The following is a 45,958-nucleotide window of genomic DNA, read 5'->3' on the forward strand; positions in this document are numbered from 1 at the left end:
CGCATGCACGCTCGGCGCTCCGCCTTTGGCGGCAACGCCTGCCCGTGGCACTGGGCGCCGGTGTACTGGGGTTGTCACTGATCGGTGCGGTGCAGGTGTACCAGCCGCCGGAGTTGCGGGCGATGGCCACGGAGACGCTGCGCCTGGGCCAGCTGGACATCCTCCTGGTGGAGGACAACGCCCAGCAGTTGGCGGAGCTCAAGCGCAATGCCCTGATCTTTCGCGACCAGCTCGCGCGCGTGGCACGTCGCCCGGCGGACCTGCTGATGTACAGCAGTGCCGACTTCTATGAGGTGATCTGCCTGCAGCCGGACGGCCGCGCCAACTGGCTGATGGTCCACCAGGACCAGGTGGGACGGGTCTCCGACCAGCAGTGGCGGAGGTGCCTGCAATGATCCGGCGTCTCGACCGCACCCTGTTACGGGGCGTGCCGCTGGTGGCACTGGCCCTGCTCGTCGGCACCGGGCTGGTCGCCTGGCAGCGCCAGCCCCACCTGCCCGCCACCGGCTGCTTCAAGGTCCAGGGCGAGGCGGTGCTGGCCGATGGCCGGGTGATGCCGATCACCCACACCTCGATGCTGCACGACGGGCGCTTCTACTCGACGATCAAGCAGGACCGCACCGGCGTGCTGGTGGTGGCCGGGCGGGTGGAAGTGGACTGGCTGGGGGCGATCGAAGTGAAGGTCGAGCACGGTGGCGTGGCCGGTGATACACACGGGGTGGACGGCCAGCTGGCCTACACCCTGCTGCGTCATACCCAGCCCGGGGCACGTGTCCATGTGCTGCCCGTGGCCGGTTGTTTCTATGGCATCGAGACCCATCGGGTCATCTGCCCCTACCGGGTGGACTCGCCCACCCCGCCCCCCATGACTTCGGTGGAGGGGCTGGCAGGCCCCTGATAGCGCACACCTCCGGCGCCGACACGTGCCTGGGCATAGCTGTCGCCGAACAGCTCCCGATAGAGCCGCTCCGCGTGTTCGGTCAGCAGCAGGATCTCGATGCGGCGGTTGGCGCCATCCTCCGGTGCCTCGGGCCGCACTGGCATGACGTCGGCCTGGGCAGCGACCTGCAGCAGCCGCTGTGCTGGCAGCCCGCCGCCCAGCAGCGCATTGCGCGCCTGCAGGGCCCGGTCGCCGGACAGGTTCCAGTTGTCGTAGCCGGACTGCCGATAGGGCACCGCATCGGTGTGGCCGCTGAGGATCAGGCGGTTCTCCACCCCCGCCAACACCTTCGCCAGGGCCTGCAGCAGGCCGGTGAAGTGCGGCTCCAGCCGTGCGCTGCCACGGGCGAACATGGCCCGGCGCTGGTCGTCGTGGATGAGGATGCGCAGGCCCTGGGGCACCACGTCCACCTCCAGGTTGGCCAGGGCATCCACCTCGCCAGCCATGTCGCGGATCATCTGCGCCAGGCGCTCCAGGTCCTCCACCGTGCGGAACAGCTGGGGCGACCTGGATGCCTCCTTGTCCTTCGCCGCCGTGGTTTCAGGGCGGCTTTCGGCCACCTTGCGTTCGGCAGGAGCAGCCTCGGCCCGGGGTGCTGGGGAGTCCTCGGACTTCTTCGGTGGCTCGCGGCGCGGGGCCAGGGAAGCCGGGCGGCCTTCCAGGTCCAGCGGCAGCCGGCTGGTGCCGTCGAACACGCCGGCACCGCCATCCACCATCGGGTTGAGCATCAGCTCCCCGGCGCTCGGGCTCTGGGAGCGCGCCTGGGGCTGGACGATCCAGAGCACCATGAACAGCGCCATCATCGCCAGAGTGAAGTCGGCGAAGGCCACCTTCCAGGCCCCGCCATGCTCGTCGTGGTGCCCCTTCTTGCCCTTGCGCTTGATGATCACTTCATGGCCGTGGGCCTTGTCGCCGCTGCGGCTCATGCTTTGCTGCGCTCCTCTTCGTACTGGTTGACCCAGGTTTCCAGCTGCTTGAAGGGCGGCTTGACGTCCTGCTCGATGAGCTTGCGCCCGGCGTCCACCGCCAGCAGCGTGGGCTTGCCGGCGACGTGGGCGACCAGGGTGGTGCGCACGCATTCCAGGGCCGACAGCTCGGTCTTCACCCGCTGGCCCATGGCGTTGCTGAGCGGGTCCATCAGGCAGTAGCAGAAGAAGATGCCGAGGAAGGTGCCCACCAGGGCCGCAGCGACGTGGTTGCCGATGTCGGCCACCGAACCGCCGATGCTGCCCATGGTGATGATGATCCCCATGATCGCGGCGAGGATGCCGAAGCCCGGCATCGCCTCACCGACCTTGTGCAAGGACTTGGAGGGCTGCAGCAACGCGTGCTCCATCGCCTCCAGCTCCTGCTCGAGAAAACCCTCCAGCTCGTGGGCGCTGATCTTGCCCATGGCCATCAGGCGGAAGTTGTCGGCGATGAAGAACATCAGGTGCTCCTCCCGCAGGATCAGCGGGTAGCGGGCGAACAGCTCGCTCTGCTCCGGGGCCTCGATGTGCTCGTCGAGCACCTTCAGGCCACCCGCGTCGACCATCTCCAGCAGCTCGTACAGCAGCATCAGCAACTGGCGCTGGAACTCCTCGCCGCGAGGTCCCTGGGTGAACACCGTCTTCAGCTGGGCGAACATCTCCACCAGCACGTCCTTGGGGTTGGCGACGATCAGCGCACCGAGCGCGGCGCCGAGGATGATCACCATCTCCGACGGCTGCCAGAGCACCCGCATGTCGCCGTGGGCCATGGCGTAGCCACCGAGAACACAGGCCACGATGATCAGGCTTCCAATGATCTTCTGCATGGTCGGGACCTAGGCGGCTTCGGTGAGGAACTGGCAGGCGCGGCCAAGCGCCTGCTTGACCAGCTGGCAGACCCGCGCGTCGGTGACTTCGAGCACCAGGGCGATCTCCTTCAGGCTCAGGTCCTGCTGGTAGTACAGCGTCAGCACCAGGCGCTCGCGCTCGCTGAGCTGGGCCAGGGCCTGGCTCAGCAGGCGCTCCTGCAGCACGCGGGCCTCCGGGCCGGGGGTCTCGCCGGCGAACTGCAGGTGCTGCTCCTGCAGCAGCACGTCGAGGCTCTCGATGGCCTCGCCGCACTCGGCGCGCAGGTGCTCCTGATAGGCCGCGCAATCCAGCCCGGTGGCGGCGAGGATCTCCGCCTCGCGGGGCACCCGCCCCAGTTGCCGGGCCAGGGCGCGGATGGCATCACGCACCCGGTGGGTCTGCTGGCGCAACTGGCGCGGCCGCCAGTCCAGACGGCGCAGTTCATCGAGGATGGCGCCGCGGATGCGCAGGGAGGCGAAGCGCGGAAACTGCGCATCCGGCTCGCCGTAGCGGCGCAGCCCCTCCAGCAGGCCCATCAGGCCGATCTGTTCCATGTCCTCGCGGTCCATCACCTGGCTGGCCTGGAGTGCGAGCTGGCGGACGATGCGCTTGACCAGCGGCAGGTACTGCAGCAGCCAGCGCTGCTCCGCCTCGGCGGAGTGCCGGCGCGGGCCGGCGGTGAAATCGGGTTGGTCGGTATCGAGCGGAAGAATGGCGTGCATGGGGGCGACCTCATTGGGCGATCAGCTTGCTGACCAGCAGGTTGTCGAAGGGCTTGGCGGCATTGCGCGCGGCGAAGTCGGCGTTGAGTCCCTCCTCGAGGCGCTGGCGCAGGGCCTCGAAGCCCAGGGCGCGCAACTCGTCGGCCTGGAGGGTGGAGAGGTTGGCGGCGACCGAGCTGCGCACCATCGGCACCACCTGCTCGAGCTTCTTCTTGTCGGTGCCGGCCGGGCCCTGGAGCACCACGTCGAGCACGAAGTAGTGCTCGCGCTCGCGCCCCGGCAGGCTGAGGATGATTTTCTCCACCGGCAGGAAGACGAACTCGACGGAGGGCTCGGACTTCTTCTCGACCTCCTCGCGGGGCTCGCCACCCAAGGGCAGCGCGGCCAGGGCCGACTGCACCAGCAGGTGGTTGACCGCAACGCCGGCGGCGACGGCCACGGCGTTGAGCACGAAGATCAGCAGGATCAGGCGGTTGGTGGACATGGGACCTCACTCGGTGAATCAGACGGTTGCCAGCACGTCGTCCCGGCCATCGTGGCGGGCGCTCTGGCGTTGGGTGTCGAGGGGGTTGGCGTGGATCGCCAGCACGGCGGGGCCGTCATCGCGCCCATGCCGCTCGCGGCCCGGTTGCCCGGAGCCGCCCTCGGTGGAAACCGAGACGCTGACCGGCAGGCCCTGCTGCCCGGCCAGGTCCTGGCGCAGGCGCTCGCTGCCCTGCTGCAGCAGGCGCGCGACGTCGCCCTGGGACGCGGCGATCTGCACGCTGAGCTGGCCGCCTTCCTGGCGCAGGACGATCTCCAGGCTGCCCAGCTCGGCCGGGTCCAGGCGCAGCCGGGCACTCTGGCTGCGCTGGCCCAGCTGCAGCTCCACGCTGTCACGCAGGGCCTGCAGCATCTGCTCGCCCCAGCGCGCCTGGGGGCCGGGCAGGTGCACCGTGCGCTCCAGCGGTCGTTCCGCCGTGGTCTCGGCCACCTGGGTCGGCCGCCCGGGCGAGGGGGCAAACCGAGGCAGCTCCAGCAGCGGTTCGCGCAGACTGGCCTCGACGGGCAGGCGCCCGGGGGCCGAGTCCTGCCGCTCGCGGGTGCTCGGTTCCATCTGAACGGGTACGGGCTCACCCTCGGGCAGCAGCGTCTGGGCAGGCATGGCCTCCCCAGCCCGGGTCGGGCGCTGTCGCGGCAAGGCCAGGCGCTCGTTCAGCCCCTCCGGCATGTCATGGCGTACCGGGTCCCGCAGGGTTACCTGCAGGTCACGCTGGCCCTGGGCAAGGGCCAGCAGCGAGGCCGGGTCGATCAGCTCGGCGGGCTGGGCGCTACCCGCTGCCTCGTCCACGACGGGTGCCATCGGGGGTGGCGCCTCCCGGGCGAGCAGCGCCAGGATCGGGTCCCAGGCCTCCACGGCCTCGGGGCGCTCGTCGGTAGCACGGGCGGCGCTCGGCAAGGCAGGGGCTTGCTCCGCCCCGCTGGGGGGCGGCGCCAGGGTGTTGATGTCCATGGGTCAGGCTCCGGTTTGGCAATCCGTGGTCAGGTAGGCCTGGCGGCCCTCGGCGGCGTCCAGGTCATGGCTGAGCTGGCGCTCCAGGCGGCGCAGCTCCGTGCGGCAATCCCGCTGGGCCTGCTGGTGCAGGCGGCGCATGCGGCGGCACACCAGGCAGTCGGCGACGCCGACGTGCCCCTGCTGGCGCAGTGCATGGAGGCAGCGGGCGATCTGGGCATCCAGGGGCGCGAGGGCCTCCCATTCGTGGCCGGTGAGCACCTGCACCAGGCGATCGGCCAGCGCCGAGAGGCGGCGGTGTTCAGCGGCGAGTGGCATTGACCCCCTCCCAGCCTTCGCGCAGCACGCCCAGCAGGCGCACCACTTCGTCCAGCCCCTCCAGGGAAAGGGACACGCTGACCTCGGAGAGGCGATAGATGCAGTAGTCGTAGAGTCGCGCCAGGCCCTGCACCAGCTCGCCGCCGGCCTCGTAGTCGAGGGCGCTGGACAGGCCGTTGAGGATGTTCAGGCACTTCTCCAGCGACTGGCCCTTCTGCTGGTACTGGCGCGCCTCGATGTGGCCACGGGCGCGGGCCAGCTCGTCCAGCAGGCCGTCGAACAGCACCAGCACCAACTCGTAGGGGGCCGCGGCGGCGGTGCGGGCCTCCAGGTCCACGGCGCGGTAGCCGCCGTAGCTGTCGTCCAGGTTGAACCCGTTCATGCGAACAGCCCCCCGGTCTGCTGCATCGAGGCCAGGGCCTGGGCCATCGCCGTGTACTGACGCAGGTAGCGCTGGTAGGAGGTGTCGTACTGCCGCTGCAGGCTCTCGAACACGCCATCCATGCGACGGATGTTGCTGGCGATGGCATCGCGGCGGCTCTTCAGCTGACCCGTGCTGCCGATGTAGGGCGTGAGGCTGCGCTCCAGGCTTTCCACCAGGCGTCCGGGTTCGCGGAACAGCTTGTCCAGCTCCCTGGGTTGCTCGGCCAGGGCCTTCTCAAGGCGCTTGGTGTCCAGCGTGAGCTTGCCGTTGCGGTCGGCGCTGACGCCGTACTCCACCAGGCTGCGACCCCCGAAGCCGCTGCGCAGCACGGCATTGAGCCGGTTTTCGATGCTGCGCACGGTGGCGTCACCGGCCAGCGGCCCGCGACCGCTGCCGTCACTTCCGCCGCTCGCGGTGAGGCTGTCGAAGCTGCCCAGCAAGGTATTGAAGGCATCGATGAAGCCTTGCACGCGCTCGCGGGTACCCTTCTCGTCCCGGCGCACGGTGACCTGCAGCGGGCTTTCCCCCGGGCGGTGGGCCTGGGTGAAGGTCAGCGAAACCCCCTCCACCACACCGTCGAATCGGTTGGTCGGCTGGGTCAGCAACAGACCGTCCTCGCCCCCCAGGCGGACCTGGGCGTCCCGTGCCTCGGCCAGGGTCCGCGGGTTGGCAACAGCGGCCGCCAGCGGGCCGGAGCCCCCCTGGAGGGACAGGCTGATCGCCTGCGCAGCACCGCTTTCCCGCGCACTGAGCACCAGGGACAGCTTGCCGTCCGCCCGTACCAGCGTCGTGCTGATGCCACTGCCGGCCAGGGTCGTGGATAGCGCCTGCTGCAGCTCCTCGGGGCTGTTGCGGCCATCACCGTCGCGGTCGACGCTGGCCAGGTCCAGGCTGTAGGACTTGCCGGCCTGCTGAAGGGTCAGCACCCCCTGGGTGCCGATGCCGTCCGCCGTCAGCCCTTCCAGGGCCACCTGGTGGGCACTGGCCAGGCGCTCGACGAAGAAGCTGTAGCGCCCCGTGCTGGCAGTCGCCCCGACCTGGGCCGTCGCCCGGCCCTCCTGACTGAACACGGCCTCGTTGGCCAGGATCGGGCGTGTCTCGCTCTTGAACTCGCGGATCGCCGTGCTGAAGGTGCGCAGCGCCTTGTCGAGGTTCGCCAGCGCATCGCCCTGGGCACGGTAGGCCTGCTGACTGCGATTGGCCCGCGCCCGGGCTGCCTGCACCTCGAAGGTGGCCAACTGGGTGGCCTGGCGACGGGCGTATTCGGTATCGATGTTCATCGGGATGGCTCCTTGGAACTGGCAATGGTGACCAGCGCCGGAGCAAGGCCGATGCCAACTACTGAAAGCCACGGATCACGGGGCTTCCAGCCTTTTGCGGAGGAAGCTCGGCAAGGCGGGCGCACGTCCCCAGAGGAATGCAGGTTTCCGCTTGTTTCCTGTTTCGGCGTCTATCCGCCAACCACTGGCGGACGTGCTGACGGGTTCTCCCAGGAAGCAGGTCGGCAGCAAAGTCGCACGTGCGGAGGCGCCCCTGGCAAATGGACGAGAACGACGCAGCGCCTGTCGGCGCGAACAGAAGCAGCAGATGCAGAAGGAACGAGGGCGAGGAAGCTGGGCAGGCTGACGAGTCTGGCGGGGGCATAAAAAAGCCCGCACCCGGCGCGGCTCAAACACCGGGGCGGGCAAGGAGCAACCTCAGGCCAGCAGGCTGACCACGGTGAAGCGCGAGAGCTGGGCCTGGGCGATCACGGCCTGGGCGAGTGCGCCGTAGGCGTCCGGGCCCTGGCCCATCAGGTCGTACAGGGAGCGGGCGAAGACCTGGGCCCATTGGCGTTCGTCCCGGGCGTCGGCCTGGGCGAGGAATTCGCGGATGTCCTCCTGCCGCTGGGCCAATTGGTCGCGCAGGGTGTCGATGCGCTCCAGCACACCGAGCACGGAGTCGAGCAGGCTGCGCAGCTCCCGGGGGCTTTGCCCGTGGGGTTCGGCCAGGGCCTGCAGGCCCTCTTCGCGGCTGGCCAGGCCGCGCCGTTCGCGGGGGAACAGGCCGCCCTCCCCCTGCACCTGCAATTGGTCCTGCAGGGTGCGCCACTGGGCTTCGGGGGCGCTGAAGCGCAGGGCGCCGTCGCTGTCCAGCTCGGCGCGCAGGCCGGCAGCGCCGAGGCCCTGGTTGAAGCGGCGCAGCACCTGTTCCGGGGCCAGCCCTTCATCCAGGGCCACCGCCAGGGCTTCGCCCGGCTGGCGGGTAAAGCTGAACACCAGGGTTTCGCGACCGGCGGCGCGGATGGCCTCCAGGGAGTCCAGCCCCTCCAGACGGAAGCGGCTGCGGACGGGCTCGCCAAGACGCAGCCGCAGGTCGGCGTCCAGGGACTGCGCGGTGCGCGCACCGCGTTGCTGCAGCAGGGCATTCACCTCGCGGGTGGCCTGGCGCAGGGTTTCGCGGTCGGCGGGGCGCGAGGCAGCCAGTTCGCGGCCGAGGTTGAGCTTGAGGTGGTCGAGGCGTCCGGCCAGCTCGCCCAGATACTGATCGGTGGCCTGCATCTGGCTCAGTTGCTGGTTGAGCTGCAGGTTGAAGCTGGACGGTTTGCCGGGTGAGCGCTGGGCCGGGCTGCGCGGCGTCGGGCGGTCGGGCGCCACCGTGCGCGACGGGGCGCTGGTGGGCTGGGCTGCCGGCGTCTGCTGCCGCTCACGGGGGGGCGGCAATGTGGTGGGTGAGAGCGCGGTGGGGTCGACCTTCATGGTTCGGCCTCGGTCAGAGCAGGTTGAACAGGGACAGGTCCTGGATCGCCAGGTAGGTCTTCTGGCTGGCCTTGATCGACAGTTTGTAGTTCTCCAGGTCGAGCGTGGCGCTGGGGTAGTCCAGGTGGGAAAGGTCGTACTCGAGCCGCTGGTTGACCAGCGAGCGGTCCTCGTTGGCCTGGGTGAGCAGGTCCAGGGTGCCCTGCCGCCCTCCCAGTTCGGTGATGGCGGCAAGCACGCCGTCGAGGCTGCGGTCGAGCACATCCAGCAGCTCACCGGTCTGCTTCACCAGGGCCGGGTCGCCGCTCTGCATGCCGGGGGCGAGAAAGGCCTGCTGCAACGCGTGCAGGCCATTGAGCACCGGCAGGTCGGGACCGAGCATGGCCAGCAGCGTGACGTTCTCGTCCAGCAGCACGCCGCTGCCCACCACGGCCTGGCGTACGCCGGCATTGCCGCCGGGGCTGTAGCGCCCGGTGGCCGGGTCCTGCAGCAGGGCCGGCTGGTCGATGCGGGTGCCGGAGAACAGGTACCGCCCGGACTCGTCGCGGCTGTTGAGCAGGTTGGCCAGCAAGCCTTCCAGTGTCTTCATCTCCCCGGCGATGGCGCCCAGGTCCTGCTCGGAGTGGGTGCCGTTGCGAGCCCAGAGCAGCATGTCTCGGATGCTGAGCAAGGCATTCGAGGTCGAGCGCAGCTGGGTCTCCTGGGCGCCGAGGCTGGAGGAGACGCTGCCGATGTTGAGCCGGTACTGGGCCAGGCCCGCCTCCTCCCGTGCGTTGCGCAGCAGGCGGACGCTGGCGATGGGGTCGTCGGAGGGCTGCAGGATGCGCCGGTTGCTGGAGACCTGCTGCATCAGCCGCCCCACTTCCAGGCCATTGCGGTTGAGCGCTTCGCCCATCAGTGCGCGGGTCTGGGCATTGGTGACACGCATGGGGATCTCCTCAGAAGCTCGCCAGCATGGCGTCGAACAGGGTGTTGGCAGTGGCGATCACCTTCATGTTGGCCTGGTAGGCCTGCTGGTAGGCCATCAGGTTGGCGGCCTCCTCGTCGTCGTTGACCGCGCTGGTGCCGTCACGCAGCGCCTGGGCCTGCCGGGTCACCTGGGTGGCGGCGGCGAGGTCGTTCTGGTTCTGCCGGCTGGCGCTGGCCACCTGGCCGAGCAGGCCGGCGTAGGCCTCGTTGAAGGTGGTGGACGAGCCACCGAGCAGCACCGGCTGGCGGCGCACTTCGAACAGCGCCAGCAGGGTGCGGTTGTTGCCGGCCTCGCCGGGGGTGTCGGAGAACGCCAACTGGTCAGGGGTGATCCCGGTCAGCACCAGCAGCTGGCTGATGCTGCCCGGCTGGTGACGGAACAGGGGCTGGCCCGGGTCGCCGTTGCGGTCGTAACCGGTGGTGAGCACGTCGTTGACGCGGCTGGCGAAGGCTCCGGCCATTTCCCGCAGCAACGCCTGCTTGGGCCGCAGCAACTGCGTTTCGCTGGTCTGCAGCGCCCCCAGGGTGCCGCCCAGGCCATTGGGAGAGAGGCCGGCACGGGTGGTGGCGAACTGCAGTTCGATGCGCTGGCGGCCATCACCGTCGCGCACCACCTCCAACCGGCTGGGGGTGCCGCCGATCACCAGCGGCTGGCCGCTGTCCAGGGCGATGTCGTAGGCACCCTCGGCGCTCTCGCGGACCTGCAGGCGTACATGCTTGCCGAGCGCCCTGACCATCTCGTCGCGGTGGTCCTGCAGGGTGGCGATGTCGCCGCCCACGGCCTTCGCTTCGGTGATGCGGCGATTCATCAGGGCCAGGTTGGCGGTGAGCGCGTTGATGTCCACCACCACCGCCTCGCGCTGGGCAGCCAGGCCGTCGAGTTGGGCCTGGAGGCCTTTGGAAAGGCTGTTGAAACGTTGCGCCAGGTTGCCCGCCTCGGTCAGCAACTGCTGGCGCAGGGCCTGGGACGACGGGGTGGCGCTGGCCTCGCTGACGGCGGCGAAGAACTGGTCGAGGCCCTTGCTGATGTTGGAGCCCTCGCCTGCCAGGAGGCTTTCCACGGCCTGGAAGTAAGGCCGTGCGCCCGCCTGCAGCTGCTGCTCGGCACCGGCGCGCCACAGCTGGCGATTCTGGAAGGCATCGGCAATGCGGCGGATGGCGGCCACGTCGACGCCGGCACCTGGAGAGGTGCCCTGCCCGACCCGCGACTGCAGCACCGGGTCCAGGCGGCTGTAGCCGGCGGTGTTGCGGTTGGCGGTGTTCTGCGCCGTGGCGGCCAGGGCGATCTGGCTCGCCTGCAGGCCGGTCAGGGCGATCTGGCTGATCAGGCTCACGCGTCGTTCTCCTCGTGCCCGGTTCGGATGCTGGGGGCGAAGGCCGCCGAGTGGGCCGGCGGATTGCCTCTTACGGGAGAAGGGGCGACCGGCCGGCTCGGGCCGTTAAGGTCGCGGAGAATGCTGCGGGTGTAGGCGCGGGTCTCCGCGAAGGGGATGGACTCCACCCAGGCCTCGGTGGACACCTCGCCCAGGCGCGGGTCGCCGAAGCGCTGCAGCCACTCGTCCACCCGGCCGGGCCCGGCGTTGTAGGCGGCCAGGGCCAGGGCCGGCTGCTGGTCGTAGCGCGCCAGCAACTGTTCCAGGTAGGCGCGCCCCAGGCGCAGGTTGTAGCCGGGGTCGTCCAGCAGGCGCTGCGGGTCGAACGGCAGCCCCAGGGCCTGGGCCATGTCCCGGGCGGTGTCCGGCATCAGCTGCATCAGGCCCAGGGCGCCCTTGGCCGAGACCGCTCGCGCGTCGCCGGCGGACTCGTGACGGACCACGCTGCCCACCAGTGCGCGGAGCCCTGCGCTGCCCCGGGCCAGGGTCGACAGCGGCGTGGCAGCGCTGGCGGCGAGCCCGGCGGCCCCCGCCAGCCAGGTGCCCATGGCCCGGCTGCGGGCAGGTTGCGCCGGGGTCGGCATGGGGGGCGGCAGGTGCCCGGCCGGTGCAGCAGGCACTGCGCCGGGCTCGGGCGGCTCGCCGCCGAGCTGGCTGACCAGCAGCCCGGCGATGCCGGCCTGGCCGCTGCCGGCCAGGTGCCGGGCCAGGGCCTCGTCATGCAGGTCGCGCAGGGTGTCGAGCTGGCGGCTGCGCAGGGGGTTGCCTTCGGACAGCACATCGCCGGCCTTGCGCATCTCCTTGAGCAGTTGCTGGAGGAACAGCGCCTCGAAGTCCTCCGAGGCGGCCTGCAGCTGGCTGCGCGGTGCACGGGCCGGGTTCAGGTCCCGGCCGGCCCGCAGCGTCAGCGAAGGGGGAAGGGTCGATGCCATGGGGCCTCCTCAGATCACCACCAGTTCGGCGTTCAGGGCCCCCGCGCGCTGCAGCGCCTGGAGGATGGTCATGATGTCGTCGGGGGTGGCGCCCAGGCGGTTGACGGTGTCGATGATGCTTTCCAGGGTGGTGCCTTCGGGCCACTTGAACATCGGGTTGGTCTGCTGCTCCACGTCCACCTCGGAGTTGGGGGTGACCGTGGTCTGCCCGCCGGAGAGCGGCGCCGGCTGGCTGACCTGGGGGTTCTCGCTGATGGTCACGCTGAGGGTGCCGTGGGCCACGGCGGCGGCCTTGACCCGCACCCCCTGCCCCACCACCACGGTGCCGGTGCGGCTGTTGAAGACCACCTTGGGCCGGGTCCGACCGGGGTCCACTTCCAGTTCTTCGAGCTGTGCCATGAAGGCCATCCGGGCGCTGGCGGATACCGGCGCGCGCACGGCCACCCGCGCCGAGGACAGGGCACTGGCGGTGTTGTCGCCGAACGTCTGGTTGAGCGACTCCACCACCCGGCTGACGCTCTGGAAGCCGGGCTCGCGCAAGCTCAGCAGCACCTCGGGGCGCTCGGCGAAGTCGCTGGGGATGCTGCGCTCCAGGCTGGCGCCATTGGGGATCAGCCCGGAGGTGGGGCTGTTGAGGGTGACGCTGGAACCGCTCTGGCCTTCGGCCTTGATGCCGCCCACCAGCAGGTTGCCCTGGGCCACGGCGTAGACCTCGCCGTCGATGCCCTGCAGCGGCGTCATCAGCAGCAGCCCGCCGCGCAGGCTCTTGGCATCCCCGAGGGACGACACGGTCACGTCCAGGGTCTGCCCCGGCCCGTAGCCGGGCGGTACGCTGGCGGTGACCATCACCGCAGCGGCGTTCTTCAGCTTGGGGTCGGTGCCCGGCGGCAGGTTGATGCCGAACTGCTTGACCATGTTGGCCACCGACTGGTTGGTGAACTTCACCTGGTTCTTGTCGCCGGTACCGTCGAGCCCCACCACCAGGCCGTAGCCGAGCAGCTGGTTGTCGCGAACGCCTTCGACGTCCACCAGGTCCATCAGCGGGACGCCGAGGCTGGCGGGTTGCCAGGCGAGCCCGAGCAGGCCGAGCAACAGGGTGGCAGGGATGCGCATGGGGGCACTCCGTTAGAGGGGGAACAGGGGGGAGGTGAAGAAGCGGGTCAGCCAGCCGGCGCTGTTGCTGTCGTTGAGCACGCCACGCCCGGCGTAGGAGATCCGCGCGTTGGCCACCTGCTGGGAGGACACGCGGTTGTCGCGGTCGATGTCGTCGATGCGCACCAGGCCGGTGAGGCGGATGTACTCGTCACCCTGGTTGAGCCGCAGGGCCTTCTCGCCCTTGACCAGCAGCACCCCGCCCGGCAGCACCCGGTGCACGGTCACGGCGATGGCGCCGCGCAAGGTGTTCTGCTGGGAACTCTTGGCCGAGCCGGAGAAGTCGCGCTCGGCACTGGCCTGGTTGTTCAGCCGGTTGTAGGGCCGGTTGCGCAGGGTCGGCAGGGGGATGTTCAGCGAGGAACTCTTGTCGAAGCTGGTGCCCGCGCTCTTGCTGGACTGGGTGGACTCGTCCAGCACCACGGTGACGATGTCGCCGACGCCGATGGCGCGCTTGTCGCGCAGCAGCGAGCCGCCGTAGCCGGACCGGAACAGCCCGCCGGAGGTGGCCGGCTGCCGGGCGTAGTCCAGCTCCGGCGGCTGGAAGGCGGAGGAGTCCTCGTCGGGCAGCAGCTCGCGGGCGCTCTGGCAGCCACCCGAGACCAGCGTCGCGATCAGCAGCAGCAGCAACAGCAGGACGCGCATCACGGTGCTCATACGGTCTGGTTCAGGAACTGCTGCATGCCGGAGGCGGCATCCAGCACCTTGGCGTTGGCCTCGTAGGCACGCTGGATGGCGATCATGCTGACCATGGCCTCCACCACCTGCACGTTGGAGCCTTCGAGCACCTTCTGCTTGATGTCGCCGAGGCCTTCCTGGCCGGCCACGCCCTCCACCGCCTCGCCGCTGGCCACCGTCTCCTTGTAGAGGTTGCCGCCCAGGGCCTCCAGGCCGCCGGGGTTGGTGAAGTTGGCGAGCATGATCTGCCCCAGCTCGCTGGGCTGGGCGGCCCCGGGGAGCACAGCGGTGACCAGGCCGTCGCGGCTGACGGTGAACTGGGTGGCCCCGGCGGGCACCTGGATGGCCGGCAGCAGCGGCAGGCCCTGGGCGGTCACCAGCATGCCCTCGCCATTGAGCTGCAGTTGGCCGTTCTCGGTGTACCAGGTCTCGCCGTTGGGCGACTCCACCTGGAAGAAGCCGGGCCCGACAATGGCCAGGTCCATCGGCTGGCCGGTGGGCTGCATGTTGCCTTCGGTGAACACCTTCTGCGTGCCGGCCACGCGCACCCCGCTGCCGAGCTGGATGCCCGAGGGCACGGTGTTGACCTGGTCGGCCTGGGCGCCGGGGGGCAGTTCGATGGCGTAGAACAGGTCCTCGAAGACCACGCGGTCGCTCTTGAAGCCGACGGTGTTGACGTTGGCCAGGTTGTTGGCCACCGCCGCCAGGGCGGTGTCCTGGGCGGCGAGCCCGGTCTTGCTGACCCAGAGGGCGGAACTCATGGGGGTTCTCCTTGGTGTGGGGGCGGCGCGCTCAGGCGCCGCGGATCATGCGGTTGCCGTTGGCGGCGAGGTCGTCGGCGGCCTTGAGCAGCTTCACCTGGGTCTCGAACAGGCGGCTGAGGCCGAGGGTGCCGGTGAGCTGCTCGATGGCCGAGACGTTGCTGCCCTCCAGGTAGCCGGCGGCCAGTTGCACCGTCTCACTGTCGGCGGCCGGGGTGCCGTCGACGGTCACCAGCAGGCCGGTGGCGTCCTTGCGCAGGCCGGCGGCGGGGATGTCGACACGCTTGATGCGGCCGACCTCGGCCATCAGGTAATCGCCGCGCGGCTGGATCGAGACGGTGCCGTCGCTGCCGATGGACAGCCGGTCGTAGGGAGGCAGCTGCAGCGGGCCGCCGTCCCCCAGCACCGGCCGGCCGCCGAGGCTCAGGCGGCCTTCGGCGTCCACGGCCAGGCTGCCCTGGCGGGTGTAGGCCTCGCGGCCGTCCTCCAGTTGCACGGCGATCAGGCCCGGCCCGCGGATGGCCAGGTCCAGGTCGCGCCCGGTGGCCATCAGCGGGCCGGGGTTGAGGTCGAGGCCGCTCGGCTGCAACCGGGCGAGGTGGCGGCTGGCGTAACCGGTGCCCGGCACCTCCACGGCCTCGGCCCGCTCCAGGTCGGCGCGGAACCCCGGGGTGCTGACATTGGCGAGGTTGTTGGCACGTACGTCCAGGGCGGCCTGGGTGCGGTACGCGGCGGTCATGGCGGTGTAGCCCAGTCGGTCCATGGCGTGTTCCTCAGACGGCGGCGAACAGCGCCTGGATGAGTTCCTTGTTGGTGCTCACCACCTTGGTGTTGGCCTGGTAGTTGCGCTGCCCTTCCATCAGCCCCACCAGCTCGCGGGTGAGGTCGACGTTGGAGCCCTCCAGGGCCTTGCTGCTGATGGGGCCGAACTGGCCGCTGTTGGGCGTGCCCAGCAGCGGCGTGCCGGAGGCGCTGGTCTCGCTCCAGCTGGTGCCGTTCTGGTTGGCCAGCCCGCCGGGGTTGGTGAAGCCCGCCAGCACCAGCTGGCCTTCCAGCAGGCGCTGGCCGTTGCTGAAGGTGGCGTAGAGGCGTCCGTCCTTCTCCACCGCCATGCCGGTGCGCTCGCCGGTGGCATAGCCGTTGGCGCGGTTGGTGCCGATGACGAAGGGCGAACCGTACTGGGTGGAACCGGCGTAGCTGAGAGCCAGGTTCAGCGGCTCGACGCCGGGCAGCGGGTGGGTGATGGTCACCGGCCCCACGGGGGCGGCCAGGGTGCCGCTGGTGCTGAAGCTCAGGGGCTGGGCGGGACCGACACCGGCACCGTCGACGAAGTAGCGCACCTCCCACTGGTTGCTGCCGGTGTTGATGAAGTACTGCGTGAAGCTGTGCTTTTTCCCCTGGGAGTCATACACCGGCGTGGTCTGGGTGCAGGTGTAGGTGTCCGGGTTGCTCGGGTCGAAGGGGGTGACCTTGGGCGGGGTGGCGTTGGCGTCGAGGTTGGCGGCGAAGTCCACCCGGTTGCTGGCCTGGGCCGGCAGGTTGCCGGTCTTCTGCTGCAGGTCACCCAGCACGCCCGCCTGCAGCACGCCGGCCGCATCCACCGGGTAGCCCTGCAGCCGGCCACCGCCCGCCGTCAGGTAGCCCTGCTCGTCGGTACCGAACATGCCGGCGCGGGTGTAGCGGGTCTCGCCACCGGCGCTGCGGGTGATGAAGAAGCCGCCCCCGCCGATGGCCAGGTCCAGGTCACGACCGCTGGCGTTGATGGAGCCGCGCAGGCTGATGCTCTGGGTCACCGCCTGCACCTCCACGCCCATGGGCTGGCCGGAGGAATACAGGCTGGCGAACTCGGCGCGGGAGGACTTGAAGCCGGTGGTGGCGGAGTTGGCGATGTTGTGGCTGACGGCGTTCAGGTGCTGGTTCACCGCATTCAGCCCGGTCAGGGCGATGTTGAAGCTCATGGTCTACCTCACAGGGACGATCAGGCGCCGCCGAATTCGACGACGTTGTAGAAGGGCACTTGGCCAAGGCCGGCCACCTCCAGCACCGGGCCGGTGGCGCTGGTGCGGACCTGCACCACGCGGCCGGCCAGCTCAACCGGCGGCATCTCGCCGCTGTCGGTGCGCACCTCCAGGCGGTAGCGGCCCTCGGGCAGGCCGAGGGCGGCGGGGTCGATGCGCACGGGCACGCGGCCGGGCTGCTGGGGACCGAGCTGCAGCGTGGTGCGCCGGCCGCTCTCGCTGACCAGCTCCAGCTGGGTGCTGCCCGAGGGGGATGTGAGGCGTACCTCGCCTTCGATCACGCGGCCGGCGAGGGTCACGCTGTCGCTGGCGACCTTGACCTGCTGGCCCACCAGCCCGGCGGCGGTGAGGGTCTGCAGGTTGTCCACCAGCACCAGGCTGCCCTGGGCGACACGGGTCAGGTTGGCCATGCTGCGCACCTGGGCGAGGTTGGCGTACTGGTTGATGTACTGGCTGCTGTCGGCGGGGTTGGTCGGGTCCTGGTTCTGGATCTGCGCGCTCATGAGGGTGATGAAGGTGTTCTCCATCTGGGCCACGTCGCGCAGGTCGAAGGCCGGGTTGGCCTGCACCTCGCGACCGGCCGGGGTGCGGCTGGCGGTTTCGTTGTCGATGCGGTTCATCAGGCTTCTCCCAGGCGCAACAGGCCCTGCTGCATGCTCTTGACGCGGTTGAGGACCTCGACGTTGGTCTCGAAACCGCGCGAGGCGGAGAGCATGTCGGTCATCTCCTCGATGGGGTTCACGTCCGGGTAGAACACGTAGCCGTCGCGGTCGGCCAGCGGGCTGCCGGGCTCGTAGCGCCGGCGTGGCTCGGCCTGGCTGGCGATCACGTCCAGCACCTGCACGCGCGCACCGCCCAGGCCCGCCGGGCGGGACAGCTCGCCGTTCTCGTAGATGGCGGCGAACAGCGGCTTGCGCGGCCGGTACACGGCCTCGCGGCTGCCGGCGGCGGATTCGACGTTGGCCAGGTTGCTGGCGATGGTGTTGAGGCGCACGGTCTGGGCGTTCATGGCCGAGCCGGCGATGCGGTAGATGGCGTCGAAGGACATGGTCAACGGCCCTCGATGGCCTGCTTGAGGCCTCGGAACTTCATGGTGAGAAAGGTCAGGCTTGTCTGGAAATCCATGGCGTTGCGGGAAAATTCCGCCTGCTCCACGCCCTGCTCCACGCTGTTGCCATCCAGGGAGGGGTTGAACGGCACGCGGTACTTCAACCTCGGCGCCTGGTCCTCCAGGCCCGGCAGGCGGTACTCGGCGCCCTGGCGCATCTGCTCGGCGAAATCGAAATCCCGGGCCCGGAAGCCGGGGGTGGACTCGTTCGCCAGGTTCGACGAGAGGATTTCGCTGCGCTGCATGCGCAATTCCAGCGCCTGGGCGTGAACCCTCAGGCTGTCTTCGATTCGTATACTCATGGGCCCTCGGCCTCCTCACGGATGGGTACGGATGCCCTATCGCAGGAAGCGTGCCGGGTTCGGGCACACCCTAAAATTCTCTTGTTTTTCAGTCAGTTGAATGAATTCATCAGCCAACCAGAATCGTCCCGGGCTTCCGCTTTCGAACGCCACCCGTGCCTGCGCGGGAAGGCTCACTTCCGTCCTCTTCCTCGTGCTCGCGGGCGTGGTCGCGCCCTGTGCCCAGGCCGACACCAAGGTCGCCAGCCAGGTGCTGGAAGCGGTCGCCCAGCAGCAGGACGCGCGCCTCGACGCGCTCGCACTCAGCAAGGGCTGGCAAGGCCTGGAGCACACACTGGAAAGCCAGGTGCTGGGAGAAACCGCGTCGCTGAAGCCCTGCAGCGGGCCTCTGTCAGTGACGGCGGAAGCGACCCTGCCCGACCCGCTGGCACGCCAGCGCTACCGGGTGAAGTGCCCGGAAGGCTGGCAGCGGGTGGTGGTGAGCCAGGCCAGCGTGCGCCTGCCGGTGCTGGTCAGTCGCGTCGCCATCGAGCGCAACGCGACGCTGGAGGCGCGCCAGCTGGAGCGCAAGGTCATGCCGCTGGAGCGCCTGCGCCGGGGCTTCTACCAGACCCCGGCAGAGGTGGTCGGCCAGAGCGCCCGGCGCAGCCTGCGCGCGGGCCAGGTGATCGGCCCGGCGAGCCTGGCGCCGCCGGTGCTGGTGCGGCGTGGGCAGCGGGTGACGGTGGTGGCGGCGGTGGGCGGGCTGAACGCCTCGGTGGAGGCCGAGGCGCTGGAGGATGGCCGCCAGGGCGAGCGCATCAAGCTGCGCAATACCTCCAGCCGCAAGCCGCTGGAGGCGAAGGTGACGGGCCCGGGGCAGGTGCAACTGCCCTGAGCCCTGTCAGGCCCAGGGTGCCGGTTCGCCGAAGAGCCGGCCCTGCACGCCCTGGATGCCCATTTCACGCAGCACCGCCAGTTCCCCTTCGGTTTCCACGCGCTCGGCGATCAGCGGCAGGTCGATGCTGTTGGCCGCGCGCTGCATGGCCTCGATGAACAGGCGCTTGTCGTTCTCCTGGTCGATGGCACGGATGTGGCTGCCGTCCACCTTGAGGTAGGCCAGGCCCAGGCGGGCCAGGTTGCCGATCATGCTGAAGCGCCCACCGAAGTGCTGCAGGCTGAGGGCGAAGCCCAGTTCGCGCAGGCGCCGGGTGAGGCGCTCCAGCACGGCCTGGTCGGGCAGTTGGTCCTCTTCCAGCTCCAGGGTCAGGCGCGGGCCCAGCTGTGGGTGCTGGCGCAGCAGCTCGAAGGCGCGCTCCAGGGCGGCGCGGTCGCGCAGCAGCGCGCCAGAGAGGTTCAGGGCCAGCGGGCGATCGTGCCCGGCCATCTGCTCCAGCACCCGCTGCAGCATCACCAGGTCGAGCCGGGCGGACCAGCCGAAGCGCTCCAGCCAGGGCAGGAAGCGGCCGGCGGCGATGCTGCCGCCCTGCCCGTCCGGCAGGCGCGAGAGCACCTTGTGGTGCAGCACGCGCTGGGGATCGCGGCTGTCCACCACCGGCTGGAAGTACAGCTCGAAACGCCGGGCGGCCAGCGCCTCGTCCAGCAGGCGGTGCCAGGTGTGGCGGTCTTCGCCGCCCTGCGCCGCGTCGCTGTGCTCGACGCAGGCCCAGGCCTGGCCGCCTTCGCGCTCGGCGCGGGCCAGGGCCTCGTCGGCCAGGCGCATCAGTTCGTCCTGGGCCTCGCCCGGGGCGAAGGGCGCGAGGCCGATGTGGGCCACCGGCAGGCTGTCGGTGGCACCGGTCTCGGCCAGGCTGACCAGTGCAGCGTCGAGGCGCTCGGCCAGGTGCTCGGCCTCCTCGCGGGTCAGCCCCGCACCCAGCAGGACGAACTCGCCACCCCGGCTGCGAGCCAGGGGGAAGCCGGCGCCAGCGCGCTTGAGCTGCTCGGCCACGGCCTTGAGCAACTGGTCGGTGCGCGGGCCACCGAGGCGCTGGTTGAGGCCGGCGAGGTCGTTGACCCGCAGCAGCAGCAGGTAGCCGTTGCAGGCGCGCTCGTCGCTGCCCAGGCGGTCCTGCAGCTGCAGTTCGAAATAGCGGCGGTTGCCGAGGCCGGTGAGGCTGTCCTGGTAGGCCTCGTCGCGCAGCCGCTCGCTGCGTTCCGCCTGTTCCTGGAACAACGCCTTGAGCTTCTCCACCATCTGGTTCATGGCCTGCACCACCCGGCGCAGCTCGGGGGTGCGCGGCAGTTGCGGCAGGCTGAGGAACTCGCGGCGGGCGATGGCGTGGGACTGTTCGACCATGTAGTCCAGCGGCTTGAGCTGGCGACGCAGCAGCACGGCGCCCAGGCCGGCGCTGGCCAGGCCGCAGACCAGCAGCCAGCCGAGGGTGCCCAGGGCGGTCTGCCAGAGCTTGGCGATGGCGAACATCGGGTGGCTCTGCACCTCGACCCGTGCGGCCTGGGTCCAGCCACGGCTGACGATGGCGTCACCCCCGGCGGACTGCAGCCCCACCAGGGCGACGAACCACTGCGGGACGTTGGCCGCCACCGCGTCCGGCACGCCGGTGCGCTCCACCATCACCTGGCCGGTGGCGGTGTCGACCACGCGGATGCGCTCGAAATAGCCGCTGTCGAAGATCGAGCTGACCATCAGCTCCACCATCGCCGGGTCGTCGATGTGCGGCGTCAGCGACAGGCCCAGCGCCGTGGCGGCGTCCTGGGCGTGGGAACGCAGCTGGTTCTCGTACTGCTCCCGGGAGCTTTCCAGGCTGACCATGAAGCTGCCGCTGAAGGCGACGACCAGGAACAGGCAGATGGCGATCAACAGTTGTTTGAACAGGGACATCCGGACTCCGCTATTCGCTCGTGGGAAAGCCTTCGGCTTTCATCTTCTTCAAAAGGTCCTGCCAGCGTGACAGCCGCTTGGAATCCCCCACCTGCTTGCCGCCCTTGCCGGCGAGCCACAGGCCCTCGGCGTTGAAGGCGTACACCGGCAGCAGGTCGCTGCGCTGGCTGGCCGGCAGGATGCCGCCCACCAGGTTGTCCAGCACCAGGGGCACGGCGTCGGGCCGGGCGTAGTAGGTCAGCACCATGTGCGCCTGGTTCAGGCGCAGGGCCTTGACGTAGGTGATGCGCAATTTCTCGCTGGGCACGCCGAGGTGGCGCAGGCTGATGTACTTGGCGATGGCGTAGTCCTCGCAATCGCCGGCGCCCTTGCGCAGCGCCTCCACCGGGGTGGCCCAGTAGTCCACCTGGCCCCAGGTGGCGAGGTCGTCGGTGAAGCGCAGCTTGGCGTTGAAGAAGCGGTTCACCTCTTCCAGCTGCTTCTTCTCGTCGGCGCCGGCCAGGCGGCCCAGCAGGGCCTGCCATTCATCGACCCGGGCCTTGCCGGGACCGAGGGGGCCATAGAGGGCTTCGGCACGGCGGCTGATGAGGGCGAAATCCCAATCGGCGTGGAGTGCACCGGCCAGCAACGCCAGCAGGCATGGCGCGGCCAGCGCCAGCGTGCGCCACCCCCTTGCCCTGCCCACGGTCCGTCCACTGCCTTGCACCATCGCCACCGACCACCAGGCCTGAAAACCCGGCGCGCATGGTGCGGATTCAGGGCGGAAAACTCAATGGCGTTGTGCCGCTACGGCGCGGCGTCGGCGGGGGGTACGTCGCGCTTCAGCACGCCCAGGGCCTGGACCAGGCTGGCCTGGGACAACTCGCCCAGGTGGCTGCCGACCTGGCGCCCCTCGGCATCGAAGAACAGCGTGGTGGGCAGCGCGCGGGAGCCGACCCGCTGCCCCAGCCGGGTGCCGCCATCCAGCAGCACGTGGCCGAGGGTGAGCCCCTCCTTGGCCAGGTAGTGGCGGACCGTTTCGGCATCCTCGCCCTGGTTGACGAACAGGAAGAGCACGTCGGCATGCTGCTGGGCGGCAGTGGCGAGCACCGGCATCTCGCGGCGACAGGGCGGGCACCAGGTGGCCCAGAGGTTCACCACCAGCGGCTGGCCCTGGTAGTCCTCCAGCCGCACCGGTCGGCCTTCGCGGTCCTGCAGGGCCACCGGGGGCAGGCGGGTGCCGCGCTCCAGGGCCTGCATCAGCGCCTGCCCCATGCCCCACAGCAGCAGCCCGCTGAGCAGCGCGACGCCCAGGGGCCGGCGCAGCGGCGGGCGCCGCCAGAGCAGCCAGCCGGCCAGCGCCAGGGCTGCCAGCACGCCGGGCCAGGCGATGAAGCCACCGTCGCGGATGTCCAGCACCTGCCAGGGGGCCTCGCGGAAGTGCTCGGCATAGGCGACGACGAACGCCAGGCGCGCGCCCACCAGCGCCACCAGCAGCAGGTTGAACAGCGCCGCCTCGGGGTTGTGCCCGCTGCGCCGCCCCAGCCACCCGCCAACGACGGTGGCCAGCAGCAGGCTGGCGAGGATAAGCAGGTGCGAAAGCGCCAGGGTGAAAGGCCCGAGGGTGAGGGTCAGCATGGGGTCTCCGGGGTGCCTGGGGCGTCGTACGGGCGACGGTGGGGCGGCACCGTGCAGCAAACCGCGCAACTCTTCAAGCATTGCCCGGACTTGATCCAGCGCAGCGCCGCAGCACCTATGCTTCCCCAGAATCAGCGCATCAACGACAAGGAGGCAAACCATGCGCCTGTTCTTTCTGGGTGGAGCCGGGACGGTGACCGGCAGCAAGTACCTGCTGGACCACAACGGCAAGCGACTGCTGGTGGACTGCGGGCTGTTCCAGGGCTACAAGCAGCTGCGCGAGCGCAACTGGGACCACTTCCCGGTGCGCCCGCAGCGCCTGGACGCCATCGTGCTGACCCACGCCCACCTGGACCACAGCGGCTACCTGCCGGTGCTGGTGAAGGCCGGCTACCGGGGGCCGATCTACGCCACCGAGGCGACCTGCGAGCTGGCGCGCATCCTCCTGCTGGACAGCGGGCGGCTGCAGGAAGAGGAAGCCGAGTTCGCCAACCGCCACGGTTTCTCCCGCCATGCCCCGGCGCTGCCGCTGTACACCGAGGAGGACGCCGAGCGCACCCTGCGCCTGCTGCGCCCCCTGCCCTTCAACCGCAGCGTGGACATCCTCGGCGACCTGCGGGTGACCATGCGCCCGGCCGGCCACATTCTCGGCGCGGCCAGCGTGGAGCTGCGTGCTGGCGACATCACCCTGGGCTGCTCCGGCGATGTCGGCCGCCCCGACGATGCGCTGATGCTGCCCCCACAGCCGCTGCAGGCCGCCGACTACCTGCTGGTGGAGTCCACCTACGGCAACCGCCACCACACCCCGACGATGGCCGAGGACCAGTTGGCCGAGGTCATCACCCGCACCGCCCTGCGCCGGGGCATCACCGTGGTCCCGGCCTTCGCCGTGGGCCGAGCGCAGCTGCTGCTGCACCTGATCGACAAGCTCAAGCGCGCCGGGCGCATCCCCGATCTGCCGATCTACCTCAACAGCCCCATGGCCACCGACGTGACCGCGCTCTACCAGCGCTACGGCGACCTGCACCGGCTCAACGCCGAGGACTGCCTGGGCATGTGCAAGGTGGCGCACATCGTGCGTTCGGTGGACGAATCCAAGCGCCTGGACGAGATGCGCGCCCCGGCGGTGATCATCGCCGGCAGCGGCATGGCCACCGGCGGGCGGGTGCTGCACCACCTGAAATCCCTGGCGCCCGACCCGCGCAACACCATCCTGCTGTCCGGCTACCAGGCCGGCGGCACCCGTGGCGCGCTGATCGCCGGCGGCGCCGACAAGGTGCGCATCCACGGTGTGGACGTGCCCATCCGCGCCGAGGTGGTCCAGCTGGAAAACCTCTCCGCCCACGCCGATGCCGACGAGATCCTCGACTGGCTGCGCCAGTTGCCCAAGCCGCCGAAGCACACCTATGTGGTCCACGGTGAACCGGACGCCGCCGACTGCCTGCGCCGGCGCATCTCCCAGGAGCTGGGCTGGTCGGCCTCGGTGGCGGAACATCGCCAACGCGTGAACCTCGAATGAGGACGGGGCGGCAAGCCTGGCAATCGGTGCAACGTCGGGCTTGCCGTCACGGGAAAAATTACGCAGAGTGTAAATAGATTATGAAAACAACAGCGTCGGCGGCCTCCCCGACTGGCGCGTGACCTTGCGAGAGCCTGCCATGGACCTCTACACCTATTACCGCTCCACCTCCTCCTACCGGGTACGCATCGCCCTGGCACTGAAGGGGCTGGAGGTCCACATGCTCCCGATCAACCTGATCAAGGACGGCGGCGAACACCGCCAGCCGGCCTACCGCGCCATCAACCCCCAGGGCCGCGTGCCCGCGCTGCGTACCGACGAAGGCGCGGTGCTGATCCAGTCCCCGGCCATCCTCGAATACCTCGACGAACACTACCCCGAGCCCGCCCTGCTGCCCGGCGATGCGCTGCAGCGCGCCCGCCAGCGCCAGGTGACGGCGCTGATCGGCTGCGACATCCACCCGTTGCACAACGTGGCCGTGCTCAACCGCCTGCGACAGATGGGTGCCGATGAAACCACCGTCAACGACTGGATCGCCCACTGGATCGGCGAGGGCCTGGCCGCGGTGGAAGCGCTGATCGGCGACACCGGCTACTGCTTCGGCGACGCACCGGGCATGGCTGATGTCTACCTGCTGCCGCAGGTGTACGCCGCCCGCCGCTTCAACGTGGACCTCTCCGGCTACCCGCGTATCCTGAGGGTCGAACGCCTGGCGCTGGAGCACCCCGCCTTCCGCGCCGCCCACCCGGACGCCCAGGCCGACAAGCCGGCCTGAGGAGCGCACCCATGCAGAGCCTCGCTTTCAAGGTCACCATCGGCGACCACCTCGCGCGCAGCGTGCGCGGGGTGTCCTGCGCGCCGCCGCGAAGCGTTTGATCGACCGACAGACGCCTTCAACCTTTCGCGGCGCGACCGCAACCTGATCCGAGGAGCCATGCCATGGCCGACATCTTTGAAAACCCCATGGGCCTGATGGGCTTCGAGTTCATCGAACTCGCCTCCCCCACCCCCAACGTCCTTGAGCCGGTGTTCGCCGCCATGGGCTTCACCAAGGTGGCCACCCACCGTTCCAAGGACGTGCACCTGTATCGCCAGGGCGAGATCAACCTGATCCTCAATAACGAGCCCAAGAGCCAGGCCGCCTACTTCGCCGCCGAACACGGGCCCTCCGTGTGCGGCATGGCCTTCCGCGTAAAGAACGCCCACCAGGCCTATGCCCGTGCACTGGCCCTGGGCGCCCAGCCCATCGAGATTCCCACCGGGCCGATGGAACTGCGCCTGCCGGCGATCAAGGGCATCGGCGGCGCGCCGCTGTACCTGATCGACCGCTTCGGCGAAGGCTCGTCGATCTACGACATCGACTTCGAGTTCATCGAAGGCGTGGACCGCAACCCCAAGGGCGCGGGCCTGAAGATCATCGACCACCTCACCCACAACGTGTACCGCGGCCGCATGGCCTACTGGGCGGACTTCTACGAGAAGCTGTTCAACTTCCGCGAGATCCGCTACTTCGACATCAAGGGCGAGTACACCGGGCTGACCTCCAAGGCCATGACCGCGCCGGACGGCATGATCCGCATCCCGCTCAACGAGGAATCCTCCAAGGGCGCCGGGCAGATCGAGGAGTTCCTGATGCAGTTCAACGGCGAGGGCATCCAGCACGTGGCCTTCCTCACCGACGACCTGATCAGCACCTGGGACAACCTCAAGGCCCTGGGCATGCGCTTCATGACCGCACCGCCCACCACCTACTACGAGATGCTCGAAGGCCGCCTGCCCAACCACGGCGAGCCGGTGGACGCCCTGCAGTCACGCGGCATCCTGCTGGACGGCACCTCCGAAGGCGGCGAACGCCGGCTGCTGCTGCAGATCTTCTCGGAGACCCTGCTCGGCCCGGTGTTCTTCGAGTTCATCCAGCGCAAGGGCGACAGCGGCTTCGGCGAGGGCAACTTCAAGGCCCTGTTCGAATCCATCGAACGCGACCAGATCCGCCGGGGCGTGCTCACCACCGAGTGAGTCATCGCCCTAACGAGAAAGCCCGCATCAAGCGGGCTTTTTCATGACTGCCATCCAGCACCTGTGGGAGCGGTTTCAACCGCGAAAGCGCTTCGCCCTTACAACTGCACGAGGCCTACCGGGACGCCCTCGCTCACGCCGGACGACCCCCCGCCATCCGCGCGGTGATGGTTTCGGCCGCCTGCTTCAGCAATGCTGCCGCGCGGCCGCTGGTCTCGGCATGGAAGCCACTGGCGGCCCCCACCACCGTGATCACCCCGGCGATCTGCTCGCCGACCGCGAAGACCGGCGCGGACAGCGCGTTGACCCCCGGCATCAGCAAACCGTGCACGTGGTGCAGGCCGCTGGCGCGGATCTCCGCGACCTGGGCCGCCAGGGCCTTGGCATCGGGTACGCCGGGCAGGTGCGCTTCCTCGTCCCGCAGCGGCGCGAACTCCGCCTCCGGCAGGTAGCTGGCGAACACCAGGCCGGTGGAGGAGCCCAGCAGCGGCAGCACCGAGCCCACGCGGGTCACCAGGGTCACCGCGCGCAGCGGCTGCTCCACATGCACCACCGTCGGCCCCTTGTTGCCCCACACGGCCAGGAAGCAGGTCTCGTTGAGTTCATCGCGCAGGGCCGACAGCGTCGGTGTGGCCGCACGCACCACATCCAGCCCGCCGATGGCGGCCAGGCCGACGAACAGGGCCTCGGGCCCCAGGCCGTAGTGGTTGGTGGTGGCGTCCTGGGCGGCGAAGCCGCTGGCGATCAGCGCCTGGAGGTAGCGATGGACCTTGGCCGCCGGCATGCCCAGGTGCTCTGCCAGCCGTGACAGCGACGTGGCCGGCGCCAGCTGGGCCAGGCCCTTGAGGATCTCGGTGCCGACTTCCGCCGCCTGCACCTTCTGTCGCTTGGACGCCTCGGCGTCGTCCTTCTGGATGGCCATGCACTGCCCCGCTTCGCTTAGGAGGCCGCTGTTATAGCTTGACCCCTTCCGCCTTTCAAATTACGTTATCCGTAATTCAATTACAAAAACCAGAGGCCATCCATGTCACCCGCGCTGCCCTCCTCCGACCTGCACTACCTGAGCGGTTTCAACAACGAGTTCGCCAGCGAGGCCCTGCCGGGCGCCCTGCCCGTCGGCCAGAATTCCCCGCAGCGCGCGCCCTATGGCCTGTATGCCGAGCAGTTCTCCGGCACCGCCTTCACCGTGCCGCGCGCCGAAGCCCGCCGCACCTGGCTGTACCGCATCCGTCCTTCTGCCGCGCACCGGCGCTTCGAGCGCCTGGAGAAGCAGATTCCCGGCCGCGAGATGGGCCCGGTCAACCCCAACCGCCTGCGCTGGAACCCCCACCCCATTCCCCAGGCCCGCACCGACTTCCTCGACGGTCTGCTGACCCTGGTCGCCACCGCCGATGCCGAGCAGGCCAGCGGCGTCAGCGTGCACCTCTATTGCGCCAACGCCTCCATGGAGCGGGTGTTCTTCAACGCCGACGGCGAATGGCTGATCGTCCCCGAGCAGGGCCGCCTGCGCCTGGTCACCGAACTGGGCGTGCTGGAGGTGGAGCCGCTGGAGATCGCCGTCCTCCCCCGTGGCATGAAGTTCCGCGTCGAGCTGCTGGACGCCAGTGCCCGGGGCTACATCTGCGAGAACCACGGCGCGGCCCTGCGCATCCCCGACCTCGGCCCCATCGGCAGCAACGGCCTGGCCAACCCCCGCGACTTCCTCGCCCCCGTGGCCCGCTACGAAGACCTGGAAGCCCCCACCGTGCTGGTGCAGAAGTACCTCGGTGAACTCTGGGCCACCACCCTCGGCCATTCGCCGCTGGACGTGGTCGCCTGGCACGGCAACAACGTGCCCTACAAGTACGACCTGCGCCTGTTCAACACCATCGGCACGGTCAGCTACGACCACCCGGACCCGTCGATCTTCACCGTGCTCACCTCACCCAGCGACACCCCCGGCATGGCCAACGTCGACTTCGTGATCTTCCCGCCGCGCTGGATGGTGGCCGAGAAGACCTTCCGGCCGCCGTGGTTCCACCGCAACCTGATGAACGAGTTCATGGGGCTCATCCAGGGCGCGTACGATGCCAAGGCCGACGGCTTCGCCCCCGGCGGTGCCTCGCTGCACACCTGCATGAGCGCCCACGGCCCGGACAACGCCAGCACCACCGCCGCCATCGCCGCCGAGCTCAAGCCCCACAAGCTCGACCACACCATGGCCTTCATGTTCGAGACCGGCCGCGTGCTGCGCCCCAGCCGCTACGCCCTCGAATGCGCCGCCCTGCAGAGCGACTACGATGCCTGCTGGGACGGCATGGCCAAGACCTTCGACAAGGGCAGGATCTGATCGATGACTTCACACGACACCCGCACCAGCTGGATCGAATCGGCCAACGGCCACCCCGACTTCCCCCTGCAGAACCTGCCGCTGGGCATCTTCAGCCCGGCCGGCGGCACCCCGCGTGGCGGCGTTGCCATCGGCGCGCACATCTTCGACCTGAAGATCGCCAGCACGGCCGGCCTGTTCGACGGTGAGGCCGCCGAAGCCGCCCGCGTCGCCGCCGGCGAAGACCTCAACGCCTTCTTCGCCCTCGGCGCCAACGCCCGCCGCGCCCTGCGCCGCCAGTTGCAGGAGCTGCTCGCCGCAGGCAGCCCCGCCCAGGCCCGCCTGGAGGCCCTCGGCGCCGAGCTGCTCCCGCTGGCCGCCGACTGCCAGCTGCACCTGCCGGCACGCATCGGCGACTACACCGACTTCTACGTAGGCATCCACCACGCCAACAACGTCGGCCGGCTGTTCCGCCCGGACAACCCGCTGCTGCCCAACTACAAGTACGTGCCCATCGGCTACCACGGCCGCGCCTCCACCGTGTGCGTCTCCGGTACCCCGGTGCACCGCCCCAACGGCCAGACCCTGCCACCGGGCGCCGAAGTGCCGAGCTTCGGCCCCAGCAAGCGCCTGGACTACGAACTGGAGCTGGGCATCTGGATCGGCCAGGGCAACGCCATGGGCGAAGCCATCGAGATCGGCCGCGCGGCCGAGCACATCGCCGGCTTCTGCCTGCTCAACGACTGGTCCGCCCGGGACCTGCAGGCCTGGGAATACCAGCCGCTGGGGCCCTTCCTGGCGAAGAACTTCGCCACCACGGTTTCGCCCTGGGTGGTGACCGCCGAAGCGCTGGAGCCCTTCCGCACCCCGCAACCGGCCCGCCCGGCCGGCGACCCGCAGCCGCTGCCCTACCTGCTGGACGCGGCCGACCAGGCCAACGGCGCCTTCGACATCAAGCTGGAAGTGCTGCTGCAGAGCGCCGCCATGCGCGAGCAGGGCATCGACCCGGTGCGCCTGGCCCTCTCCAACACCCAGCACATGTACTGGACCGTGGCGCAGCTGGTGGCCCACCACGCCGTGGGCGGCTGCAAGCTGCAAGCGGGCGACCTGTTCGGTTCCGGCACCCTGTCCGGCCCCGAGCCGGATGCCTTCGGCAGCCTGCTGGAGAGCACCTTCGGCGGCAAGCAGCCGCTGGCCCTGCCCGGCGGCGAGCAGCGCACCTTCCTGCAGAAAGGCGACGAAGTGATCCTCAAGGCCTGGTGCGAACGCGAGGGCCTGCCCCGCATCGGCTTCGGCGAGTGCCGCGGCCGCATCCTCTGAGCCCGGCCCCATCCTGCCTGGCGCGGGATGGGGTGCTCACTCTACCTACCGCGTCTATTTCACCTCGGGCAACGGCACACCGTTGGGCCAGAGCAGCCACAGGCGGCCGTCCTGCTTCATGTGGCCGGCCAGCTCGCCCGCCTCATCCCCCGTGCCCCAGAACAGGTCGGCACGCACTTCCCCGACGATGGCACCGCCGGTGTCCTGGGCCGCCACCGGGCGGGTGACCGGGGTGCCGTCCGGGCGGGTGGTGTCCAGCCACATCAGGCTGCCGAGGGGAATCACCTTGCGGTCGATGGCCACGCTGTAGCCGGCGGTCAGCGGAACGTTCAACGAACCACGGGGGCCTTCGGGGCTGTCCGGCCGGGTGACGAAGAACACGTAGCTGGGGTTGCTCGCCAGCAGCTCCGGCACCCGCGTCGGGTTGGCACGGGCCCAGTCGCGGATGGCGCCCATGTTCACCTCCTCCTTCTTCAGGTAGCCCTGCTCCACCAGCCAGCGCCCCACCGGACGGTACGGGTGACCGTTCTGGTCGGCGTAGGCGACGCGGATCTGGCTGCCGTCCTCCAGGCGGATGCGCCCGGAACCCTGGATCTGCAGGAACTGCAGGTCCATCGGGTCACCCAGCCAGGCCAGCACCGGACCGGCATCGGGCTTCTCGCGCAGGGTGGCGGCATCGTCATAGGGCTTGAGCACACGCCCCTCCAGACGGCCGCGCAGGCGCTTGCCCTTCAGCTCGGGGTACTGGGACTCCAGCGCCACCACGATCAGGTCGTCCGGCACGCCCAGCACCGGCACCGTCATCTGTTCGGAGCGGACCAGGCTGCCCGGGTAGACGGGCTCGTAGTAGCCGGTGATCAGCCCGCGCTCGCCCTCGCCGGAGCGCAGGCTGTAGAGCGACAGGCGCGCCTGCAGGAAGGTGCGCACCGCAGCCGGGTCGTCCGCGACACCCACGGCCTCGGCACACACCGGGCCCCACACCGGGTCGCGGGCCAGGCGTTCGCACGCAGAGCGCCAGGTAGTGAAGCCGGCCAGCAGGTCGGCATCGCTCACCGGCGGCAGGTCGCTCCAGGCCACGCCCTGGTAGCGCAGCAGCGCCGGGGCTTCGGGTTTCGGGGTGTCGTCGCAGCCGGCGAGCAACAGGAAGGGAGCCAGGGCGAAGGGCCACAGGCGGCGCAGGCGGGAAAGGGACTGGATCAAACGTCGGGTTCCTGGCTGGCAAAAAGAAGCGCGCAGCTTGGGGGAGCCCACCGGCAACGTCAAACGCTGGCCCCTTGCCGCCACCCCCGGCGCCCTTGCTATCTTGGCGCACCGCCGCCATCGCCCCGAGACCTCCATGCCCACCCTCATCGCCAGCCATCCGCTGATCGCCGGCCTCGCCCTGTTGCTGCTCGACATCCTCGCCTGGCGCCTGCTGCCGGCCAGCCCGCGGCCCTGGCGCGTGGCCGCACGGCTGGGGCTGTTCCTGCTCTACAGCTGGGTGCTGATCAGCGCCGGCCTCAGCCCGCTGCTGCCGCCTCCGGGGGCCGACAGCGCTGAAGGCCTGGCCGGCACCGCGCTGGAAATCCTCTGGTGGCTGTACGGTGCCCGCACCCTCACCGTGGTGCTGGGCCTGGTGCTGATCGGCCGCAGCGGCCACACCGGGCGCCTGCTGCAGGACGTGCTCGGCGCGCTGATCTTCCTGCTCGCCCTGGTGGCGGCGGCGGCCTACGTGCTGCAGCTGCCGGTCAAGGGCCTGCTGGCCACCTCCGGCGCCATGGCCATCGTGGTCGGCCTGGCGTTGCAAAGCACCCTCGCGGATGTGTTCTCCGGGATCATCCTCAACACCACCCGCCCCTACCAACTGGACGACTCCATCGCCATCGACGGCCTCGAAGGCAAGGTCATCGAGATCGACTGGCGCGCCACCCACCTGCTCACCAGCCAGGGCAGCACCGCCGTGATCCCCAACTCCCTGGCGGCCAAGGCGAAGATCATCAACAACAGCCGCCCGCGGGAGATCCATGGCGTGGCCATCACCCTGGAGGTGCCCGCCAGCATCCGCCCGCGCCGGGTGCTGGACGCCCTGGAGCGCACCCTGCGCGGCTGCCGCGACCTGCTGGCCACCCCCGCGCCCAAGGTGGCGATGAAAAGCGCCGGCGTGGAGGTCAACCAGTACGAGATCAGCGGCTTCATCGGCGCCGGCGCCAGCAAGGTGGACGTGCGCAACCTGCTGTTCGACCTGGCCCACCGCAACCTGGAGGCCGCCGGCCTGCAGCGGGTGGGCGAAGCGGCCGAACACCCGCGCTCGCGCGAGCGCCTGCTGCTGGACGAGGTGAAGGTCTTCCGCGCCCTGGGCGACGAGGAGAAGGAGCGCCTGGCCCGGCTGATGACCGTCAGCGACCACCCCGCCGGCCAGGTGCTGCTGGAGCGCGGCGACGTGGCCGGGCAGCTCCTGGTGATCGGCAGCGGCGTGGTGTCCGCCGCCCTGCCCGACGGCGACGGCTGGCTGGAGGCCGGGCGCATGGGCCCGGGCGAAGTGATGGGCGAGGAAGGCATCAACGGCGACGCGCCCTCCAGCGCCCGCTTCACTGCCCTCACCTCCTGCCGGCTGTACCGCATCGACGCAGCGGAGATCCGCGATTGCCTGGCGCAACGCAGCGAAGTACGCACCGCGCTCGACAAGCTGCAGGCCTTCCGCACCCAGGCCAGCCAGTCCCTGCTGACCGAGAAACCCACCGCCATCCGCAAGGGCGGCTTCCTCAGCTGGCTGCACCGGCGCTGAAGCCGGCCGGGTCGCCGTGGCGGCCCGGACATGGCAGGCTTGCCCGGTCCCGTCTTGCCCTGGAGTGACGATGTCCGACCTCAACGACCCCCGCGTCTTCTTCGCCGCCGAGCGCACCCTGCTCGCCTGGAACCGCACCAGCCTCGCGTTGATGGCCTTCGGTTTCGCCATCGAGCGCACCGGCCTGCTGCTGCACCTGCTGCAGCCCGAGCACGCCCAGAGCCTGCAGAACTGCGCGTCCTACTGGGTCGGCCTGGCCCTGCTGCTGCTCGGTGCCTGGTGCGCCTGCTGGTCCTCGCTGCAGTACCGCAAGGTGCTGCGCACCCTCAGGCCCATCGAGATCCCCGAGGGCTACAGCGTCAACTCCGGCCCGCTGATCAACTTCGGCATCGCCCTGCTGGGGCTCGCCCTCGGCGTCTTCCTCCTGCTCGGCCACGCCTGACGGCACACCACCGCATCGCGCCGTGGCGCCTGTACCGGTACATCGAGGCCCCGTCTAACGCCGATTTCCCGGGCTGAAGCCCGGGCTACGGGGAGCGTCCCGCGCTCAGAGGCGACATGCGGTGCCAGCGCATGGCATGGGCGCGATGCGGTTCGCTGAGCTCACCGCATCCTACGGGGCGTGCCCATCAGGCGAGCGCCGTGGCCCGCTCCGGTAGGGGGATGGCGCTTTTTCCCATCCACCGGCGAGGCCCCGTCTAACGCCGATTTCCCGGGCTGAAGCCCGGGCTACGGGGAGCGTCCCGCACTCCGAGGCGACATGCGGTGCCAGCGCAGGGCATCGGCGCGATGCGGTTCGCCGAGCTCACCGCATCCTACGGGGCGTGCCCATCAGGCCGGGGGCCGTGGCCCGCTCCGGTAGGGTGGATGGCGCTTTTTCCATCCACCATCGAGGCCCCGTCTGACGCCGATTTCCCGGGCTGAAGCCCGGGCTACGCTTCGCCTGCCAGGCGTTCGGCGAGGAAGTCGACGAACACCCGCACCTTCTGCTGCAGGTGGCGGTTGCTGGCGAACAGGGCGTAGATGGTGCGCCGGGCCAGTTGCTGTTGCGGGAGCACGCGCTGCAACTGGCCGCTGGCAAGCAGCGGGTTGGCGATGAAGGACGGCAGCGCGCCGATGCCGAGGCCCGCCACCAGCATCTCGCCGAGCATCAGGCTGTTGTCCGCCGAAAGCCGGGTACGCAGCTCCACGCCGCGCCCCTTGGGGCCGTCCAGGCGCCAGCCGCCGGGGTTGTCGGCCAGGCGGTAGGCAAGGCAGTCGTGGCCGCACAGGTCCTCCACCTGCCGGGGCGTGCCACGCGCCGCGAGGTAGCCGGGGGCCGCGCAGATCACCTGCTCCACCTCGCCCAGGCGCCGGGCAATGAGGCTGGAGTCGGGCAGGCTGGAGCGGATGCGCAGTGACACGTCGAAGCCCTCGGAGACCGGGTCCAGCAGGTGGTCGTCCAGGGTCAGCTCCACGTTCAGTTGCGGGTACAGCGCCATGAACTCCACCAGCAGTGGCGACAGCACCTTGAGGCTGAACGACAGCGGTGCGTTGACCCGCAGGCGCCCGCTCACCTCCCCGGTGCCTAGGGCGGTGGCGTTCTCAAGGGCATCCAGCTCGTCCAGCAGGCGGCAGCACTCGGCGAAGTAGGCGCGCCCGGTGTCGGTGAGGCTCATGCGCCGGGTGGTGCGCAGCAGCAACAGGCTGCCCAGGCGCGCCTCCAGCTGGCGCACCTGCTTGCTCACCGCGGCGGTGGACTGGCCCAGGTCGACGGCGGCCTTGCTGAAGCCATCGAGTTCGACGACGCGGCGGAAGGTCCGCATGGCAACGAGCAGGTCCATATTTTCCCTTGGGTTGAATGTCTTTCAGCGGAGGCGGAGATTATCTCTTCAGGGCTGACAAATACCATCGCGGCATCCATCACCCACAAGGAATACCGCCATGCACCTGCCACGCCCCCTTTCCCGCCTCGCCGCCCTGCCCCTGCTGCTATCCCTGGCCCAGGGCGCCCTCGCCGCCGAGGAGGTCGGCAAGAGCCCCTGGGGGCCGAAGGACGAGATCGGCCGCCTCAACCTGATCACCCCCGAGTCCCGCGCCGCCATCCTCGGCCGCCTCAGCGGCGGCAAGGCCTACGACCTGGCCGTGGAGTACTTCATCGGCATGCCCAGCTGGCAGGCGGCGGGCGACCCGCCCTACCAGATGTGGATGACCCACACGCCCCACGGCAACCTGCTGGCCGACCCGATGGGCGTCGGCGAGGCGATGAACCGCCACGTCAGCTACACCGGTTCGGCGGTGTCCATGTACGCCCACATGGGCACCCACATCGACGCACTCAACCACTTCGGCCTGGAGGGCAAGATCTGGAACGGCTACGCCGCCGCCGACCACCTGGGCGACCGCGGCTGGAACGTGACCGGCGCGGAGAAGCTGCCGCCCATCGTCGCCCGTGGCGTACTGATCGACATCCCCGCCGCCAAGGGCGTGGAGCTGCTGCCGGACAGCTACCGCGTCACCCGCCAGGACCTGCAGCAGGCATTGGGCAAGCAGGGCGTGCGCCTGCAGAAGGGCGACGTGGTGCTGATCCGCACCGGGCGCATGCGCGCCTACGAGGACGCCCAGCGCTACATGACCAACCCGCCGGGCCTGAGCCTGGACGCGGCGAAATTCCTCGTCGAGGACGGCGGCGCCATGGTGGTGGGGGCGGACAACCTCAGCTTCGAGACCTTCCCCACCGAGGTGCCGGACAACTACATCCCCGTGCACACCTACCTGCTGGCCCAGCAGGGCGCGCCGATCATGGAGCTGGTGGACCTGGAAGGCCTGTCGCGGGACAAGGTCTACGAGTTCGCCTTCATCGGCGCCTCGCTGAAGTTCCGCGGTGCCGACGCCGCCCCGATCCGCCCGGTGGCGCTGCCGATCAAGTAGACGGGGTGCCAGGCCATGGACGTGATGCGGTTCGTACCCATCAGGCCGGGTGCCGTGGCCCGCTCCGGTAGGGGGGATGGCGCTTTTTCCATCCACCATCGGGGCCCCGTCTAACGCCGATTTCCCGGGCTGAAGCCCGGGCTACGGGGAGCGCCCCGCACTCCGAGTGCTGCCAGCGCATGGCATGGGCGCGATGCGGTTCGCTGAGCTCACCGCATCCTACGGACGCGACCGTGGTGTAGGGTGGATAGCGCTCTTTCCATCCACCGGCGGGGCCCCGCCTGACGCCGATTTCCCGGGCTGAAGCCCGGGCTACGAGGAGCGCCCCGCACTTCGAGTGCTGCCAGCGCATGGCATGGGCGCGATGCGGTTCGCTGAGCTCACCGCATCCTACGGAGGGTGCCCATCAGGCCGGGGGCGGTTTCACAGGGGCTGGCGGGCTGTGTCACTATCGCGCCTCCCTGGCGGCGCCCCCGGTGGGCGCTGCGTCTTCGTCGGTACAAGGAAGATCGCCCTTGGACACCTCGGTATTCCTGGTGGTGATGGCCGCCGCTGCGCTGCATGCGGGCTGGAACGCGCTGCTGAAGATTGGCCTCGATCGCCTGCTCACCGCCACGCTGATCCAGCTCGCCGCCGGGCTGATCTCGCTCTGCGCCCTGCCCTTCGTCGCCGTGCCCCAGGCGGCGGCGTGGCCGTGGATCGCGCTCTCGGCGTTGCTGCATATCGGCTACAACAACTTCCTCGCCCGCGCCTACCAATACGGCGACCTTGGCCAGGTGTACCCCATCTCCCGGGGCAGTTCGCCGTTGCTGGTGGCGCTGCTCTCGCTGCTGTTCCTCAACGATGGCCTCGGCCTGCCGGAGCTGGCCGGGCTGCTGACGCTGGTGGCGGGCATCTGGCTGATGGCCTGGCGTGGTGGGCGCACCGGCGTGGGGTTGAGCAGGGGCATGCTGACCTGCTCGCTGCTGACCGCCGCCTTCATCGCCGGCTACACCCTGGCCGATGCCCAGGGCGCACGCAGCAATGGCGATGCGCTGTCCTATGCGGTGTGGCTGTTCGCGGTGAACGGGGCGGTGATGGCGGTGGCCATCGTGGTGCAGCGCGGACCGGGCGTATTGCGGCAGCTGGGGCCTTACTGGCGCAGCGGGCTGGCGGGCGGGGCGATGTCGCTGCTGGCCTACGGCATCGTCATCTGGGCGATGACCCTGGCGCCGGTGGCGATGGTCTCAGCCTTGCGGGAAACCAGCGTGGTGTTCGCCCTGCTGATCGGGCGGGTGTTCCTCAAGGAACCGATGCCGCCGGTGCGGCTGCTGGCGTGCGGGGTGATCGCGATGGGCGTGGTGGTGATGAAGCTGGGGTAGCGGCCCCGCAGTGCAGGGCCGCCCGGGGTCAGCCGCAGCTGACGCCCTTGATCAGGTTGGCGTCGTCGGTGTCCAGGTTCAGGCGACGGGAGTTGTACTCCAGGGTCATCACGCTGCCCGGCTTCAGCACGCGAACATCAGCGGCGCCAGCGGCACGGCGGGCTTCTTCGACGCGCTCCGGGGTGGCGGCCTGGCCGATCAGGGCGCGGGCCGGGGCCGAGGAGCAGCGGCCGTCGGTGGTCGGGTCCGCCTGGGTGGTGGCCGGGGCGGCCTTGGTCTCGGCAGGTTTGTCGGTCGGGGCGCTGGTGGAGCTGCAACCGGCCAGCAGGGCCGCCGCCAGGGCCAGGCCGAGGGTGATGGAAGTGCGAGACATACTGCGTTCCTCTTGTTGAAGGCAAAGCCGAATCCGGGTGGCCGGGACGGGCGCCGAGCGCGAGCATCCGACCTGCTGCGACGGCCGCCGTTCCCCGGCGGGTCGGGCATTGTAGCCTGAGCCCGGCGCCCTGCCGGGAGCCCCTTGGGCGAAATACCGCAGCCCATCACACCCGGCCCACGGCCGGCGCGCCCTGCAGCCCACGCCCGGCGCCCGTCCGCCGGGTTTGACCGGCGCCAGCGGCTGCGGCCTAATGCGCGCCCGCCCCGACGCCCCGAGACGGCCATGCCCAGCCCCAACGTACGCCCCAGCACCCTGCGCCTACCGCCCGGCCCTTGGTCGACGCTGCTGGACGGCCTGTGCGCGCGCTTCCCCGCCATCGACCGCGCCACCTGGCTCGACCGCCTGGCCCGGGGCCGGGTGACCGATGCCGACGGCCACGCGCTGGATGCCGATACGCCGTACCGGGCCGGCGAGCTGGTGCGCTACTTCCGCGAGGTGCCCCAGGAGCGCGACATTCCCTTCGAGGAGCGCGTGCTCTACCAGGACGATCACCTGGTGGTGGCCGACAAGCCGCACTTCCTGCCGGTGATGCCCGCCGGGGAATACGTCGAGCAGACGCTCCAGGCGCGCCTCACCAAGCGCCTGGGCAACCCGCACCTGGTGCCCATCCACCGCATCGACCGGCACACCGCCGGGCTGGTGTTGTTCTCCTGCGAGCCGAGCACGCGGGGCGCCTACCAGGCGCTGTTCCGCGAGCGCGAGGTGCACAAGCGCTACGAGGCCGTGGCCGCGCCCTTGCCGCAGCTGGACTTCCCCCTGGTGCGACGCACGCGCCTGGAGCCGGGCGAGCCGTTCTTCCGCATGTGCGAGACGGACGGGCCGCCCAACAGCGAAACCCGCCTGGAGGTGATCGAACGCGGCAGCCGGCACTGGCGCTATGCGCTCTACCCGGTCACCGGACGCAAGCACCAGTTGCGGGTGCAGATGGCCGGGCTGGGCGCCGGCATCCTCCATGACCTGTTCTACCCCGAGCTGCTGGACGCCCGTGACCAGCACGACGACCACGCCCGCCCCCTGCAACTGCTGGCCCGCGCCCTGGCCTTCCGCGATCCGCTGAGCGGCCGCGACCTGCAGTTCGAGAGCGAATTGCAGCTGCTGCCGCTGGACTGAAGTGCCCTACAGCAACTGGTGCTTGTGCAGCAGCCGATAAAAGGTCGGTCGGGAGATGCCCAGCACCCGTGCCGCCAGGCTCAGGTTGTTGCCGTAGCGCGCCAGGGCATCGCACAGCGCCTGGTACTCCGCGCGGCGCTTGTAGTCCTCCAGCGTGCCGATCACCCCGCCATCGGCCGGCGCGCTGTGCAGCCCCAGGTCCGCCGCCTCCACCTGCACGCCCTCCGCCAATGCATAGCCCCGGCGCACCCGCCCGGCCAGCTCACGCACATTGCCCGGCCAGTGGTGGCGCACCAGCGCGGTGAGCGCCTCCTCGCTGAAGTGCCGGGGGCGGCCGTGGGTGGCCATGGCGTACTGCGCCAGGAAGTGCTCGGCCAGCAGGGCGATGTCCCCCTGGCGGCGGCGCAGCGGGGTCAGCCGCACCGTATGGCTGGACAGCCACTGGTACAGCTCCGGCAGGAAGCGGCCCTGTTCGGCCAGCAGCTCCAGGTCCCGGTCGGTGGCCGCCAGCAGGCGCACATCCAGGCTCAGCCAACCGCCTGCCCGGCGCAGGCGACGGCTGCGCAGGGCCAATAGCAGGCGTTGCTGGGTCAGCAGCGGCAGCTCCGCCACCGAGTCGAGGAACAGGCAGCCGCCGTTGGCCGCCTCCACCGCCCCACCCTCCCCCAGCAGCGCGCGCTCCTCTTCCGGTTCGCCGCGCACCCCGCAACTGAAGGCCACGAACGGCGCCTCGGCCCGCCGCGAGGTGCGGTGCAGCGTGCGCGCCACCAGCTCCTTGCCGGTGCCGCTTTCCCCCAGCACCAGCACCGGGCGCTCCTGCCCGGCGAGTCGTGCCAGTTGCTTGCGCAGCTCCCGCTGGGGCCGGCTCTGGCCCACCAGCTCCGGCTCGCCGCGCGGGCGCCCCACCTGCCCGCGCAGCCGCGCAATGCCGAACGCCCGCCCCAGCAGGCCCTGCAGGCGGCCGGCATCCACCGGCATCGGCAGGGTGTCGAAGAACCACTCCCCGGCGAAGTCCTCGGCCTGTTCTTGGCGGGCCATGTCCGGCCCCAGCAGGCCGATCCACTCGGTGCCGCTGCGGCTGATGAGCGCCCGGATGCGTTCCGGGTGGTCCAGGTGCTCGCGGCGCAGGCGCACCAGGCCCACGTCGCAGCCAGGCTCGGAGCCTTGGCGCAGCTCCCGGCTTTCCACCGTCCAGCCGCTGGCCTGGAGCCTGGGCATCAGCCGTTGGCACTCGTCGCAGGGGTCGATCAGGAGAAGGCGTTTCGGGGTCTGGGTGATGTTTTCCAACATATCCCGTCCTTGGCGCCAATTTTTTGAATTATTCAATAAAAACAACGTGTTGGCGCGTCTATCCGTAACGCTAGCAAGAACTTTGACGCGTCATGGAACCCTTCTCCATAACTGCTATCGCGAAAAGCTATGAAGGAAAGAGCCGTGAATACCCGCAGGAAATAGCCCTTACAAACGAAGGTAATAGCACCTTGCCAACCTAGGAATTGATTGGCATAACGTACGAATTCCAATAAGCGTACAAGGATGTTTCGAATGCGCATTCTCCGCCGTGCACTGATCCTGGTGGTTCTGCTCCTGCTCGCGGGGCTCGCCGTCGTCCTCTATTACATCGCCAACCCCAACCTCCCCGCCTACCAGGCGCCGGAGAAGGTCAACTACCTCGACCAATGGGACGCGCAATCCCGCCAGACCTACTACTACACACCCCAGGGCACCACGGTTAAGGGCCTACGCTACGACTGGTTCACCGCACTGGAGCTGCCCTTCTCCAGCGAGAAGTTCGCCCGCCCCGAGTACCTCGCCCGCTTCGGCTTCCTCGTCGACCCGCAGCAGCAGCCCACCGAACTGAACCCCGGCAACCTGCCCGTGGGCTTCGCCCGGCATGAAGACAACGACACCGGCCAGCAGTACCTGGACATCACCTGCTCCGCCTGCCACACCGGCGAGCTGCACTACAAGGGCCAGGCCATCCGCATCGACGGCGGCGCCGCCCTGCACTCCCTCGCCTCCACCGTGCCCACCCTCAAGGGCGGCGGCTTCGGCCAGGCGCTGGGCATGAGCATGGCCTTCACCTACTACAACCCGCTCAAGTTCAACCGCTTCGCCAAGACCGTGCTCGGCGAGGAGTACCCCAAGGGCAAGGACGAACTGCGCCGCGACTTCAAGGACGTGCTCGACCGCCTGCTGGGCACCGCCTGGAACGACACCCACCGCGGCCTCTACCCCACCCAGGAAGGCTTCGGCCGCACCGACGCCTTCGGCCGCATCGCCAACAGCGTGTTCGGCGACGCCATCGACCCGTCCAACTACCGCATCGCCAACGCCCCGGTGAGCTACCCGCAGGTGTGGGACATCTGGAAGTTCGACTGGGTGCAGTGGAACGGCTCCGCCATGCAGCCCATGGCGCGCAACATCGGCGAGTCCCTCGGCGTGGGCGCCAGCCTCACCCTGCACGAGGAGAACGGCCAGCCCGTGCCCCTCGACCAGCGCTACAGCTCCAGCACCCGCGTGCGCGACCTGTACACCCTGGAAGAGACCCTCAAGCACCTCAAACCTCCGACCTGGCCGGAAGAAGTGCTCGGCAAGATCGACCTGCCCCGCGCCAGCAAGGGCCGCGCCCTGTTCGCCGAGAACTGCGCCTACTGCCACGCCCCCAACCCGCAGCCGGAAGACAAGCGCCTGGCCCCCGCCCGTGACCCGGAGTGGAAGATGCGCATGATCAGCACCCAGGAGATCGGCACCGACCCCACCACCGCCGACAACATCGCCGACCACCGCTTCGACGTGACCAAGCTCGGCTGGACCAAGGAGCAGCTCGCCCAGCTCGACGTCCGCCTGTTCGGCGCCGACCTCAAGGACATCGACTTCGCCAAGATCTCCAGCGCCAAGGGCCTGGCCTACCTCACCGCCTACGTCGAGAACCGCGCCTACGAACAGGCCGGCATCAGCGGCGAGGAGCGCAAGCAGATGGACGGCTACGGCCTGCCCATCGGCGTGCGTGAACTGCGCGCCTACAAGGCCCGCCCGCTGGATGGCATCTGGGCCACCCCGCCCTTCCTGCACAACGGCTCGGTGCCGACGATCTTCCAGCTGCTCTCCCCGGTGTACGAGCGCGCCACCACCTTCTACGTCGGCAACTTCGAGTACGACCCGCAGTTCGCCGGCTTCCGCACCGAAGCCTTCCCCGGCGGTTTCCTCTTCGACACCCGCATCACCGGCAACCACAACAGCGGCCACGAATTCCGCGACGGCTGCCGGGGCAACGGCGTGATCGGCCGTGCCCTCTCGCCGGACGAGCGCCTGGCGCTGATCGAATACCTCAAGGTGCTGGGCAACGAACGCCTCGAATCGCAGCTCACTCCCGAGCCCGTGCGCCCCTGGACGCCCGGGCCGAACTGCCAGGGCTGAGCCAGGGCCCGCCACCGGCGGGCCTGCGCCCACCCAGAACCACCCGCCTGCGGGCAAGCCAACAACAAGGACCAAGCGCTCATGCTCAAACGTTTATGGCTCTGGCTCGGACGCCTGCTCGGCAGGCTCCTCTTCATCACCGCCGCCGTCGGCCTCATCGGCTGGGGCATCGGCAGCCTCTACTACAGCTGGAAGTTCTCCGGTCCCGTCTCCACCGAGGAGCAGATCCCGCCCACCGAAGCGGCCGATGCCCGCGCCATCATCGAAGACGCCATGCGCGTGGTGGAGCAGCACCGCGACAACACCCGCGTCCTGCGGGACGCCCACGCCAAGGCCCACGGCTGCGTGAAGGCCGAGGTCACCGTGGCGCCCGACCTGGCCGCCGACCTGCGCGCCGGCGTGCTCGCCGAACCGGGCAAGACCTGGCAGGCCTGGATGCGCCTCTCCAACGGCAACGCCTACCCGCAGTTCGACAGCACCCGCGACGCACGCGGCATGGCCATCAAGCTGCTCGACGTGCCCGGCCAGAAGCTCATGCCCAGCCTGGCCCACGCCAATGAGCAGGACTTCGTCATGTTCAACCACCCGGTGTTCTTCATCCGCGACGTGGCCGAGTACCGCAGCAACTTCGAAGCCCAGGCCAACGGCCAGAAGGTCGGCGCCTTCTTCCCCAGCCTCGACCCGCGCACCTGGGAGATCCGCCACATGCTGATCGCCCTGCAGACCCTCGCCCCGGCCCCGGACAGCCCCACCGATACCGTCTACAGCTCCGTTTCCCCGTACAAGCTGGGCCAGGCCAACATCAAGTACCGCGTCATCCCCGACCCGCAGGCCTGCCCCGAGTACACCCTGCCCAAGCAGAACACCGCCCTGCCCAACTTCCTGCGCAATGCCCTGTACCAGCGCCTCTCCCTCGACCGCGTACCGGCCTGCTTCGCCCTCCAGGTGCAAGTGCAGAACCCGCAGCACTACATGCCCATCGAGGACACCAGCGTGGAATGGAGCGAGAAGATCTCCCCCTTCCAGACCGTCGCCACCATCAAGGTCCCCGCCCAGGACTTCGATAGCCGCGAGCAGAACGAATTCTGCGACAACCTCTCCTTCAACCCCTGGCACGCCCTCCCCGAGCACCGCCCCATCGGCGGCATCAACCGCCTGCGCAAAGCGGTGTATGAGGCGGTGAGTGCGTATCGGCATGAGCGGAATGGGGTTGGGGAGGGAAAAACAGAGATAAAGATGCAGGATTGATGCAAAAAGGCTGATCAACTTGTTGGGGAGTAGCAAGCTCTTACCAGCACTACATGAGCGCAAAATGAAAATCAATATCACAGAAGCCGTAGAGTACAGCATCGCTGATGATGCGCAACTTGAAAGAATAATTTTCCATATTGTTAGCCCAAACCTAGAAACCCCTACAATATTAATGGAAGTAGAAACACCAGAAGATTACTCAAAATTCTTCATAGAGAGACTCAAAGAAACACTAAAAGGCACGACTTATACCTTTAGAGAAAACTCATGGATACACAACCAGATAAAGAGCGCGCTTCAGAGCGCACATGCTTTTGTTGATACATCCGAGCGCCTTGCACAAAAATTCCAAGAACTATTCAAATCAGACAAAAGACTTATCCCAGGGGCATTAATGTTGCTCCAGATAAGAAATGGAAGAAACAAATATGGCGCCATAATCAAATACGACGACATGAGTGTAATTTCTTACACAACTCAAGCCTTGAAAAATGGAAGAACCAAACCAATCCTAAACCAATTCCTAAACAACTTCGTACAAGACAAGAAAGCAATCCAAAAATCAGTCTTGATAGACATAAACTGCCCGCAAAAGAGCATTATCTGCACGGACCGAAGCGGCAGCAAAGGGGACATCACAGAAAAATTTAGAGACTACTTGGAGGCAGATAGGCTTTTCACTACCACTCTACTAACAGAAAGACTCATTGCGGCCTTGGAAGAGACAGCCAGAAGCAATCACGAACTTCTCCCACCAGAAGTAAAAAAGAAGATAAAAGGAAAAATAAAGCAAGCAGTAAAAGACATAGTCGAATTTGACCCCGAAAACCCAGACCAAGTTCTTACCGCTGCTTTTGGAGATGCGCACATAGAGGAAAAAATTCGAAAATCCTTCATGGCAAACCTCAAGAAAAAGAAGATTTCCAATGAAAAATTTGCAATATCCAACAACGCCATAAAACAAAGCCCCAAGCGTATTAGACAAACTAACGAAGGAGTAAAAGTAATCTATAAAAGCGACGACATAGACAAGAATATCTTCTTCTCAGAGGACGGCGGAAAGAAAATAATTAGGATCATCACAGACCACTACGTACTTGATGACGACACGGATGAATAATCTCTTATCAGGACTTCTGCTTGAGACAGAGTCGTTAGATGCGGCCTTCTTTAGAAGCAATAGTGCAGATAAGGACCTGCTACCCAAGCTAAACAAAATCGCAAATAACACCACTTACAACTTCAAAATTGAAATCAGCGACATTTTCGGCGACAGAATTAAACTACCAACGACCGAAGGGCTTTCCGATTTCCAACTAGAAACTATTTCTTTTATAAAAGACAGACTACCTCGGCAAAATTTTTTCTTCACATACAGCGGATTTATAGCCAATCTAAGCTCAAGCGAAATAGCTAATTCTGAGTCAATACACATTTACGAGGATTTCTTTGAGTTCTCATCTCTTACCTGTATTTTTAGAAAATGGAATCTCAAGGCACCAACAATTGAAAAAGCCAGTCATGCAGATTCTATTGACGCCAGAAAAATAGTAAACGACCTTGCTCGCAGCCAAATATCTGCAAATCATTTATTTTGGATAACACACTTCAAAAACGAGGAGAAGCCGCCACTGGAGTGGCTCGAATTCTCTACCCCCAAAGCCGCCCTTCTTTTATTTTCAGAAATATCAAGCTCAGACACGGGACTAACCTACAAACTCAAAGGCAATAGAAACATTGAATTCAATTCGATCCACAGCAAATCACTAAGCAACAATGAACAAGAAAACATTCACTCTGCATTGGCTTGGATATTTGAAACCTCTCGTGACGCTGAAATTCGCCACACCCTACTTTGTCAGCGCCTATCGCACAACTCCCCAAAAAGCTCAGAGTCGTGGATCAAATTCATATCGAGAACACTACCCCACTCATACTCAGCAGCGAAGGAAGATTACAAAAACCATCTGCTCATCAAAACCGGCGAACTCCTAAAAGCTGTAACCGACATACGGAAAACTGTATCTGACGAAACAAACAAGATTGTAGAAAAAACAAACACCCTCACCAGCAGCCTACTTAGAGACGCAAGCATTACATTTCTTATAACATCTCTTAGGCAGACACTTATAGCCAAAAACCTAATAAGCACCCAAGGCTCAGCACTAATACTAATAGCAACTGCAACATGGCTACTAATCAGTATCAGCCTAACAGGCTACCAAAATAAATTATTTATAAAATCACAGATTAGATTTCGACGAAACTGGAGCAAAGGCCTCAGCTCTTTAATACCAGAGGGAGAATTGAATAAAATCGCAAAAAGACCCTTTAAAGAGGCAGTCAATAATTATAGAAAAATCAAAACCATAACAAATACAATATACGCAACCATTATTATCACCATCATCTCCATAGTAATCTTTGAATAAAAACATATTTTAAAAATTCCCCCTCGCTGCGAATTTTTAACCCTTGCCCTCCCCGCCCCACCTCCCTATCCTTCGCCGGTCGCGGTAAATCCCGCGGCCGGGTTTGACAGTCCGACGAGCTAGGCGCGATTGCGCCGCATGGTGCATGCGAGAAACGGCGAACGTTTTTTGCAGGCACTTGCACGCATACAGCTTTTACAGCTGTACCGTTTTATGACGGATCGCGCGGGGAGACCCTTGCGGTCTGCCGGGTCCTAGCGCCGGTCTGTCAACCCCGCGTGGTCCGTCACCCTTCGTTTGACAGCGTGGGTGACGACTCCCAACACCTCGGCTAGGAGCTTCACCATGCAAGACGCATATACCCCTGTTGTTTTTCTGCGCTACGCCTACCAACTCCGTGCCGTGATGGTCGACAACCGCCCCTGGTTCGTCGCCGAGGATTTCGCGCGGCTGATCGGTGCGCTGCGCCCCTATCGCCTGCCCCAGCGGGTGGACCCGCACCACCGGCGGGCGCTGTTCCTGCTGCACCAGTCCGGCGCCCGCGAGGAGGTGGAGGTGATCAGCGATGCCGGGGCCTACCAGGCGCTGTACCGCTTCCACCACCCGGAGCACCGGGCCATCAGCCAGTGGCTGAGCGAGCAGGTGGTGCCGACGCTGCACGACCGCCACCGGGATGCAGAGGCGGCGCCCCGCCGGGCCTACATGTGCTGGGCCAACCAGCCGATCAACGTGCTGAGCTGGCAGGGGGATGTCTGGATCAACCGGCAGGACCTGCCGGTCTTCCTCGCCAGCCTCGACGAGCCGGCATTGCGCACCGACGCCAGTTGGCGGCAAGCGCCCTGGTAAATCGCTGACAGACGGGCCCTTCGGGGCCCGTTTTCGTTTGGGGTGGTGGGATGGGTGCGGGCGGTTTTGCGGGGTGACGCGGG

General features: G+C 68.0%; 45 protein-coding genes and 1 pseudogene. 18 read left to right on the forward strand and 28 right to left on the reverse strand.

Annotation, left to right across the window (positions count from 1 at the left end; translation table 11 throughout):
* Both SZ55_RS13990 and SZ55_RS13995 read left to right on the forward strand, forming a co-directional pair.
* Positions 1-395, forward strand: a pseudogene (locus tag SZ55_RS13990) (hypothetical protein); the annotation flags it as partial.
* Positions 392-898 carry a hypothetical protein gene (locus SZ55_RS13995; protein WP_044406976.1) on the forward strand — a complete coding sequence of 169 codons (507 nt, stop codon included), beginning with the start codon at positions 392-394 and terminating at the stop codon, positions 896-898. The pseudogene SZ55_RS13990 and the gene SZ55_RS13995, both read left to right, overlap by 4 nt.
* Here the strand turns inward: SZ55_RS13995 and SZ55_RS14000 are convergent.
* From SZ55_RS14000 to flgB, 20 genes are all read right to left on the reverse strand, one after another.
* Positions 835-1,866, reverse strand: a complete 1,032-nt coding sequence (locus SZ55_RS14000) for an OmpA family protein (RefSeq protein WP_044406981.1) — start codon at positions 1,864-1,866, stop codon at positions 835-837. The genes SZ55_RS13995 and SZ55_RS14000 overlap by 64 nt on opposite strands.
* Positions 1,863-2,735, reverse strand: coding sequence for a flagellar motor stator protein MotA (motA, locus tag SZ55_RS14005; protein WP_044406983.1), 873 nt, complete (start codon positions 2,733-2,735; stop codon positions 1,863-1,865). Before motA ends, SZ55_RS14000 begins: the two co-directional genes overlap by 4 nt.
* A 9-nt stretch (positions 2,736-2,744) precedes the next feature.
* The gene (locus SZ55_RS14010; protein WP_044406985.1) at positions 2,745-3,479 is read right to left on the reverse strand and encodes a FliA/WhiG family RNA polymerase sigma factor; all 735 of its coding nucleotides are present in this window, start codon (positions 3,477-3,479) and stop codon (positions 2,745-2,747) included.
* A gap of 10 nt (positions 3,480-3,489) precedes the next feature.
* Positions 3,490-3,963 (reverse strand): flagellar basal body-associated FliL family protein, encoded by a 474-nt coding sequence (locus SZ55_RS14015; RefSeq protein ID WP_044406988.1) that lies wholly within the window; start codon positions 3,961-3,963, stop codon positions 3,490-3,492.
* An 18-nt stretch (positions 3,964-3,981) separates the two neighbouring features.
* Positions 3,982-4,971 carry a flagellar hook-length control protein FliK gene (locus SZ55_RS27110; protein ID WP_052807599.1) on the reverse strand — a complete coding sequence of 330 codons (990 nt, stop codon included), beginning with the start codon at positions 4,969-4,971 and terminating at the stop codon, positions 3,982-3,984.
* A 3-nt stretch (positions 4,972-4,974) separates the two neighbouring features.
* Positions 4,975-5,289, reverse strand: coding sequence for a hypothetical protein (locus SZ55_RS14025; protein WP_044406991.1), 315 nt, complete (start codon positions 5,287-5,289; stop codon positions 4,975-4,977).
* Positions 5,273-5,671: a flagellar export chaperone FliS gene (fliS, locus tag SZ55_RS14030; RefSeq protein WP_044406994.1), complete on the reverse strand. Its 399-nt coding sequence runs from the start codon at positions 5,669-5,671 to the stop codon at positions 5,273-5,275. The genes SZ55_RS14025 and fliS overlap by 17 nt, the downstream gene beginning before the upstream one ends.
* Entirely contained in the window at positions 5,668-6,993 is a 1,326-nt protein-coding gene (gene fliD / locus SZ55_RS14035) for a flagellar filament capping protein FliD (protein ID WP_044406996.1), read from the reverse strand. The genes fliS and fliD overlap by 4 nt, the downstream gene beginning before the upstream one ends.
* Before the next feature lie 417 nt (positions 6,994-7,410).
* On the reverse strand, positions 7,411-8,451 hold the full coding sequence (locus tag SZ55_RS14040; protein WP_044406999.1) for a hypothetical protein: 1,041 nt from the start codon (positions 8,449-8,451) through the stop codon (positions 7,411-7,413).
* Between the two features lie 13 nt (positions 8,452-8,464).
* Entirely contained in the window at positions 8,465-9,379 is a 915-nt protein-coding gene (gene flgL / locus SZ55_RS14045; protein ID WP_044407002.1) for a flagellar hook-associated protein FlgL, read from the reverse strand.
* Positions 9,380-9,389: 10 nt separating this feature from the next.
* A complete protein-coding gene (flgK, locus tag SZ55_RS14050) occupies positions 9,390-10,754 on the reverse strand; it encodes a flagellar hook-associated protein FlgK (protein ID WP_044407005.1) in 1,365 nt (454 codons plus the stop codon).
* Positions 10,751-11,725 (reverse strand): lytic transglycosylase domain-containing protein, encoded by a 975-nt coding sequence (locus tag SZ55_RS14055; RefSeq protein WP_052807600.1) that lies wholly within the window; start codon positions 11,723-11,725, stop codon positions 10,751-10,753. The genes flgK and SZ55_RS14055 overlap by 4 nt, the downstream gene beginning before the upstream one ends.
* 9 nt (positions 11,726-11,734) lie before the next feature.
* Positions 11,735-12,838 carry a flagellar basal body P-ring protein FlgI gene (locus SZ55_RS14060; RefSeq protein WP_044407008.1) on the reverse strand — a complete coding sequence of 368 codons (1,104 nt, stop codon included), beginning with the start codon at positions 12,836-12,838 and terminating at the stop codon, positions 11,735-11,737.
* A 12-nt stretch (positions 12,839-12,850) separates the two neighbouring features.
* Positions 12,851-13,522 carry a flagellar basal body L-ring protein FlgH gene (flgH, locus tag SZ55_RS14065; RefSeq protein ID WP_044407089.1) on the reverse strand — a complete coding sequence of 224 codons (672 nt, stop codon included), beginning with the start codon at positions 13,520-13,522 and terminating at the stop codon, positions 12,851-12,853.
* A gap of 8 nt (positions 13,523-13,530) precedes the next feature.
* On the reverse strand, positions 13,531-14,316 hold the full coding sequence (gene flgG, locus SZ55_RS14070; protein ID WP_044407011.1) for a flagellar basal-body rod protein FlgG: 786 nt from the start codon (positions 14,314-14,316) through the stop codon (positions 13,531-13,533).
* 31 nt (positions 14,317-14,347) lie between these two features.
* Positions 14,348-15,079 carry a flagellar basal body rod protein FlgF gene (locus SZ55_RS14075; RefSeq protein ID WP_044407014.1) on the reverse strand — a complete coding sequence of 244 codons (732 nt, stop codon included), beginning with the start codon at positions 15,077-15,079 and terminating at the stop codon, positions 14,348-14,350.
* A 10-nt stretch (positions 15,080-15,089) separates the two neighbouring features.
* Positions 15,090-16,274, reverse strand: coding sequence for a flagellar hook protein FlgE (gene flgE / locus SZ55_RS14080; protein WP_044407017.1), 1,185 nt, complete (start codon positions 16,272-16,274; stop codon positions 15,090-15,092).
* 20 nt (positions 16,275-16,294) lie between these two features.
* The gene (locus SZ55_RS14085) at positions 16,295-16,954 is read right to left on the reverse strand and encodes a flagellar hook capping FlgD N-terminal domain-containing protein (RefSeq protein ID WP_044407020.1); all 660 of its coding nucleotides are present in this window, start codon (positions 16,952-16,954) and stop codon (positions 16,295-16,297) included.
* A complete protein-coding gene (gene flgC / locus SZ55_RS14090) occupies positions 16,954-17,382 on the reverse strand; it encodes a flagellar basal body rod protein FlgC (protein ID WP_044407022.1) in 429 nt (142 codons plus the stop codon). The genes SZ55_RS14085 and flgC overlap by 1 nt, the downstream gene beginning before the upstream one ends.
* A 2-nt stretch (positions 17,383-17,384) precedes the next feature.
* Positions 17,385-17,744: a flagellar basal body rod protein FlgB gene (flgB, locus tag SZ55_RS14095; RefSeq protein WP_044407025.1), complete on the reverse strand. Its 360-nt coding sequence runs from the start codon at positions 17,742-17,744 to the stop codon at positions 17,385-17,387.
* A gap of 205 nt (positions 17,745-17,949) precedes the next feature.
* Between flgB and flgA the strand changes: the two genes are divergently transcribed.
* On the forward strand, positions 17,950-18,621 hold the full coding sequence (gene flgA, locus SZ55_RS14100; RefSeq protein WP_160298840.1) for a flagellar basal body P-ring formation chaperone FlgA: 672 nt from the start codon (positions 17,950-17,952) through the stop codon (positions 18,619-18,621).
* A 6-nt stretch (positions 18,622-18,627) separates the two neighbouring features.
* Here flgA and lapD read toward each other — a convergent pair whose 3' ends face one another.
* The 3 genes from lapD to SZ55_RS14115 form a co-directional block, all read right to left on the reverse strand.
* A complete protein-coding gene (lapD, locus tag SZ55_RS14105) occupies positions 18,628-20,565 on the reverse strand; it encodes a cyclic di-GMP receptor LapD (protein ID WP_044407031.1) in 1,938 nt (645 codons plus the stop codon).
* Positions 20,566-20,575: 10 nt separating this feature from the next.
* A complete protein-coding gene (gene lapG / locus SZ55_RS14110; RefSeq protein WP_082078233.1) occupies positions 20,576-21,274 on the reverse strand; it encodes a cysteine protease LapG in 699 nt (232 codons plus the stop codon).
* 77 nt (positions 21,275-21,351) lie between these two features.
* A complete protein-coding gene (locus SZ55_RS14115) occupies positions 21,352-22,182 on the reverse strand; it encodes a TlpA family protein disulfide reductase (protein ID WP_044407034.1) in 831 nt (276 codons plus the stop codon).
* 160 nt (positions 22,183-22,342) lie between these two features.
* Between SZ55_RS14115 and SZ55_RS14120 the strand changes: the two genes are divergently transcribed.
* The 3 genes from SZ55_RS14120 (at position 22,343) to hppD (ending at position 25,717) form a co-directional block, all read left to right on the forward strand.
* Complete coding sequence (locus tag SZ55_RS14120) at positions 22,343-23,701, forward strand: MBL fold metallo-hydrolase RNA specificity domain-containing protein (protein WP_044407036.1); 1,359 nt, start codon at positions 22,343-22,345, stop codon at positions 23,699-23,701.
* Positions 23,702-23,840: 139 nt separating this feature from the next.
* A complete protein-coding gene (gene maiA, locus SZ55_RS14125; protein ID WP_044407039.1) occupies positions 23,841-24,476 on the forward strand; it encodes a maleylacetoacetate isomerase in 636 nt (211 codons plus the stop codon).
* A 164-nt stretch (positions 24,477-24,640) separates the two neighbouring features.
* Positions 24,641-25,717 carry a 4-hydroxyphenylpyruvate dioxygenase gene (gene hppD, locus SZ55_RS14130; RefSeq protein WP_044407042.1) on the forward strand — a complete coding sequence of 359 codons (1,077 nt, stop codon included), beginning with the start codon at positions 24,641-24,643 and terminating at the stop codon, positions 25,715-25,717.
* 133 nt (positions 25,718-25,850) lie between these two features.
* On the opposite strand, the gene SZ55_RS14135 is transcribed toward hppD, so the two are convergent.
* Positions 25,851-26,639 carry an IclR family transcriptional regulator gene (locus tag SZ55_RS14135; protein WP_044407045.1) on the reverse strand — a complete coding sequence of 263 codons (789 nt, stop codon included), beginning with the start codon at positions 26,637-26,639 and terminating at the stop codon, positions 25,851-25,853.
* 102 nt (positions 26,640-26,741) lie between these two features.
* On the opposite strand from SZ55_RS14135, the gene hmgA reads away from it, so the two are divergent.
* Both hmgA and fahA read left to right on the forward strand, forming a co-directional pair.
* On the forward strand, positions 26,742-28,046 hold the full coding sequence (gene hmgA, locus SZ55_RS14140; RefSeq protein ID WP_044407048.1) for a homogentisate 1,2-dioxygenase: 1,305 nt from the start codon (positions 26,742-26,744) through the stop codon (positions 28,044-28,046).
* 3 nt (positions 28,047-28,049) lie between these two features.
* Positions 28,050-29,345: a fumarylacetoacetase gene (gene fahA / locus SZ55_RS14145; protein WP_044407051.1), complete on the forward strand. Its 1,296-nt coding sequence runs from the start codon at positions 28,050-28,052 to the stop codon at positions 29,343-29,345.
* Between the two features lie 54 nt (positions 29,346-29,399).
* On the opposite strand, the gene mltA is transcribed toward fahA, so the two are convergent.
* A complete protein-coding gene (gene mltA / locus SZ55_RS14150) occupies positions 29,400-30,545 on the reverse strand; it encodes a murein transglycosylase A (RefSeq protein ID WP_236692419.1) in 1,146 nt (381 codons plus the stop codon).
* Positions 30,546-30,681: 136 nt separating this feature from the next.
* On the opposite strand from mltA, the gene SZ55_RS14155 reads away from it, so the two are divergent.
* Entirely contained in the window at positions 30,682-32,109 is a 1,428-nt protein-coding gene (locus SZ55_RS14155; RefSeq protein WP_044407098.1) for a mechanosensitive ion channel family protein, read from the forward strand.
* Positions 32,110-32,179: 70 nt separating this feature from the next.
* Positions 32,180-32,551: a YidH family protein gene (locus SZ55_RS14160; RefSeq protein WP_044407054.1), complete on the forward strand. Its 372-nt coding sequence runs from the start codon at positions 32,180-32,182 to the stop codon at positions 32,549-32,551.
* Positions 32,552-33,041: 490 nt separating this feature from the next.
* Here the strand turns inward: SZ55_RS14160 and SZ55_RS14165 are convergent, their stop codons facing one another.
* Positions 33,042-33,932 carry a LysR family transcriptional regulator gene (locus SZ55_RS14165; protein WP_044407057.1) on the reverse strand — a complete coding sequence of 297 codons (891 nt, stop codon included), beginning with the start codon at positions 33,930-33,932 and terminating at the stop codon, positions 33,042-33,044.
* Between the two features lie 100 nt (positions 33,933-34,032).
* On the opposite strand from SZ55_RS14165, the gene SZ55_RS14170 reads away from it, so the two are divergent.
* Entirely contained in the window at positions 34,033-35,019 is a 987-nt protein-coding gene (locus tag SZ55_RS14170; protein ID WP_044407060.1) for a cyclase family protein, read from the forward strand.
* 515 nt (positions 35,020-35,534) lie between these two features.
* Positions 35,535-36,380: an EamA family transporter gene (locus SZ55_RS14175; protein WP_044407063.1), complete on the forward strand. Its 846-nt coding sequence runs from the start codon at positions 35,535-35,537 to the stop codon at positions 36,378-36,380.
* Positions 36,381-36,408: 28 nt separating this feature from the next.
* On the opposite strand, the gene SZ55_RS14180 is transcribed toward SZ55_RS14175, so the two are convergent.
* On the reverse strand, positions 36,409-36,753 hold the full coding sequence (locus SZ55_RS14180; protein ID WP_044407066.1) for an I78 family peptidase inhibitor: 345 nt from the start codon (positions 36,751-36,753) through the stop codon (positions 36,409-36,411).
* A gap of 285 nt (positions 36,754-37,038) precedes the next feature.
* On the opposite strand from SZ55_RS14180, the gene SZ55_RS14185 reads away from it, so the two are divergent.
* Entirely contained in the window at positions 37,039-37,926 is an 888-nt protein-coding gene (locus SZ55_RS14185; protein WP_044407069.1) for a pseudouridine synthase, read from the forward strand.
* Between the two features lie 6 nt (positions 37,927-37,932).
* Here the strand turns inward: SZ55_RS14185 and SZ55_RS14190 are convergent, their stop codons facing one another.
* Positions 37,933-39,216, reverse strand: a complete 1,284-nt coding sequence (locus SZ55_RS14190; protein ID WP_044407070.1) for a sigma-54-dependent transcriptional regulator — start codon at positions 39,214-39,216, stop codon at positions 37,933-37,935.
* A gap of 255 nt (positions 39,217-39,471) precedes the next feature.
* Here SZ55_RS14190 and SZ55_RS14195 point away from each other — a divergent pair, with 255 nt between their 5' ends.
* From SZ55_RS14195 to SZ55_RS14205, 5 genes are all read left to right on the forward strand, one after another.
* The gene (locus tag SZ55_RS14195) at positions 39,472-41,346 is read left to right on the forward strand and encodes a di-heme-cytochrome C peroxidase (RefSeq protein ID WP_044407073.1); all 1,875 of its coding nucleotides are present in this window, start codon (positions 39,472-39,474) and stop codon (positions 41,344-41,346) included.
* An 81-nt stretch (positions 41,347-41,427) separates the two neighbouring features.
* Positions 41,428-42,594 (forward strand): catalase family protein, encoded by a 1,167-nt coding sequence (locus SZ55_RS14200; protein WP_044407076.1) that lies wholly within the window; start codon positions 41,428-41,430, stop codon positions 42,592-42,594.
* A gap of 64 nt (positions 42,595-42,658) precedes the next feature.
* Positions 42,659-43,717 (forward strand): nucleoid-associated protein, encoded by a 1,059-nt coding sequence (locus SZ55_RS27430; RefSeq protein WP_082078235.1) that lies wholly within the window; start codon positions 42,659-42,661, stop codon positions 43,715-43,717.
* On the forward strand, positions 43,710-45,029 hold the full coding sequence (locus tag SZ55_RS28035; protein ID WP_152644486.1) for a hypothetical protein: 1,320 nt from the start codon (positions 43,710-43,712) through the stop codon (positions 45,027-45,029). Before SZ55_RS27430 ends, SZ55_RS28035 begins: the two co-directional genes overlap by 8 nt.
* Before the next feature lie 345 nt (positions 45,030-45,374).
* Entirely contained in the window at positions 45,375-45,875 is a 501-nt protein-coding gene (locus tag SZ55_RS14205) for a BRO family protein (protein WP_044407080.1), read from the forward strand.
* Positions 45,876-45,958 lie beyond the last annotated feature (83 nt).

The sequence above is a fragment of the Pseudomonas sp. FeS53a genome, assembly GCF_000931385.1.
Taxonomy (GTDB): domain Bacteria; phylum Pseudomonadota; class Gammaproteobacteria; order Pseudomonadales; family Pseudomonadaceae; genus Metapseudomonas; species Metapseudomonas otitidis.

Bases quoted from the DNA above. Each gene is read 5' to 3' on its own strand.
- SZ55_RS13995 (WP_044406976.1), top strand. From the start codon at position 392: ATGATCCGGCGTCTCGACCGCACCCTGTTACGGGGCGTGCCGCTGGTG.
- SZ55_RS14000 (WP_044406981.1), bottom strand. From the start codon at position 1,866: ATGAGCCGCAGCGGCGACAAGGCCCACGGCCATGAAGTGATCATCAAG.
- motA (WP_044406983.1), bottom strand. From the start codon at position 2,735: ATGCAGAAGATCATTGGAAGCCTGATCATCGTGGCCTGTGTTCTCGGT.
- SZ55_RS14010 (WP_044406985.1), bottom strand. From the start codon at position 3,479: ATGCACGCCATTCTTCCGCTCGATACCGACCAACCCGATTTCACCGCC.
- SZ55_RS14015 (WP_044406988.1), bottom strand. From the start codon at position 3,963: ATGTCCACCAACCGCCTGATCCTGCTGATCTTCGTGCTCAACGCCGTG.
- SZ55_RS27110 (WP_052807599.1), bottom strand. From the start codon at position 4,971: ATGGACATCAACACCCTGGCGCCGCCCCCCAGCGGGGCGGAGCAAGCC.
- SZ55_RS14025 (WP_044406991.1), bottom strand. From the start codon at position 5,289: ATGCCACTCGCCGCTGAACACCGCCGCCTCTCGGCGCTGGCCGATCGC.
- fliS (WP_044406994.1), bottom strand. From the start codon at position 5,671: ATGAACGGGTTCAACCTGGACGACAGCTACGGCGGCTACCGCGCCGTG.
- fliD (WP_044406996.1), bottom strand. From the start codon at position 6,993: ATGAACATCGATACCGAATACGCCCGTCGCCAGGCCACCCAGTTGGCC.
- SZ55_RS14040 (WP_044406999.1), bottom strand. From the start codon at position 8,451: ATGAAGGTCGACCCCACCGCGCTCTCACCCACCACATTGCCGCCCCCC.
- flgL (WP_044407002.1), bottom strand. From the start codon at position 9,379: ATGCGTGTCACCAATGCCCAGACCCGCGCACTGATGGGCGAAGCGCTC.
- SZ55_RS14055 (WP_052807600.1), bottom strand. From the start codon at position 11,725: ATGGCATCGACCCTTCCCCCTTCGCTGACGCTGCGGGCCGGCCGGGAC.
- SZ55_RS14060 (WP_044407008.1), bottom strand. From the start codon at position 12,838: ATGCGCATCCCTGCCACCCTGTTGCTCGGCCTGCTCGGGCTCGCCTGG.
- flgH (WP_044407089.1), bottom strand. From the start codon at position 13,522: ATGCGCGTCCTGCTGTTGCTGCTGCTGCTGATCGCGACGCTGGTCTCG.
- flgG (WP_044407011.1), bottom strand. From the start codon at position 14,316: ATGAGTTCCGCCCTCTGGGTCAGCAAGACCGGGCTCGCCGCCCAGGAC.
- SZ55_RS14075 (WP_044407014.1), bottom strand. From the start codon at position 15,079: ATGGACCGACTGGGCTACACCGCCATGACCGCCGCGTACCGCACCCAG.
- flgE (WP_044407017.1), bottom strand. From the start codon at position 16,274: ATGAGCTTCAACATCGCCCTGACCGGGCTGAATGCGGTGAACCAGCAC.
- SZ55_RS14085 (WP_044407020.1), bottom strand. From the start codon at position 16,954: ATGAACCGCATCGACAACGAAACCGCCAGCCGCACCCCGGCCGGTCGC.
- flgC (WP_044407022.1), bottom strand. From the start codon at position 17,382: ATGTCCTTCGACGCCATCTACCGCATCGCCGGCTCGGCCATGAACGCC.
- flgB (WP_044407025.1), bottom strand. From the start codon at position 17,744: ATGAGTATACGAATCGAAGACAGCCTGAGGGTTCACGCCCAGGCGCTG.
- lapD (WP_044407031.1), bottom strand. From the start codon at position 20,565: ATGTCCCTGTTCAAACAACTGTTGATCGCCATCTGCCTGTTCCTGGTC.
- lapG (WP_082078233.1), bottom strand. From the start codon at position 21,274: ATGGTGCAAGGCAGTGGACGGACCGTGGGCAGGGCAAGGGGGTGGCGC.
- SZ55_RS14115 (WP_044407034.1), bottom strand. From the start codon at position 22,182: ATGCTGACCCTCACCCTCGGGCCTTTCACCCTGGCGCTTTCGCACCTG.
- SZ55_RS14120 (WP_044407036.1), top strand. From the start codon at position 22,343: ATGCGCCTGTTCTTTCTGGGTGGAGCCGGGACGGTGACCGGCAGCAAG.
- maiA (WP_044407039.1), top strand. From the start codon at position 23,841: ATGGACCTCTACACCTATTACCGCTCCACCTCCTCCTACCGGGTACGC.
- hppD (WP_044407042.1), top strand. From the start codon at position 24,641: ATGGCCGACATCTTTGAAAACCCCATGGGCCTGATGGGCTTCGAGTTC.
- SZ55_RS14135 (WP_044407045.1), bottom strand. From the start codon at position 26,639: ATGGCCATCCAGAAGGACGACGCCGAGGCGTCCAAGCGACAGAAGGTG.
- hmgA (WP_044407048.1), top strand. From the start codon at position 26,742: ATGTCACCCGCGCTGCCCTCCTCCGACCTGCACTACCTGAGCGGTTTC.
- fahA (WP_044407051.1), top strand. From the start codon at position 28,050: ATGACTTCACACGACACCCGCACCAGCTGGATCGAATCGGCCAACGGC.
- SZ55_RS14155 (WP_044407098.1), top strand. From the start codon at position 30,682: ATGCCCACCCTCATCGCCAGCCATCCGCTGATCGCCGGCCTCGCCCTG.
- SZ55_RS14160 (WP_044407054.1), top strand. From the start codon at position 32,180: ATGTCCGACCTCAACGACCCCCGCGTCTTCTTCGCCGCCGAGCGCACC.
- SZ55_RS14165 (WP_044407057.1), bottom strand. From the start codon at position 33,932: ATGGACCTGCTCGTTGCCATGCGGACCTTCCGCCGCGTCGTCGAACTC.
- SZ55_RS14170 (WP_044407060.1), top strand. From the start codon at position 34,033: ATGCACCTGCCACGCCCCCTTTCCCGCCTCGCCGCCCTGCCCCTGCTG.
- SZ55_RS14180 (WP_044407066.1), bottom strand. From the start codon at position 36,753: ATGTCTCGCACTTCCATCACCCTCGGCCTGGCCCTGGCGGCGGCCCTG.
- SZ55_RS14185 (WP_044407069.1), top strand. From the start codon at position 37,039: ATGCCCAGCCCCAACGTACGCCCCAGCACCCTGCGCCTACCGCCCGGC.
- SZ55_RS14190 (WP_044407070.1), bottom strand. From the start codon at position 39,216: ATGTTGGAAAACATCACCCAGACCCCGAAACGCCTTCTCCTGATCGAC.
- SZ55_RS14195 (WP_044407073.1), top strand. From the start codon at position 39,472: ATGCGCATTCTCCGCCGTGCACTGATCCTGGTGGTTCTGCTCCTGCTC.
- SZ55_RS14200 (WP_044407076.1), top strand. From the start codon at position 41,428: ATGCTCAAACGTTTATGGCTCTGGCTCGGACGCCTGCTCGGCAGGCTC.
- SZ55_RS27430 (WP_082078235.1), top strand. From the start codon at position 42,659: ATGAAAATCAATATCACAGAAGCCGTAGAGTACAGCATCGCTGATGAT.
- SZ55_RS28035 (WP_152644486.1), top strand. From the start codon at position 43,710: ATGAATAATCTCTTATCAGGACTTCTGCTTGAGACAGAGTCGTTAGAT.
- SZ55_RS14205 (WP_044407080.1), top strand. From the start codon at position 45,375: ATGCAAGACGCATATACCCCTGTTGTTTTTCTGCGCTACGCCTACCAA.